The sequence below is a fragment of the Tabrizicola sp. T46 genome (genome assembly GCF_057219895.1).
On the sequence record NZ_JBXVVV010000002.1, the window covers coordinates 934,281 to 989,367 of the forward strand.

Here is a 55,087-nt window from a genome sequence, read left to right on the forward strand (position 1 = left end):
TTCATCACGCTGAACGGGACCGGGGCGCTCGACCTGATCTCGCAAAACGGACTGACGGATGTTCAGCCCGGATCCGGCATCACGACACAGACCGGTGCGCTTCTGATGCGGGTGGAAGACATGCGGTTGCAGGCGGACATCACCTCGGAGCAAGGCAATGTCGACGTCGGCGTCGACGGCGAACTCGCTACCGAAGGCGGCGTGACTGTCGGGACAGGTGGCGGGACGCTGCGGCTGGCCGTCACCACCGATGCGACGATCGGCGATAACAACCTGATCCGCACAATGAACGACACTGCCTCGGCGCTGCGCTTCGAGGTCGGCGGACAGCTTGCGGTGGGCGCACAGCCGAGGCCGCTGGTTCAGGCCAATACGGACGGTGCCCTGGCAACCTTGCGCTTTGGTTCGGTACTGAACACCGGCCCGACTGGCCTGCGCATCCAGGTTGCCCGCCTGGACAGCGTCACCGAAGAGGGGGCGATCCACCTGCGTGAGGAAGACGACATCACGGTCGATCAGATCGTTGCCGAAAACGGCAATGTCGATCTCTTCACCGGCGGAGACACGCTCCTCCGCCGGGCCGAAGCTCTTGGGCCCGATCGCACGGTGGTGATCGGCTCGGGCGGTTCGCTTCTTGGGGACGATCCCGTGGTCGTGGGTTCGGTCCTGAAGCTCTATGCCTTCGGCGGGCGCCTTGGTGGCGAGGCTCTCGGCACCACGATGCGGGCGGACACGGCTCCGGGTGCAGAGGTCTGGCTCCTGTCGCGTGACGCGCTCGACTATACCGAACGCGCCGGAAACCTGCGGCTTGCCCTTGGAGCGTCGCTTGAAGGCGATGCGACCATCCGGGTGGCATCCGGCTCGATGACGGCGGGCGTGCTGGGGGCAAGGGGCAGCATGTCTCTCGAGGCGATTGGCACCCTCGATGTGAACCTGATCGGCCGCACCGCCATCGACATCGCGGACGAGATGGGTCTGGCACTCGTCGACACCGCGCCCACGCGCTACGGCGTCTACACGGTTCCTTCCCCGACGCGCCTTTCCATGCGGGCAGTGGGTGAGGGGTCGCTCGTACGGCTTGGGTTGGGCAGCGTCCGTGATCGGGCCGAGCTTTATGCCGATGTGCTTGACGTCAACCTTTACGACGTGACGCCTGAAGATGGACTGCGGCTGCGTCTGGCTGACGACACCGGCGCGGGCTTCGCGCGGACAGATGTGAATGTCATCGGTGACGGGCCACTGAGCACCGTGACCGATCCCTTCGCGGATGTCGGTCCGCTGCTGCAGGGTCGGCTGCTCGCCAAGCTTCGGCCCGAGGATCCCTCGCAAAGCACCGCCAGCGGCGAAGTCGTGATCGAGTTCGCGAGGATCGGGTCGGGTCAGGTCACCACGGCAGGTCCAAGCCTGATCGGAGAGGATATCGTCATCAACGGCGACGTCTGGTTCCGTCAACGGACCTTCGACCTCCTGGCAACCATCGTCTATCGCGACCTTGATACCAGTGCCGATGCTCAGGTTCTGGCCTGGCGCTTCGAGCCGGGGGAAACCCGTCCGGTGACCGGCAAGATTTCGTTCGACTTGTCCGACGAGATCGAGCTTGTGACCCAGCATGTCTTCCCGCTCAACCGGCGGCTCGGCGGTGTCAGTCTCAACGGCGGACAGGGTTTCGTCTTCGGGGTCGGGGCCGAAACGCAGATCATGGTCAACTCGTTCCTGCGCAACATCGGGGACCCTGGGGTCGTGACGCCGCTCTTCTCGCAGACTTTCGGCTCGGCGGTACAAGCGGACGAAGAAGAGCCCGTGTTGAAGTTCCCGCTCATCCTGGCCTCGCTCTAGGCCAGGACGCGACCGGTCGTTGCTTCGTTCCTGGCGGTGCGTGCCATGCCGGAAAGTCGTGCCTGGCCGGCGGTTTCGCAGGACTGGGAGTGAAAGAGGCGCGGCATACCTTCGGGCGCAAGGGACAGGCTTGCTCAATCCCGGCGCGTGACCGTGTTCGGAAGATCCGGGTGGAAGGGAACCGGGTATGGGTATGCTGGTAGGCCCGGAGGGACTCGAACCCCCAACCAAGGCGTTATGAGCGCCCTGCTCTAACCAATTGAGCTACAGGCCCGTAGCTTAGCTTGCCTAGCAGAACCGCCGATGCGGTCAAGCGTTCGGGCTTTATTGCACAGCCTTGCGGAAACGCGTATGCGGGCCGCGGGCAGCTAGGGAGCGGGCGATGGCGAAGGGGCACAACGGTCTGACCTACGCGGATGCAGGCGTGGATATCGATGCCGGCAATGCGCTGGTCGACCGGATCAAGCCCGCCGCCAAGGCCACCGCCCGCCCCGGCGTGATGGGCGGGCTTGGCGGGTTCGGTGCGCTTTTCGACCTCAAGGCTGCCGGCTACCAGGACCCGATCCTCGTCGCCGCGACCGACGGCGTCGGCACCAAGCTGCGGATCGCCATCGACACCGGCCACGTGGACACGATCGGGATCGACCTTGTCGCCATGTGCGTGAACGACCTTGTCTGCCAGGGGGCCGAGCCCCTGTTCTTCCTTGACTATTTCGCCACCGGCAAGCTGGAGGTCGATCAGGCGACCCGCATCATCACCGGCATTGCGAAGGGCTGCGAAGCCTCGGGCTGCGCCCTCATCGGTGGCGAGACGGCCGAGATGCCGGGCATGTATCACAAGGGCGACTTCGACCTCGCGGGCTTTGCCGTCGGCGCCATGGAACGTGGACAGGACCTTCCCCGCGACGTGTCGAAGGGCGATGTCCTGCTCGGCCTCGCCTCCAGCGGTGTCCATTCCAACGGCTACAGCTTCGTGCGCAAGGTGGTGGAGCTTTCCGGCCTCGGCTGGGACGCGGCCTCGCCCTTCTCGGGCGGCACGCTGGGCCAGGCGCTTCTCACCCCCACCCGGCTTTACGTGAAACAGGCCCTCGCCGCCGTCCGTGCAGGTGGCGTCCACGGACTTGCGCATATCACCGGCGGCGGGCTGACCGAGAACCCGCCCCGCGTCCTGCCGGATGGCCTTGCTTGCGAGATCGACCTCGGGGCCTGGCAACTGCCCCCCGTCTTCCGCTGGCTGGCCCGGACCGCGAACATGTCCGAACCGGAACTCCTCAAGACCTTCAACTGCGGCATCGGCATGATCCTTGTCGTGGCGGAAGATCGTGCAGACGCGCTGACCGCGCTTCTGCAAGGCGAAGGCGAGACTGTCACCCGCCTTGGCCGGATCGTCGAAGGGCAGGGGGTCATCTACAAGGGCCGCCTCCTGTGAAGCGCGTCGCCATCCTGATCTCCGGGGGTGGCTCGAACATGCTGGCGCTGGTGCGGGACATGGGGCAGGGCGGCTATGCCGAACCCGTCCTTGTCGCGTCAAACGACCCGACCGCAGGGGGGCTCCAGAAGGCCGCGCCCCTTGGCATCCCCGTAGCCGCGGTTGATCACCGCCCCTTCGGAAAGGACCGCGAAGCCTTCGAAGCCGCGCTCTCCCGCCATATCGATGCCGCCCGGCCCGACATCCTGTGCTTGGCCGGGTTCATGCGGATTCTCACCCCCGGCTTCATCCGCCGGTATGAAGGCCGGATGCTGAATATCCACCCCTCGCTTCTGCCGAAGTATCCGGGCCTCCACACCCACGCCCGCGCCCTTGCCGCGGGCGACCAGGAGGCCGGCTGCACCGTCCACGAAGTCACGGCGGAACTCGATGCCGGCCCGATCCTTGGTCAGGCCCGGGTGCCGATCCAGCCGGGTGACACGGCAGCAACTCTTGCCGCCCGCGTCCTTGGACAGGAGCATCGCCTGTACCCGGCCGTCCTGAGGCGCTTTGCGACCGGCGACCGGACCCCGATCCTCCTCGGTTAGGCTCATTCCAGGAGCGAGCGTTCAAGGTCGGTCCCTGTGGCCTGCTGGTAAAGAAAGCTCCGCCAGTACGGAGTGAAGCATACCAGCACCTTGCCGGTCCCCGTCAGCTTCCGCAGCCGTTGCTGGCCGGACCACATGCTGCGCGGCCAACGCGCGGGCAGGGCGCTTCCGAATTTCAGACCGGCAGTCCGGCCAAGGATGATCCGCCCCTGCGCGCGGAAGACGCTGTCATTGACCTCGACCTCCTGCACCGGGCCAGGGGTGCGCAAGACCACGCGACCCACGCCCGAGATTGAGGTCTTCCAGTTCAGGAAACCATCGCCAAGGAAGAACGACGTCCAGATCGGATCGCGCGCCAGCCCCAGACGGATCGTGCCCGCCGAGGCCCAGTAGACGCCCGGTTCAAGGATCCAGCGGCTTTCGCCATCAAGGTCCATCATGTGATAGCCGGCCATGGTAGGCTGAAGCAGCACGCTGCCCGTCCCCCGGTACTCGGGGCGGATGCGGGCCTCGTCGTTGTAAAGCGAGCGGATGAATTCCAGCGGCCCGGGCAGCCGCGGGATCATCTCGACCGCTCCGGTCATGTTCGAAAGCGCCCCACGCCGAGCGCGGAAGGACCCATCCGCCAGATCGACCCTGATCTGGCGCATGCCTTCCACTTCGCGGACGGAAAACTCTGCCATCCGCTACCCTCGCAACTCGTCCCAGGCCATCTGCTGGTTCCATAGGTCCACATAGGGCTGCGCTGACAGCCCCTCGGGCCCGCGCAGGGGGGCGTCAAGCGCAAGGATCACGAACAGGATCACACCCAGAAAGAAGGTCGAGATCGAGGCGAGCACGAAATGCGCCATCGGTCTTGCGCGGATGAGCAGGAGCACCAGCACTGAAACGGCGGCGCCCATCATCACTGCATACCACAGGACCGGCGGCAGTCGGGTGTTCACCCCGTTCAGCCGCATCTGGCGCGCAGTCTTCATCGATTCGAAGGACGAAACGGCGGCCCCATGCAGGGCCTGCTGCGCCGCAGTTCCCGGCTCGAAACGTGCCAGCCACTGTCCGAATGCGTTGATCCGGTTGGTTCCTCCCTGCGATATCACGCCTTGGCTTTGCGCGGGCCAATCATGGTGAATGGTGTATTGCACGTAATCGCGCAGCATCTCGCGAAGGTCGGTGCGCCAAGGCTCGGGATAGGAGGCCACACTCGAATAGACCGCCCCGATTGCTGACGCCTCGTTCAGGATGGCCGTCTGGATACGGTCACGATTCTGGTAGGCGGCAACCGTCAGAAGGCCGAGAAGCAGCCCGTAGAAAAGGCTGAAGCTCGCCGTGCTGATGCTGATCGTTTCGTTTGTGGTCGAGTCGCCCCGCACGAAAATCCGCAGGATGGGCTTCAGTACCAACAGACCCAGCAACACCACTGCAATCGAGCCGAAACTGAACCAGGCGGCCACTTCGTTGCGCGGCATGTCGTAAAGAAAATCTGGCACGCCCGCAGCCCCGCAAAGTCGCTTCGACCAAAATCTTGTCCGCCGCGCGATTCCCGTTGCGCGACTCGCCGCCATGTCCAATGTCCGGCAGGACAGGAGGACACGGAACATGCGGGCAGTCATCTTTCTTGCGGCAGTATTACTTGCTCCTCCCCTGTTTGCGCAACAGGAAGCCGAAAATGCCACCGTCGCGGGATTGAAAACCGGCGGTTTCTTCAGCCTCGCCAGCGGTGACGTCGCGGGCAACTATTTTGCGGTTGCCCGCGCGCTCTGCCGTGCAGTGAACCGCGACCATCCCGGAGTAATGCGGTGCTCGCCCGAGGCGACGCCGGGGTCGGTCTACAATCTGACGGCGCTTGGCCGGGGGGATGTGGATTTTGCGATCGTCCAGTCAGACTGGCTGACAGCCGCAACCGAAGGCACCGGGCCTTTTGCCCTGTCGGGCAAGGTTGCCGATCTGCGTGGCGTCGCCATGCTCTACTCCGAAACCGTGACAATTCTCGCCGCGCCGACTGCGCCCTCCGGTGGCCTTGTGAACCTCGCCTCCGAACGGATCGACATCGGGCCGCCCGGATCGGGACGGCGCGCCACGGTCGAGCGGATTCTCGACGCGGCGGAGATGCCCCTGACCGATTTCGCTGCGGTCACGGAGCTACCCGTTTCATCCGCCATCGACGAACTCTGTGCGGGTCGCATAGAAGTGGTGGCGCTGGTCTCCGGTCACCCCGACCCGAATGTCAACCGCGCCATTGCCGACTGCGGCGCGCGGCTTGTGCCGATCCTTTCCCCATCCGCGCGGGAACGCATCGAAGCGACGGGCCTTTACCGCGCAACGTCAATTGCCTCCGGCTCCTATCCGGGCCAGACAGCCACCGTGCCGACCTTCGCGGTGTCTGCTGTGATCGTCACCCGTGCCGATGCAGAAGCTCCGAAGGTGGTTGCCCTCGTCGAAGCCCTGTCACGTCACGCCGTCGCGCTGGCGCGGTCGGCGACCGTCTTATCCGGCCTCGACCCTTCGCGGACCCCGGCCGAAAACTGGCCGGAAGACACGCCGATCCCCGTGCATGCGGCTGTCGCCGCCGTGCCCTGACTCGACCCCTTGGTTGCCGTCGGACCCACGGTCTTTCCATTCTTCGGCGCGAAGCCTATAGGAAAGGTGCGGGACGAACCCGCGGCTCGAAAGGACGGCCAATGCGCACGATCACCACGACCGAAGACCTTGCCGCCTTCTGCGCGCTTGCCAAGTCCCAGCCCTATGTCACCCTCGACACCGAATTCTTGCGCGAACGCACCTACTGGTCGCGCCTCTGCCTCATCCAGGCGGCACTTCCCGGCGCAGGCGAGGCGGTGCTGATCGACCCGATCGAAGGGCCGGAGATGTCGCTGGAACCGCTCTATGACCTTTTCCGCCACGAAGGCACGGTCAAGGTCTTCCACGCTGCCCGCCAGGACCTCGAGATCTTCTTCGTCGAGGGCGGGGTTTTCCCGAAGCCCCTTTTCGACACTCAGATCGCCGCCATGGTCTGCGGCTTCGGCGAACAGGTCGGCTACGAAACGCTGGTCAAGAAGATCGCCCGCGCCGATCTCGACAAGACCTCGCGCTTCACCGACTGGTCGCATCGTCCCCTCAGCGACGCCCAGAAAGACTACGCGCTGGCCGATGTCACCCACCTGCGGGTGATCTACGAATGGCTTTCCGGGCAGCTTGCGAGGAACGGCCGCGCCGAATGGGTGGCCGAGGAGCTGGCCATCCTGACCGACCCCGCGACCTATACCGTCAACCCCGAAGACGCCTGGATGCGGATCAAGACCCGCACCACCTCGGGCCGCTTCCTTGCGGTGGTGAAATGCCTCGCCCGGTTCCGCGAGGCCTATGCCCAGGGCCAGAACGTGCCGCGCAGCCGCGTGATGAAGGACGACGCGCTCCTCGAACTTGCCTCGACCCGCCCCACGACGCCCGAGGAACTCGGCCGCTCACGGCTTCTCTTGCGTGAGGGCCGCAAGCCCGAGATCGCCGAAGGCATCCTTGCCGCGGTGAAGGCCGGCCTCGAGATGCGCCCCGAAGAGATGCCGCGCATCGACCAGCCGCGCGACCAGATGCAGGTGAACCCGGCGCTGGCCGACCTTCTGCGCGTCCTTCTGAAGGCCAAGGCAGAAAGCCTGGGCGTTGCCCCGCGCCTGATCGCCGGATCGGCCGAGCTTGATCTGATCGCCGCCGGCGAACGCGACCTGCCGGCCCTGAAGGGCTGGCGGTTTGAGGCGTTCGGCGAGGATGCGACGCGCCTCTGCAAGGGCGAGATCGCCTTGTCGGCCAAGGGCAACGAGGTGCGGGTCGTGCGCCTCTGACCCATCCCCTGCCGCAGCGAGGAGAAGGCGCAGCCGAACGACGAGGAGTATGGTTAGCGGCGCGCCGACCGGGCGTTGGTCGCGCCCTGCACGACGATCTCGCGCACCCCGTCCAGGCGAAAATCCGAGATGTAGATCGCCACGTCAACCTGGCGCGACTGTGGCGTGTTCGTCGGCGTGACCCCCAGCGGCGGCTCGATCCGGAATTCATAGACCAGCGCGCCCCGGTCGTCGATATCCAGCGGCACAAGCACGGCCTGCCACCAGCCCTGCGTCGGCGTCTGGCCCCGCGCCCGCACGATGGCCCCCCCGGGGATCGGCTCGACCGTCATCGACAGCACTGTCTCGACCAGGGGCCGCGGATCGGCATTCTCATCCACCACGACGACCGTCTCAGTCGGCTCGGACCCGCCGAACCAGTTGGCCGGGTTCCATCCGCTGTCGCGAAAACCGCCGCATCCCGCGATAAGGACGCAGAGGCTTAGGACGGACAGGGGGCGAAGGGCGGGCATGGGCAGCGTTCCTGATGTGTCGTCCCTTGGGTAGCCGATGGGGGGCGCTTTGAAAAGCGCTTCTCTGGGCTGGACCTTTGGTCTTCCTGCGCTTACCTCAGCCCCATCCAGGAGGGGCGGACCATGGCCACCGAAGCCTTTGAAGACATCGCTGAAACCTTCGCTTTCCTCGACGATTGGGAAGACCGCTACCGCCACGTGATCGAGCTTGGCAAGGCGATGCCGCCGCTTGACGACAGCTTCAAGGTGCCCGCCCTGAAGGTGCAGGGCTGCGCGAGCCAAGTGTGGCTCCGCCCCATGATCGCGGACGGACGCTTCGACTTTCAGGGGGAAAGCGACGCGATGATCGTAAGGGGGCTGATCGCGGTCCTCCATGCCCTTTACGCCGGGCTTCCGGTGGCCGAGGTCGCCAAGGTCGATGCCCCGGCCGAGCTTGCCCGGCTTGGCCTCAACGATCACCTCAGCGCCCAGCGGTCGAACGGGCTTCGCGCGATGGTCGACCGTATCCGCGAGGTGGCTAGCCGCGGGTGACTGTGACGCGGTCGGTGTAGAAGGCAAGGTGCCCTGTGATGATCTCCATCTCGGGCTTCGGCGTCTCATAGGACCAGACGGCATTTGCGAACTTGGCGAAATCGCCCTTGATCGAATAATAGCTCGCCTGTCCCTTCCAGGGGCAGCTGGTCTTGTGGTTCGTCCGGACCAAGCGGCTCATGTCGATATCCTCGCGGGGGACGTAGATCACCGGCGGATAGGCACCTTCCTTCACCTCAAGGGCGCGGGTGCTCTTCCCCAGCAAGGTCGAGCCGACCGCGACCGTCACGGTCTCGGGGATCCGTGAGATGATGATGTCGCCGGCCATCGATATCTCCTCACAACGGGGCGCAGGCGCCTTCCAGCCACGCCAGCGTAGGCGCTGAAACCCGCGTGGCAAGCTTTTCCTTCACGGCCCTGTGGTAGGCGTTCAGCCAGTCGCGATCTCCGGTCGAAAGGTGATCGGCAAGGATCAACCGGCGGTCGAAAGGCACCCAGGTCAGCGTCTCGAACGCCAGTTGCGCGCGCCGGTCGCCCAGCTCTTGGGCGGTTTCCACCACGATCAGATTCTCCAGCCGGATGCCGAAGGCGCCTTCCCGGTAGTACCCGGGCTCGTTCGACAGGATCATCCCCGGCTCCAGCGGCACCTCGGACAGACGGCTGATCCGTTGCGGCCCCTCGTGGACGCTGAGGAAGGCGCCAACCCCGTGCCCGGTGCCGTGGTCATAGTCCTGCCCGGCCAGCCACAGCGGATAACGCGCCAGCGCGTCGATATCGCGACCCGAGATGCCTTTCGGAAACCGCACCCGGCTGATCGCGATCATCCCCTGCAGGACGCGGGTATAGGCCGCGCGCGCCTCATCGCCGGGATCGCCGATGGCAATCGTCCGGGTGATGTCGGTCGTCCCGTCGACATATTGCCCGCCCGAATCGACCAGAAGGAGTTCGCCCTGCCGCACGGGGCGATCCGTCTCGGTCGTCACCCGGTAATGGATGATCGCGCCGTTCGGCCCCGCGCCGCAGATCGTGTCGAAGCTGATGTCATGTAGCGCATTCGTCGCCCGACGGAACCCTTCCAGCGCCTGTACCACGGCGATCTCGGTCAGGCCGCCCTTCGGCGCCTCGCGGTCAAGCCAGCACAGGAACTCCGCCATCGCCGCCCCGTCGCGCAGATGCGCCTCGCGCGTCGCGGCGATCTCTGCCGGGTTCTTCCGCGCCTTCGGCAGGCGGCACGGGTCGTCGCCCCATTTAACCTCGACCCCGGCCCGGTTCAGAAGATCGGCGACGGCAAGGGGCGCAGACCCCTTGTCCAGCCGCACCGGCCCGGCAACTGCGCCAAGCGCCGCAACGAAGGCGTCCGGCGCCTGCAGCGACACCTCAGGCCCCAGATGCGCCAACACGGCCTCGTCGTACTTCCTGGGGTCCGAGAATAGGTCGACCTTCCCATCCGCGTGAAGGATCGCAAAACCGTGCACCACGGGGTTCTTCGGCACATCCGCGCCCCGGATGTTCAAAAGCCAGCACAAGGAGTCCGGCAGGGTCAGCACCGCCGCCCGCTGTCCCGCCGTTTTCAGCTCGCCGGCAAGCCGTGCCCGCTTCTCGGCATGTCCTTCGCCCGCAAGCGTCTCGGGATGCACGAACACCTTCCCAACCGGGGCCGGCGGCTGATTGGCCCAGATCAGGTCCACCGGATTTTCTGATGTTCGTGAAAGGTTTATGCCAGACCCTTCAAGCGCCTTCTCAAGCTTCTCGATCTCCTCTGCCGTGTGCAGCCAGGGATCGAAACCCATGGTCCCGCACTTCAGATGCTCCCGGATCCACCCCCCCGGCTTCGTCTCGGGCCAGGGCACCGGCGTGAAGGACGCAAGGTCGACCTGAGCCTTCACCTGCGTGCGGTAGCGCCCGTCGATGAAGACCCCTGCCACTTCAGGCAGCACGATGCAGAACCCGGCCGACCCGGTGAACCCCGTCAGCCACTGCAACCTTTCGTCCCGCGCCGCGACATACTCGCCCTGATGCACATCGGCGCGCGGCACAAGGAAGCCGTCCAGCCCCATCTCGCGCAGCCGGGACCGCAAGGCGGCCAGCCGCGGCGGCCCCTGCTCGGGTGAGGCTTGGCTTTCAAAGCTTTGAAACACCGGCATCATCCTTTCTGCCCAGATATCATTGGGGTAGGTCGGCGGCGTCGCCATTGGTTCAAGACGCCGACGACCTGGGAACGCAGTGACAAGGGGGGCGGAAAGCTCCCCTTACCCGGCCCGCCGCAATCCCGCCGCCGCCCGGGCACGCTTCTTCGGGTCGACCTCGAACAGGCCCGCCAGTTGCTCCGTCATTGCCCCGGCAAGCTGCTCCACATCGGTGATCGTCACCGCCCGCTGGTAATAGCGCGTCACGTCATGGCCGATGCCGATCGCGATCAGCTCCACCGCGCGGCGGCGTTCGACCATCGCGATCACGTCGCGGAGGTGCTTTTCCAGGTAGTTCGCCGGGTTGACCGAAAGCGTCGAGTCATCAACCGGCGCGCCGTCCGAAATCACCATCATGATCTTCCGCGCCTCCGGCCGCGCCAGCGCCCGGCGATGCGCCCATTCCAGCGCCTCGCCGTCGATGTTCTCCTTCAGGAGGCCCTCTTTCATCATCAGCCCAAGGTTCGGCCTTACCCGCCGCCAGGGCGCATCCGCCGCCTTGTAGACGATGTGCCGCAGGTCGTTCAGCCGCCCCGGCGCCTGCGGCCGGCCTTGCGCCAGCCACCGCTCGCGGCTCTGCCCGCCTTTCCAGGCCCGCGTGGTGAAGCCCAGAATCTCCACCTTGACGCTGCACCGCTCCAGCGTCCGCGCCAGCACATCCGCACAGATGGCCGCGATGCTGATCGGCCGCCCCCGCATCGAGCCCGAGTTGTCGAGGAGAAGCGTCACCACAGTATCGCGGAACTCGGTGTCCTTCTCCCACTTGAAGCTCAAGGGGGTCGTCGGGTTCGCCACCACCCGCGCCAGGCGCCCGGCATCAAGGATGCCTTCCTCCTTGTCGAAATCCCAACTGCGGTTCTGTTGCGCCTGCAACCGGCGCTGAAGCTTGTTGGCCAGCCGGCTGACTGCGCCCTTCAGGGGTTCAAGTTGCTGGTCAAGATAGGCCCGCAGCCGCTCCAGTTCCGCCGGTTCGGCCAGGTCCTCCGCCTTGATTTCCTCATCGAAATCAGTGGTGTAGACGGTGTAGTTCGGGTCGGCGTCGGAATGCGGGGCAGGGGGTGGCGGCTCCAGCGGCGCCTCGCCCTCGGGCAGCTCTGCCTCGTCGCCCTGCTCCATGTCGGCGCTGTCTTCCATCGTGACCTGCGCCTGGGACTGGTCCTGCTGCTCGTCCTGGCTCCGCTCGGGGCTGGCCTCGGAGTCGTCGCTCTCCTCCTGCTCCTCTCCGGCGCTTTCGGGTGCGTCCTGATCTTCCTCGGCCTGGTCGTCCCCGGCCTCATCCTCGGGCGCATCCGGGTCGTCGCCCAGCTGGTCACCATAGCCGAGATCGGCAATCACCTTCCGCGCCAGCCGCGCAAAGGCGGCCTGGTCGGCCAGCACATGATCAAGGTTCGAAAGCGTCACGCCCGCCTGTTCCTCGACAAACCCGCGCCAGAGGTCGGCGGCATGCCCGGCCGCGCGCGGCAAATCCCGCCCCGTCGCCATCTGCCGCACCAGATACCCCGCCGCCACCGGCAACGGCACCTCCGAGGCCTGCGTCACCTGGCCATATCCCTTGCGATCCGCCTCGTTGGCGATCTTGGCGTCGATGTTCCCGGCGGTGCCCGGCATGTCCCGCGCACCCACCGCCTCGCATCGCGCGTTCTCCATCGCGTCGAAGATGTCGCGCGCCAGCTGCCCGACCGGGGCATAGCGCGCCGCCACCGCATCATCATGGTATCTCCGGCGCAGCGCGAAGGCATCCGCCGTGCCCCGCGCCAGCAGAACCTCGTCCCGCGTCATCCGCCGGCTCACCTGCGGCAGCCGCACACCTTCGGCATTCATTCCCGCCGGGTCGACCGAATAGGTCACCGTCATCTCCGGGTCATCCGCCATGGTGCGGGTGGCCTCGGCCAGGGCCTTCTTGAACGGATCGGCGGGGTTGTCGCTGGGCTTGCTCATGCCCCAGATAAAGCACCGTCGGCGGCCATCGGCAAGCGGCCCCGTGCGGCGATGCACAGGTCCGGCGCGAAGGTGCGGAATTGGCGGGGGGCCGGTTGCCCGCAGATAAGGATGACCGAGCTACCAACCTCCTGCCCAAGGAATACCATCATGGCCAAACCGAAAATCGCGATCATCGTCTCCTCCACCCGCCCGACCCGCTTTGCTGACCTGCCCACCCAGTGGATCAAGGCCCAGGCCGAAGCCCGCGGCGACATGGATGTCGAGGTTGTAGACCTGCGCGACCACCCGCTCCCCTTCTTCGCTGAAGTCGCGTCCAATGCCTGGGCCCCGTCGCAAAGCGCCGCGGCTGTCGCTTGGCAAAAGAAGGTCGGCGAATTCGACGGCTACATCTTCGTTCTTGCCGAATACAACCGCTCGATCACCGCTGCCCTGAAGAACGCGCTCGACCAGGCCTATGTCGAATGGGCCCGCAAGCCCTTCGGTGCGATCTCCTATGGCTCGATGGGCGGCGCGAACGCACTTGGCCACCTGCAGAACATCGGCGTGGAGCTTCAGATGGTCCCCACCCGAAACAACGTCCGCATCGGCGGCTCGGACTTCTTCAAGGTCCATGCCGGTTTCGGCGGCTCGGGCAACCTGGCCGACATCGAAGCCGTCATCGCCCCGGCGGCGAAGGCGATGCTGGATGACGTGCTCTGGTGGGCCAACGCCACCAAGGCCGCCCGCGGCTGACCCTCTTCGGGCGGGGTTTCGCCCCGCCCCCGCCGCCGACTGCTGCCGCCTGTTGCTCCCCGGGCGGCATCGGGTAAGCTGGTCGGACGGTGCGCCCGTCGCGCCGCCCGAGCACCCGGAGCCCCCCATGCCTGCCGACACCACTCCCGACTTCTCGGCCGAAGTGACCGAGCGTCTCGTCCGCTATGCCGCGATCGACAGTCAGTCCGAAGCCGGCTCGAAGACCTCGCCCAGCACGCAGCGGCAGTTCGGGATGCTCAATCTTCTGGTCGAGGAGTTGACCGCCATCGGCGCGGCCGAGGTGCAGCTGACCGACTATGGCGTGGTGCTTGCCACCGTCCCCGCGACCGCTGGCGTTCAGGCCCCGGTGATGGGCTGGCTGGCCCATGTCGACACCGCGCCCGGCTTTCCCGCCGAAGGCGTCAAGCCCCGCGTGGTCAAAGCCTGGGACGGCAGCCCGATTACCTTCCCCGATGCACCCGACCTAGTCCTCACCCCCGCGGAATCCCCCTACCTCGCCCAGTGCACCGGTCACGACATTATCACCGCCTCCGGCAGCACGCTCCTTGGCGCCGACGACAAGGCCGGGGTCGCCATCGTCATGGCCGCTGCCCGGCATCTTCTGGCCAACCCGCAGATCCCGCATGGAAAAATCCGCATCGCCTTCACGCCTGATGAAGAGATCGGCCGCGGTGTCGATGCCCGACTGCCTACCGACCTTGGCGCCGATTTCGCCTATACGCTCGATGGTGCCGACCGGGGCGAGGTGGTGCACGAAACCTTCTCGGCCGATGCCGCCGTGATCCATATCACCGGCGTTTCGATCCATCCCGGCCAGGCCAAGGGCAAGCTTGTGAACGCGCTCAACCTTGCCGCCAAGCTCATCTCGGCCCTGCCGCAGGCCACCCGGACACCCGAGACGACCGACGGGCGCGAAGGCTTTCTCCATCTCAACGAACTGACCGGCAACGCCGCTGAGGCCGAGGTGAAGATCTTCCTCCGCGACTTCGAACGCGACGGACTCGCCGCACATGGCCAGCTTTTGCAAAAGCTCTGCGACGCCCTTCAGGCCGGTGAGCCGCGCGCGAAGATTACCTGCACGATCACCGAGCAGTATCGCAACATGCGCTACTGGCTCGAGGATGACATGACACCCGTCGACCTCGCCCATGCCGCCTGCAAGGCTGCCGGGATCGAACCCTTCGCCCTGCCGATCCGCGGCGGCACCGACGGGTCCCGCCTGACCGAGAAGGGCGTGCCCTGTCCCAACATCTTTACGGGCATGCAGATGATCCATGGCCCCCTGGAATGGATTTCGGCCCAGGACATGGCGGCAGCGGTCCGCGTGCTTCTGGAACTGGCCACGCTTGCCGCGAAACCTGCGAAAGCCTGAGCCACCACGCCTCCTCGTGCGACTTCGTCTTCTCGTCGGTTTCTATCCCGCGAGGAGCGACGAAGTTGACGACGAGCGGTCAAAAGGCAAACTGCGTCAGGCCTGCCCGACCAGCGCCGCGCAGGCCTGCAAAAGCTCACGTGATCGCTTCTCGGCGACGGCATCCCGCGCGAAATGCGCCTGCATCAGCAACGCCTTCTGCGCCACCTTCGCTTCGATGCGCCATCCCATCACGGTCGCCGCCATTCCCGGACCTTCCACCGCCTCGACCAGCGCCAGAAGGCTGTCCCGCGTCCCCGCCGAAGCCTCCGATTGCGGGCCGTCCACCAGCCACTGATGCTCCACCAGCGCCGAATAACGCCCCGCGCAGACCGCAAACTCGCGCAGAAGGGGATCGGCCAGGGCCGGGCCGCAGCCACCAAACCCCATAGCCATCGCCGTCAGAAAAGTTTCCAAACCGCGCGCCATTTCAGCATTGGGCGCGCAGAATCGCACTTTTTCAAGGCGGAATGAAAACTCTTTACTTGGAATTCTGTTGGAGAGCGGCGTTCATGCTTCGGCTGTCCGCAAGCGGACCTGCGTTGCAGCCATTCCGGAACGGACCTCACCCTGGGCGCCCGGGCTGCCCTAGGACTGCACGCGCATCGTCGCGGTTCCGTCCACCACGACATTCGCGCCCGAAACGAACCCGGCCCTCGGGCTCGACAGAAAGACAACCACATCGGCGATCTCTTCGGGCGTGCCCATCCGGCCCATCGGGTTGAAGTCCACGTTCTCCTGGAACCCCTCGGGGTCATCCAGCCGGACCTTGTCCCAATAGCCGCCGGGAAAGAGGATCGTGCCGGGCGACACCACATTCGCCCGAATGCCCCGCGGGGCCACGTGCCGCGCAAGCGACTTCACGTAGAAGAAGAGTGCTGCCTTCATCGTGCCATAGGACACGCCGTCGAACCCGTAATCCTCGATCCCCGAAATCGAGGAGATTGCCGTGATCGCGCCGCCCGTCTCCAGAAGCGGCAAGGCCGCCTCGACCGCCGCCCGGGTATGCATCAGGTCAACGCGGTAGGCCGCATCGAAATCCGCGATCCCGCGGCCCGAGGCCATCGGGCTTGCACTGGCAACCAGCCCGTCCAGCCGCCCCATCTCGGCATGGGCATCGGTGACGAAACAGGTCAGGGCCTCGGCATCCGCCACATCAAGCGCCCGCCCAAAGACCCGCACGCCCGCGCCACGCAGGGCAGTGACGGCCCCGGCCACAGCTTCGGCATCGCGCGCGCAGATGGAAACGTCAGCACCCTCGGCGGTAAAACCTTCGGCGATTGCCCGACCTATCCCCCGGGTTGCCCCCGTGATCAGGAAGTGCCTGCCCTTCAGCCGAAGGTCCATGCCGACCCCCGCCTGTTACGAGCCGTCACTTCATCGCCATCGAGGCCGCCGACTCCGGCAGTTCCTCGGCAAAGCAGCGCTGGTAGAACTCGGCCACCGTCTGGCGCTCCAACTCGTCGCACTTGTTCAGGAACGTCAGCCGGAAGGCATAGCCCACGTTGCGGAAGATCTCGGCATTCTGCGCCCAGTTCAGCACCGTCCGGGGGCTCATCACCGTGGAGAGGTCCCCGTTCATGAAGGCCGTCCGCGTGAGGTCCGCGACCGTCACCATCTGGCTGATGGTCTTGCGGCCCTTCTCGGTGTTGTAATGCGGGCTCTTCGCCAGCACGATCGCCGCTTCGGCATCGTGGGAAAGGTAGTTCAGCGTCGCGACCAGAGACCAGCGGTCCATCTGCGCCTGGTTGATCTGCTGGACCCCGTGGTAAAGGCCCGTCGTGTCGCCAAGGCCCACCGTGTTCGAGGTCGCAAACAGCCGGAAGCTGGGATGCGGGGTAATGATCTCGTTCTGGTCCAGAAGCGTCAGCTTCCCGTCATGCTCCAGCACCCGCTGGATCACGAACATCACGTCCGGGCGGCCCGCGTCATACTCGTCGAAGACGATCGCCACCGGGTTCCTGAGCGCCCAGGGCAGGATGCCTTCATGGAACTCGGTCACCTGCTTGCCATCGCGCAGCTTGATCGCGTCCTTCCCGATCAGGTCGATCCGGCTGATGTGGCTGTCAAGGTTGACCCGCACCGTCGGCCAGTTCAGCCGTGCGCCGACCTGCTCGATATGGGTCGACTTTCCGGTCCCGTGATAGCCCTGGATCATCACCCGGCGGTTATAGGCAAACCCCGCGAGGATGGCCAAGGTCGTGTCCGGGTCGAACTTGTAGGTCGGGTCGACCTCGGGCACGCGGTCGGTGCGGTCGGCAAAGCCCTTGACGCGCATGTCGGTGTCGATCCCGAACACTTCGCGGACCGAAATCTCCTCGGTCGGTTTCATCGCCTGATCCAGCATCGCAGCACGTCCATCTTTCGCCAGCGGCGCCCCGATATGCGCCGGAGCCATCCTTGGAACATAACGCAGGGGGCTGCAAGGGGAAGGCTCCGGCCACCGCGGGTTTCCCCCCGGTCAGGACCGCACTCCTTGCTGCGGGACCGGCTTCTGCCTTCCTCAGGCCAGGTGACATTGCGTCACATGCAGCGGCAAGGATTGAAAACGGTCCACGCTCCGTCACACTCTGCCGCAGGGAGACCGGGGAAGAGGGAACACCATGCTGGGGGCAGCCGAACAGGCCATGCTGGCCGCGATGATCTTTGTCATCATGCTGGGCATGGGGGCGACGATCCACCGTACCGACATCGCCATGGCACTCCGCCGCCGCCGCGCCTTCCTTGTCGGGATGCTCTGCCAGTTCGGCCTCATGCCGCTCATCGCCTTCCTGCTGGCGCTTGCGCTGGCCCTGCCGCCGCCTGTGGCGCTGGCACTCATCATGCTGGGCGCCACGCCGGGAGGGACGACCTCGAACCTCTTCTCCTACTGGGCCAAGGGCGACGTGACGCTGTCCATCGCGATGACCGTCGCCTCGACCCTTGCCGCCATCGTCCTGATGCCGCTCGCCATCGCGATCTACGCCACCGAAGCCCTGACCGGCGATGTCGAGATCCCCTTCGCCTCCATTGCCGTCACCCTCATCCTCGTGACGCTTCCCGCCGCCATCGGCTATGTCATCCGGGCGCGGAACGTCGTGGCGGCCTCCTGGATCGAATGGATCGGCTCGCTGGTCGGAATGGTGCTGATCGCCGCGCTCATCCTCAACTTCTTCCGCGAAAACAGCGCGATGATCTTCGCCGTCCCCTTCGGCGAGCTTCTTGCGACGCTGCTGCTCTCCGTCTGCGGCTTCGCGGCGGGCTTCTGGCTGGCGCGCTTCCTCGGCCTTGACCTCACTGCTGCCAAGACCGTCAGCCTTGAAACCGGCATCCAGAACGCCCCCCTTACCATCACTGTCATCGGCCTTTCCTTCGCCGCCGGGGCCGAGCAGGACCAGATGCTCCTGACCGCCGCGCTCTATGCGGTCTTCGTGGTCATCACCTCGACCCTCACCAGCTGGTACTACGCCACCCTCAGGCCGGCGAGCTGAGCGCTAGTCGCGGAAGTACCGGCTGTCCTTCAGCTGGTCCCAGGCCCAGACGACCTCCTGCAGCCGCTCCTCGTCGCGCCGGTCGCCGCCGTTCATGTCGGGATGCAGGTCCTTGACCAGCGCCTTGTACTGCTTGCGGATTTCCGTCTTCGTCCAGGTGTCGCGGGCATCCAGGATCTCGATCGCCTTCCGCTCGGTCGGCGGCAGCTTCCGCGTCGCGGTCGACAGCGACTTGCCCGGGTTCTGCGTCGCCTTCTCGCCCAGAAGAGACATCGGGTCGTTCACCCCCAGCCGCGCCCAGGCATTGCCGTCGCCAAGCCGGCTGAAAGGCTTCGTCTCCCGCTCCCAGACCCGGTTCTTGTCCAGGAACTTCTGGAATTCCTCGTCCGTGGTGCCTTGGAAGAAGTTCCACTTCAGGTTGTACTCGCGGATGTGGTCCTTGCAGAACCAGAAGAACTCATCCAGCAGGTCCGGGGATTTCGGCGCCCGGAAGGCGCCCTTCTCCTTGCACCCCGGATAGTCGCAGGGCCGGTCGGCGGCCTCCGAGATTCCCGACATCCCGCGCCGCCCCGCCGTCTTGCGCTTCTTGGCCGCAGCCGCGCTGATGTTGAAGTCAAAGGGCGGGCGGGTGGACATGCGTGCAGGGCCTTTCCGACGGGGGTCCGATGGGGCTTTCCGACTCGGGGCCACAAGTCTAGGTGTTTTCCCGCCGGATTGAAGGGGGCTGAGGCGAAATGACCGTGAAAGACGAAATCGAGGCCCGCCTCACCGCCGCCTTTTCGCCCACGACGCTTGAGGTCGTGAACGAAAGCCACCGCCACGCCGGCCACGCGGGGGATGACGGTTCCGGCGAAAGCCACTTCCGCATCCTGATCCGGGCCGCCGCCTTCGCGCCGATGTCCCGCGTGGCAAGACACCGCGCCGTGCACCAGGCGCTAGGGGATCTGAACCAGCGGGTCCACGCAATCGCGCTGGACATTGCCTAGATCGCGGCCCCGTCATAATCGTCGCGACATGCCGGGGACTGGCCCTGCACGGTCCCCTTCCGAAACGGTCTGGCCGGAGTGAACCGCCCGGCAGATCGGAGTTTCATCGGAAAACCATCGGGCCATGTTCAGGACTGAAAGGCCTTTCGGGTCCATCCTGTGATTGATGCAATGTTCTTGAAACTCCAGCGAGGATCGCTCGGGCAATCTGGTGTTGCAGTCAGTTCAATCGAAACAGGGGACGGAGATGAAGCCCTGACCCAAAGAGTCTGTGTTGCTGGCTGCAAACTGAACACCTGATCGCCGAACGGCCGGGATCGCGCCTCAAAAGCAAAGCATCACATGGCCAAATTCTTTCAAGGAGGTTATTGACATGAAGTCTTTTCCAACCGTCCTGCCGGTTCTTGCAGCCGCCTTCCTTTACACCTCTCTGGTTTCAATTGCGAACGCCGATACGCAAGTAGGCACCTGTCCCTTTGTCGGGCCCGCACCCGATGCGACCGAGGTTTGCAAGCAGTTACGGGCAGTCTACAGCGCCGAGATCCGTGACTGCATGGCGGAACTTAAGGCCGCCGCCGATGCGCGTGCGGGAAAGGTGACGGCGGGAAGCCCGCAAGCCAACCGCTCGCGCATGTTCATTTGCGAGTCCGAGGTTCGCCGGGACCTTGGCCTCGCCTCGAACTGATTGGCCAGGCCGGGACCTGCGGTCTGCAGGTCCGGGCTGCAAGGCGCATCTGTTTCGGAACGACCGATCCTTGCCGCGGCTTCCTTGACAGGACTCGGGGGGATGTGAGACGCTTTGGGCAATTTGAACAATCAATTTGCTCCGGTTGGCATCCATGGCTGGTAGCGTTCAGATTGGTACTTCGCACCTTGATCTCCAACGGGGTCTTCTGATCCGGGACGGCCACGCTGTCCGCCTGCAGCCCAAACCCTACCAACTCCTCGTCTGCCTGGCGCGAAGCCGGGGCGCGATCGTTCCCAAGGAAGCCTTGCTCGAAGCGATGTGGCCCGGTGTCACGGTCTTGGAGGATTCCCTGACTCAGGCGGTCAGACTCCTGCGTCGCGGGCTTGGTCCGGATGCGGACATGGTCCGGACCGTCAACAGGCGCGGATACATGCTTGCCGAATGCGGGACCGAAACGCTCGTCCCTGCATCGCCCGATCTCTTCGGTCCAAGAATAGCGGTCCTGCCTTTGGCCTGGCCGGCAAACAGCCCGGAATTCGAGGAACTCGCCGTCAGACTCACCGATGAACTTGCTGCACTGCTTGCCCGGTTCGGTCACCTTTCGCTCGTCAACCCTCGGTCCGTCGCCGAAGCCATGACGTTGACCGGCCAGACAAAGGCGGCAGCCCGAGCCGTCGGCGCCGCTTATGTGGTTGATGGCTCCCTCAGCGTCGCCGGGGCAGGTCTGGCGCTTGTCGTCAGGCTTGGCACCGTCGGCGCCGACCGCCAGATCTGGGGTGAGACCCTTCTCCTTCCGGCATCGAATGTCAGGGACAGCATGGCGAGGGTGGCGATGGCTGTTGCTGGCCAGCTCCAGCTTGTCCGGGAAAGCGTCGCAGAGCAGGCCACGCGGACGAACCGCACACCTGCAACGGCCGAAAGTCTGAGCACGCGCGCCTTCGTGCATCTTCGAAGCTACGACCCGCAGGCCAACGACGAAGCCTTCGCCCTCTTCGACACGGCGCTTGATCTTGATCCCGCCCATGCACGGGCGCAGGCGGGAATGGCGATGGCCCGGATGGCAAGCCGGAACTTCTGCGGCTCGGATCCGGAAGCGCTCTTTCTGGCGCGTCAGGCTGTCCGGCTGGCACCGCATGACTCGCTCTGCCTGCGCGCTCTCGGACTGGCCGAGGCCTGCGCGGGAGAGGGTGCAGCCGCCGAGGCAAGCCTCCTTCGCGCGATCGATCTGAACCCGGCCGATGCGGACACGATGAGCATTCTGGGTTTTGTGATGACGTGCCGCGGCAAGGCGGCCGAGGCGCTGGAATGGTTCGACCGCGCCTATTCCATCAACCCGGCACCACCGGACTGGTATCGACAGGATCATGCCTGCGCGCTGCTTGCGCTTGACCGGTTTGACGAGGTCATCGCCCTGCTTCGGTTGATCCCCAATCTCCGGGAGTACGGCGAAATGCGCTATGCTGCCTGCCTTGCCCAGCGCGGCGAGGTGGCCGAGTGTTGTCGCCATCTTGCACTGGCCCGGGAAAAGCTCGGATCAGCCGATCTTCTGGCCAGGGTGGACAGTCTGACCTACTACGACGATCCCGCAGCGAAACAGCATTTCCGCGATCAGGTCGCATTCGCCCTGGCCCTTGAGGCTAGAGCTCTTGACCGTCAGCTCCCGCAATTGGGACTGTCAGGTCCGGTCGCAAACGATTCCCCCGATCCCGATCATCCGGAGCCCATTCGCAGGCCGGTTTTTCGCGTGGGGAAGCACGTTTCCGAGACCACGATCAGACCGTGGACCATGCAACCGGGATTTGGGAAAGGCAGCAAGTCGGATATGCCCGGCAAGCCACCGGGGCAATGGTTAAGGCCACCCTAACAGAAAAACTTAACCAACTGAAATCGCTTCATATTCCGATTTTGACCACTGTGGTCACTACCCCGCCTTCACCCTTAGCCGCCAGGCGTGGAGGAGGGGTTCGGTATACCCCGAAGGCTGCTCCCGCCCCTTGAAGACGAGATCACAGGCCGCCTGGAACGCCGCCCCCTGGAAGGCCGGGGCCATGGGGCGGTAAAGGGGATCGCCAGAGTTCTGCCGGTCCACCACGGCCGCCATCTTCCTCATCGCCTCCATCACCTCCCCCTCGCTGACCACCCCGTGATGAAGCCAGTTCGCGATGTGCTGGGCCGAGATCCGGCAGGTCGCGCGGTCCTCCATCAGCCCGACATCGTTCAGGTCCGGCACCTTGGAACAGCCCACCCCCTGGTCGATCCAGCGCACGACGTAGCCGAGGATTCCCTGGGCGTTGTTCTCCACCTCCCGCATGACCTGGGCGCGGTTCCAGGCCCGGAAGCTTGCCAGCGGGATATCCAGGATCCCGTCCACATGCGCCCTGCGGCCCCCCTTCGCCAGCTTCGCCTGCACCGCCATCACATCCACCCGGTGATAGTGGAGCGCATGGAGGGTGGCCGCAGTCGGGGACGGCACCCAGGCCGTGTTCGCCCCCGCGCGGGGATGGGCAATCTTTTCGTCCAGCATTGCCGCCATCATGTCAGGCATCGCCCACATCCCCTTGCCGATCTGGGCGCGGCCAGAAAGCCCGCATTCCAGCCCGATGTCGACGTTCAGGGCCTCATAAGCCGTGATCCAGGCCTTCCGCTTGATGAAGTCCTTCCGGCTGAACGGCCCGGCTTCCATCGAGGTGTGGATCTCGTCCCCGGTCCGGTCGAGGAAGCCGGTGTTGATGAAGGCCACGCGATCCTTCGCGGCCCGGATGCATTCCTTGAGGTTGACCGACGTCCGCCGCTCCTCGTCCATGATCCCGAGCTTCACCGTCGCCTTCGGCAGCCCCAGCACTTCCTCGACCCGCGCCATCACCGCGTCGGCGAAGGCCACTTCTTCCGGCCCGTGCATCTTCGGTTTCACCACGTAGACCGAGCCCAGGACGGAGTTCCGCAGCCCCTCGGCCTTCTTCAAGTCATGCAGCGCGATGGTGACGGTCAGCATCGCATCCATCAGGCCCTCGGGGACTTCGGACCCGTCAGGCAGCAGGATCGCCGGGTTGGTCATCAGGTGGCCGACGTTCCGCACCCACATCAGCGCGCGGCCCTTGAGGGTGAAGGGGCTGCCGGTGGGGTCCAGAAACTCCCGGTCCGGGTTCAGCCTCCGCTCCACCGTCCGGCCGGCCTTCTGGAAGGTCTCCGAGAGGGTGCCCTTCATCAGCCCCAGCCAGTTCCGGTAGGCGCCGACCTTGTCCTCGGCATCCACACAGGCGACCGAATCCTCGCAGTCCATGATCGCGGTCAGGGCGCTTTCCAGCTGGACGTCGGCCAAGAGGGCCTGGTCGCGAGCCCCGATGAAATGGGCGCGGTCGAAGACCAGTTCGACGTGCAACCCGTTGTTCCGCAAGAGAACCGCATCCGGCGCCCTGGGGTTGCCGCGGTAGCCGGCGAACTTCGAGGGGTCGACCAGCGGCAGGTCGTCGACCAGAAGCTGGCTGTCCTTGACGTAGTATCGCCGGACGTCGGCGTGGCTGGTGCCGGCGATCGGGAAGGCTTCGTCCAGGAAGACCCGCGCCCGGGCGACAACCCGCGCGCCACGGCCCCGCTCATATCCGCCGGGGGGAGGGGACGAGCCCATCGCGTCTGTGCCGTAGAGGCAGTCATAAAGGCTGCCCCAGCGGGCATTGGCGGCGTTCAGGGCATAGCGGGCGTTGGTGATCGGCACAACCAGCTGCGGTCCGGGAACGCGGGCGATCTCGGGGTCGACATTGGCGGTTCCGATCGTGAAATCCGGACCTTCGGGCAGAAGATATCCGATCTCGGTCAGGAAGGCCTTGTAGGCGGCATGGTCGTGTGGCTGCCCCCGTCGGGCGACGTGCCAGGCGTCGATCCGGGCCTGCAGGTCATCACGGCGGGCAAGGAGGGCACGGTTCTGGGGGGCGAAGTCGGCCAGAAGGGCCGCGAAGCCGTTCCAGAAGTGCTCTGCCCCAACGCCGGTTCCCGGCAGAGCCTCGTCCTCGACAAAGCGCGCCAGGACCGCGTCCACCTGAAGTCCGGCGCGAAGGGTCCGGTCGGTCATGGCCTCATCTCCTCTGGCGGGGGCACTTCTGTATGCTGTGGCACACAATAGGCGAGGGCGCTGGGCTGCGGCAAGGCGCGAGGCGGACGACATAACCCTGGAATCCGAAAAGGACCTGTCCGGAAGTACGGAAGATGAAACTTCGCCAGTTTGCTAAGTTTTTGCTTGTCGACTCGGTCGGGAGAGCAGATAGTTAGCGATATGGCTAAGCATGATCCCACACTGGACCTTCTCTTCCACGCCCTCTCCGATCCGACGCGGCGGATGATGTTGGCGCGTCTGGCCCGCGGCCCGGCGCCGGTGTCGGAACTTGCCGGGCCAACCGGACTTAAGCTTCCGACGGTGATGCGACACCTGTCGGTGCTGGAAGAGGCGGGACTGGTTGCCACGCAGAAGGACGGGCGCGTGCGGTCCTGTGTCCTGCAGCCCGAGGCCCTGTCGCCGATGCGCGACTGGCTGGAAGAGCAGCGGGCGATCTGGGAAGCGCGGCTCGACCGGCTGGACGATTACGTGACCAAACTGATGAAGGAGCGGCAGAATGGCAAATGAACAGACCCTCGATCCCGAGCTGGACCTCGTCCTCGAGCGTGAGGTGAATGCGCCGCGCGAGATCCTTTACATGTGCTGGACGACACCGGAGCACCTTGTGCATTGGTTCGTCCCGAAGCCGCACAAGGTCACAGCTTGTGACCTTGACGTGCGGGTGGGCGGGCGCTGCAACACGACCTTCGACGTCGATGGCAACCTGATGGAAAACAACGGCGTCTACCTGGAGGTGGTTCCGAACGAGCGGCTGGTCTTCACCGATGCCTATACCGAAGGCTGGAAGCCGGCGCCGGAGCCCTTCATGACGGCGATCCTGACCTTCGAGGATATCGGCAACGGGCGGACCAAATACACGGCAGTTGCCCGGCATCGCAACGCCGACACCGCCAAGGCCCACAAGGACATGGGCTTTTACGAAGGCTGGGGCACCGTGGTCACCCAACTGGAGGACTACGCGCAAGGGCTAATGAAAAGGGGTGCATGACATGACCGGCCGTTTCGCAACCCTGACGTTCGATCGCGAGGTCAGGGCACCGCTTGAGACACTTTGGCAGGCCTGGACAGCACCTGCCGCCCGCGCCGTCTGGGCCGCACCATCGCCCGAGGTGACGGTGGAAGTCCTTGAATCCGTGACTCAGGTCGGGGGACGCGAAGTGTCGCTTTGCAAGGCGGCGGGCTATCCCGACATCCGGGCCGAGGTGCAGTGGATGCATCTTGATCCGGGCCGTATTGCGGTGAATTCGGAGCTGATCACCTCGCCGTCCGGCACGGATGCGGCCGCGCTGGTGACGGCCGAGTTCACGGGTGACGACCGCGAAAGCAAGGTGGCGCTGACCATCCAGCTCTGCGCGCTGGCCGAGAACATGGAGGCCGGTTATCGCCACGGCTATGGCGCGGGGATCAACAACCTGGCCGGCGTGGCGGAACGGACGATGCTTCTGGAACGCGTCATAAAGGCGCCGGTCGGCGTTGTCTGGGGGGCCTGGATGAACCCCAAGACGCTGCCGCAGTGGTGGGGCCCGGACGGCTTTTCCTGCCGGACCTCACGGATCGACCTGCGCGATGGCGGCGAATGGGTGTTCGACATGATCGGGCCGGACGGCAAGGTCTGGCCGAACCATCACCGCTATGGTCGCGTGATCCCGCAGGCGCGGATCGAATACGCGCTTCATTGGGGCGATGGCGGGCCGAAGCATGCAGATGCCTGGGCCGACTTTGTCGACGAAGGAGGGGCCACGCGGGTGCGGCTGGGGATGGTCTTCCAGACCCCGGACGAATTTGCAGGGGCGAAAAGCTTTGGGGCGCCGGAGCTTGGCCAGCAGACGCTGGGCAAATTGGCGCGGTTCGTCGGGGCGGACTGACGGCGGGGTGAAGCCGGAGTCTTTGAAAACTCCGGATCGGAGCCTTCAAAGGCTCCGGTCCGATTTCTTCAAAGAAATCGTACCCTTCGCGGCCCGGCAGCGGTCGGAACAGTAGCGCACGTCGTCCCAGACCTTTTCCCACTTCTTCCGCCATGTGAATGGCTTGCCGCAGGTGGCGCAGGTCTTCTGCGGCAGGTCGGATTTCTTCACCCCGCGCGGCATTGCTTACAGATCCAGCGTCAGTTGCCCGGAGTGCGCAGGGCGCCGGGGGCTGCGGTCGTTGACAAAGCGCGGATCGGCGCGGCTGGCATGGCGGCGGACGATCCCGGCAGCCGTCTCGGCAAAGCCCGGGGCCTTCCGCGCCTGCCAGATCAGGTCCCGCGCCTCGCGGGCGGCAGCGGCGGCATCGACCACGGGCTCGGGGTAGCGGTGACCCAGAAGGCGCCGCGCTTCGGGCCATTTCCAGGGCTCATGCAGGAAGGCGTCCGGCACCCCGGCCAGTTCCGGCACCCAGGCACGGGTGAAAGCGCCGGTCGGATCCTGGTCCTGGCCCTGCTTCACCGGGTTGTAGATGCGGGGAATGTTGATGCCGGTCGTCCCCGACTGCATCTGCACCTGCGGCCAGTGGATGCCGGGTTCGTAATCGGTGAACTGCCGCGCGAGGTGCTTGCCGGTGACCCGCCAGTCAAGCCAGAGGTGGTAGGAGGCGAAGGACGTGACCATCGCCCGCATCCGGAAATTCAGCCACCCCGTCGCCCGCAGGTAGCGCAGGCAGGCGTCGAGGAAGGGCAGGCCGGTCTCGCCCGTCTCCCAGGCGTGAAGCCGCGCGGCGTCGCTGTCGCGGGGGCGGGTGACGGCCAGGGGGTGAAGGTCGCGGCTTTCGATCGCTGGCTGATCCTCAAGCTTCTGGATGAAGTGGTCGCGCCAGGCGAGGCGGGACTGAAAGCTCGTCAGCGCGCCGCCCCAGCGCCCGCCGGGCCGATCTGCCTGCCGGTTGGCGGTCGCTTGCGCCACCTCGCGGACCGAGAGTGTCCCCCAGGCAAGGTGCGGCGAGAGGCGGGAACAGGCGCGCTCCCCCGTCAGGGGCGAGGACATGGCGCTGCGATAGGTCTCACCGCGCTGGGCAAGGAAGCTGTGAAGAAGCTCAAGGCCCTGCGCCCGCCCGCCGCGCTGGCGGTTGGGGCAGGGATCGGGCGGGAGGCGCAGCGACCGGGCGGTCGGGATCGGCCCGGGCTCGACCTCGGCGACAGGGTGAAGCGGGAGGACGGGCAGCACGGCGGCGGCAACGAAGGCGTCGCGCCTTGCGGCCCAGCCATCGCGGGTGGCGAGCCGGCGGGTGACGCCGGACTGCGGCAGCTCGGTCCAGGAAATGCCCTGGTCCCGCGCCCAGGCGGCCACACGGCGGTCGCGGGCATAGGTCAGCGCGTTGCCGGTCTCTTCATGGCTGACGATGGCGCTGATCCGGTGCTGGCGGCAGAGGCGATCCAGCACATCCACCGCATCGCCGGTGCGGATGACAAGGGGCAGGCCAAGTGCCGCCATATCGCGGCGCAGGTCGGCCAGGCTTTCGGCCACGAACTCCCACTGCCGGGCCGAGGCATCGGGGCCGGACCAGACCTCGGGCTCGGCCACATAGACCGGCAGAACCGGCCCAAGCCCGGCGGCACGGGTCAGGGCAGGGTGGTCGGAAAGGCGGAGGTCGCGCTTGAACCAGACGAGAACATTCATGGAACAAGATTTAGCTGACCGGCGGGATTCGTAAAGCCGCAAAGGACTGTTGCCGGATCTTCCCTTGCAGGTTTCGCCCAAGTCCTTAGATTTCAAAGAAAAGGAAGCTTGCATGCCCGAGGCGTCCAAGGCCGTCTTTCTGGCCGACTACCAGCCGTTCACCCATCTGATCGACACGGTAGACCTGTCCTTCCGCCTGGCGCCGAAGGCGACACGGGTGCGCGCACGGATCGCCTTTCGGCCGAACCCCAAGCGTCCCGGTCGCCATCCCCTGCGCCTTGACGGCGAAGGGCTGAAGCTTCTCGGGTGCCTGGTGAACGGCAGCGAGGTCAGGCCCAAAGTCGACAAGCGCGGTCTGACGCTGGCCGCGCGGGCCTTGCCGGACGGACCCTTCACGCTGGAGACCGAGGTCGAGATCGCGCCGGAAGGCAACACCGCCCTAGAAGGGCTCTACATGTCGAAGGGCATGTACTGCACCCAGTGCGAGGCCGAGGGTTTCCGCAAGATCACCTTCTACCCGGACCGGCCGGACGTGATGGCCCGCTTCAAGGTGCGGATCGAAGGCCCGCATCCGGTGCTGCTGTCGAACGGCAACCCCGTGGCCAAGGGCAAGGGCTGGGCCGAATGGGACGACCCCTGGCCGAAGCCCGCCTATCTTTTCGCTCTGGTTGCGGGTGACCTCCGCGCGCGGTCGGGCAGTTTCCGCACCTTCTCGGGCCGCAAGGTCAAGCTCAACGTCTGGGTGCGCCCCGGCGACGAGGAGCGTTGCGATTACGCGCTCGACAGCCTGATCCGCGCGATGAAGTGGGAAGAAGAGGTCTACGGCCGCGAATATGATCTTGATGTCTTCAACATCGTGGCGGTCGACGACTTCAACATGGGCGCGATGGAGAACAAGGGGCTGAACATCTTCAATTCCCGCTACGTCCTTGCCAGCCCCGAGACGGCGACGGACGAGGACTATGCCCGGATCGAAGCCATTGTCGCGCATGAGTATTTTCACAACTGGACGGGAAACCGGATCACTTGCCGCGACTGGTTCCAGCTTTGCCTCAAGGAAGGGCTGACGGTCTTCCGCGACCACCAGTTTTCAGGCGACATGCGGTCGGCCGCCGTGCGCCGGATCGAGGACGTGAAGGTTCTGCGCGCCCGGCAGTTCCGCGAGGATGCGGGACCCCTGGCACATCCGGTGCGGCCGGAGAGCTTTGTCGAGATCAACAACTTCTACACCGCGACGGTCTATGAAAAAGGCGCCGAGCTGATCGGGATGCTGAAGTCGCTGGTGGGTGACGCGGCCTATACGCGGGCGATGAACCTTTACTTCGAACGGCATGACGGCGAGGCGGCCACGATCGAGGACTGGATCCGCGTCTTCGAGGACGAGACGGGCCGTGACCTTTCCCAGTTCACGCGCTGGTATTCCGAGGCGGGGACACCGCGCCTGAGGGTCGCCGAAGACTGGGCCGATGGGATCTATACCCTGACCTTCACACAAGACACCCCGCCCTCGCCAGGCCAGCCGAAAAAGCAGCCCCGGGTCATCCCGATCAAGCTTGGCCTTCTCAACCCGAACGGCGACGAGGTGGTACCGACCCTGATGCTGGAGATGACGGAGAAACGGCAAAGCTTCCGTTTCGAGGGGTTGGCCAGCAAGCCCATCCCGTCGATCCTGCGCGAGTTCTCAGCCCCGGTGATCCTTGACCGCAGGACATCGCCCGAAGAACGCGCCTTTCTTCTGGCGCATGACACCGACCTTTTCAACAAATGGGAGGCGGGTACCGCGCTGGCCAGAGAGGTCATGGCCGATATGGTTATGAAGGGAACCGCGCCCTCTCCGGCCTGGACCGATGCCGTCGCTGCCGTCACGCTGAACAATCGTCTTGACCCGGCCTTCCGGGCGCTTTGCCTCCAGCTGCCGGCCGAGGACGACATCGCCCAGCTGATCCATTCCACCGGCCGCGTGCCCGATCCCTTGCGCATCTATGCTGCGCGGCGCGAGATGTCGGGTGCGCTTGCGGTCCGGCTGGGAGATGGGATCGCCGGGCTGTACAACGACCTTGACGACGGTGCGCCCTATTCGCCTTCCGCAGAACAGGCCGGGCGCCGGGCGCTTCGATTGCAGCTTCTGGCCCTTCTGACCCGGCGCGATGGAGGAAAGCTTGCCGCGCGCGCCTTTGCCCTGTCGCGCAGCATGACCGAGGAGGTCGGCGCGCTATCGGCCCTTCTCGACATAGGTCAGGGCAGGGATCAGCTTGAGGTCTTCGCCGAACGGTGGGGACACGACAGCAACGTAATGGACAAGTGGTTCGCACTTCAGATCGCCCGTGCCGCTCCCGGCGAAGCCGTGGATCTGACCCGGCGGCTGACCGAGCGACCGGATTTCGATTGGAAGACCCCCAACCGGTTCCGGTCTGTCTTCGGTACGCTGGCGGCCAACCATGCCGGGTTTCATGACCGTTCGGGAAAAGGGTACCGCCTGCTAGCGGACTGGCTGATCCGGCTTGATCCGGTGAACCCGCAGACCGCCGCCCGCATCTCGGCCGCGTTCGAGACCTGGCCGCGCTACGACGCCGCCCGGCGCAAGCAGGCCAAACGCGAGCTGGAACGCATCCTTGCCACGCCCGGTCTCAGCACAGACCTGCATGAGATGGCAGCACGGCTGCTTGCCTCCGGCTAGGTCTGGCTTGCCCCGGCTCAGCCGGCCTTACAATAGGGCTGTTCGCGGGTCCAGGCGGCCATGGCCGACCGCTTCTCGCTGCTGCGAAGCGGGGCCCAATCGCGTCCGATGCCGCGGTTGCCGCCGCCGGCGACCATTCCGTCCTTCGCGACCTGTTCGGACATGATCTCGACGGCGCATTCAAGGTTGGCCTCGCCGTCCTTCAGCTCACCCACCGACGTTGCCTCGCAGCCATAGTTGGCGGCGGTGCGGGGCGAGATCTGCATCAGCCCGATCCAGCGCCCGCCGCCACCCGAAGCGATCGGGTTCCAGGTGCTTTCATATTTTGCAACCGCAGACAGAAGGCCCGCCCAGAACGCGCGACGCTCTTCCAGTTCGGCCTCTTCGTAGCCCGGGCACCAGGTGTCGATATCCGCCGGAATGCGCTGCGACAAAAGCGGGTCCTTGGTCGAGATCGCAACAAGGGTTGATTCGGTCCATTCCTCGCCTTCGGGGTGATGGTCCCACTGCATCGGCGGTGCGACGAAAGCCATTTCGTCTTCAGATTGCGACGAAATGCATCCGCTCAACGCAAGGGCGAAAAAACCCGCGCAAACCGCCGGGAAACGCTGTACGCTGGGGTCACCATAGACACCCGAAATCCACTTCAATTCCATCATTTAGCCCTGATCTCGGACAAACTTGAAACAGAGGCGTACCCCTGCACGCCGGTAGGACCGACCGCATGCTGATTACACCGTCGCTCATGCAGCTGAAAACCCGGCCCGAGGCCGGTCAGCAAGAAGCTGCCAATCTGCTGCGGTTGGTCGGGCAGGCTGCCTTCACCTTTCCCGAAAGCCTGAACCCCCAGCAGGTCCTGTCACGGCTGGATGTTCCCGTGATGCTGCGGGGGCCGGAGGCGACCGAATGGGACTGCGTGCGGGCCGATCACGCGGCCATGGCCGATGCCGGCGAATGGGCCGATCTTCTGGACGCGTTGCGCTTTGCCGATGAGGACCGGTCGATGGCATCGGGCGGGCGGCGCGTCATGCACCTGATCAGCGAAGGTGCGCGGGCCGCCCTGCGCAAGGCGCTTGACGTCACCGACCTCTCCGCTGCCGAGGCCGAGCTGCGCCGCTTCGAAGCGGTCTTCGAGATGCATCCCGACGACCATGCCGCGGCCCATCTTCTGGCACATGCGCTGATCGACATCGGCACCCTGAAGCGCGAGCTTGCTGCGAAGGGTCAGCTCTCTCGGGATCTCTGGGCCGAAAGTGCGGCACATTTCCAGGCGGCCGAGAAGATCATCGACGCCTTCGACCCGATCGAGCGCATGTCGCCGCTTCTGGCCGGGACCCGCTATCTCCTGATCCGGGGGATCGAGGATGGCGGTTCGCTCTGCCGCGACTGGTTTGAGGACTGGTGCGATCTTGATCCGCAGGACGATCTGGCCCATTCCACCCACGCCGTCTTCATGATGCCGGGCTGGTTCGGCTCGCTTGCCACCTTCGAAAAGGCCGCCCGCCGTGCCGCAAAGCTGTCTCATGAGGCGACGGGCAAGGCCGCCTACGCGATCTTCCACCTTGCGGCCTGCGAAACCCTGGGCGATATGCTGCCGACCCTGGATGTCGAGCTCTTCATCGAGGCGCTTGCCGACTACCAGTCCGCGACCGGCTGCCAGCACCGCGCGAACATCGCCGCCAATGTCCTGACCGGAATGGTGCACAGCTATCACCGCATGGGCCCGTCGGCGGGCTACCAGCTGACCAAGGCCAGGACCGCGCTGTCGGACGTGCTGTGGAACCGCCTGCACGAGGTGCATCTGGAAAGCTGGACCCATCGCGCCGACGGGCTTGCATATGCCTTGTGCGAAGTCTTCGGTCCGGCACTGCAGCGCGGGGCCCGCATCAGCCGCCGGGGCGAGGGGCTTGTCGCCCGCGTTCCGCGCAGCGTCTCGGTCACCCCGCGCTGACCGCCGGCCTGATCGCCCTTGCCCCTTTGGCGCGCGCGGCCTAAACCGGCCGGCAAAGACTGTCCGAGGTGCCTCATGCTTGACCTGACCTACACTGCGCCCGCGCCCAAGTTGATCGCCGGGGCAAAGCACGATTGGGAATTGGTCATCGGGATGGAAATCCATGCCCAGGTCTCATCCAACGCAAAGCTCTTCTCTGGCGCTTCCACCGCTTTCGGCGCCGAGCCGAACTCCAACGTCGCCTTCGTCGATGCGGCGATGCCGGGGATGCTGCCGGTCATCAACGAATTCTGCGTGGAACAGGCCGTCCGCACCGGGCTGGGCCTGAAGGCGAAGATCAACCTGGTCTCGGCCTTCGACCGCAAGAACTACTTCTACCCCGACCTGCCGCAGGGCTACCAGATCAGCCAGCTTTACCACCCCATCGTGGGCGAGGGTGAGGTGATCGTCGAAATGGGTCCCGGCGTCGCCCGCCGCGTGCGGATCGAGCGCATCCACCTTGAACAGGATGCGGGCAAGTCGATCCACGACATGGACCCGAACCTCAGCTTCGTCGATTTCAACCGCACCGGCGTCGCGCTGATGGAAATCGTCAGCCGCCCCGACATCCGGGGGCCCGAGGAAGCGGCGGCCTATGTCACGAAACTCCGCCAGATCCTGCGCTACCTCGGCACCTGCGACGGCAACATGCAGAACGGCAACCTCCGCGCCGACGTGAACGTCTCGGTCTGCCGCCCCGGCCAGTATGAGAAATACCAGGCCACGCAGGACTTCAGCCATCTCGGCACCCGCTGCGAGATCAAGAACATGAACTCGATGCGCTTCATCCAGGCAGCGATCGAGTATGAGGCCCGCCGCCAGATCGCGATCATCGAGGATGGCGGTTCCGTGGTGCAGGAAACCCGCCTCTATGACCCCGACAGGAACGAGACGCGCTCCATGCGGTCGAAGGAAGAGGCACATGACTACCGCTACTTCCCCGACCCCGACCTCCTGCCGCTCGAAATCGAGCAGGGCTGGGTCGACGACGTTGCCGCCCGGATGCCGGAACTCCCCGACGCCAAGAAGGCCCGTTTCATGGCCGATTACGGCCTGACGGACTATGACGCGAACGTCCTGACCGCCGAACTCGATTCAGCCCGCTACTTCGACGAGGTGGCCAAGGGCCGCGACGGCAAGATGGCCGCGAACTGGGTGATCAACGAGCTTTTCGGGCGGCTGAAGAAGGAAGGCCACGACATCACCGAAAGCCCGGTTTCGGCGGCACAACTCGGCGGGATAATCGACCTGATCGCCGCCGGAACCATCTCCGGCAAGATGGCGAAGGACCTGTTCGAGATCGTCTACACCGAAGGCGGCGACCCAGCGGCCATCGCTGAGGCGCGTGGCATGAAGCAGGTCACCGACACCGGCGCAATCGAGAAGGCGGTTGACGAGATCATCGCCGCCAACCCCGAACAGGTGGAGAAGGCCAAGGCCAACCCCAAGCTTGCCGGCTGGTTCACCGGCCAAGTGATCAAGGCCACGGGCGGCAAGGCGAACCCGGCCACCGTCAACGCGCTGGTTGCGGCCAAGCTGGGCCTCTAGCGCCACCTGCGCCTGTCGCATGATGAAAAAGGGCGACCCCTGCGGACCGCCCTTTGCCAATCAGAAATCCCTTCGGATCAGGCCAGCGTCTTGCGCCGCCGCAGGGCCACCAAACCACCAAGCGCCGCCAGCAACATGAAGCCAGCCGCCGGGACCGGCACGATGGCGATCCGCGCGCCGTCAAAGCCAAAGCCGTCGCCCGTGCCGTTGATCATCTCGATCCGGAACTCCTTGACCGGGTTGCTGAAGAGCAGCGTGACCAGATGCAGCGACCCGTTCGGCAGGCCGTTGTTGTTCAGCGCCACGACCGTATTCATGAACTCGCCGGTGCCGACATCGATCACCTTGAGAATGAAGTCGAGCGAACCCACGTCATCCACGTCGGTCAGCAGGAAGGCGATCTTTGTGATCATCGGAAGGCCGGCAATGCCCGGCACATCCCACTGGATGCCCTTCAGGTCGTTGCTGTCCAGCCAGTTCGCCCCACCCGTTGTGACGTTGAAGCGTCCGTAGGGGTTGGGGGCCGCCGTCCGGACGACGACCTTGTCCTTCGGGTTCACCTGCGATCCACCGTTGGTCTGGCCCGGCCCGATGCCCGAAAACTGGCCGACCGCCGTATCATGCGGCGACTTGGCACAAAGGGCCGTGTTCGTCCCGTTGCAGGCTACGAAGCCCTCGAAATCCTCGCCGATCACCGCACCGCTGCCGATGAAGCTGTCGCGCGCCGTCAAGGCGGACCCGACCGAGGCATACTTCGTCATCTCGACCGTGACAGTCGCAGCAGGTGCCAGGCCAGGCAGAAATGCCACCAGTGCGGCCAAGGCAAGACGGGCTGCCAACATGAAAGCTCTCCAGAAAATGCCGATGTGCACCAGACTACTGGTTCCAATGTAGCACACACACGTCTCATGTCGACCAGATCGGTGAAGACACAACCTGGGAGAGAAATCCTCTCGTCATTCTGCACAGATCGGCGACAATACGTGGCTGACCGACCGATTGTTGCCTTATTCGGGATAACCGCAAAAGGCAGAGCAGCCCCGAACTTCTGCCACCTGATTCTGCCCAGCCTCTGCTGCCGTCTGTTGCCGATGTGGCGCGGTCGGTCGCAAAAAACCTTTGCGTGATTTGCCGCAAGGACTTTCGTTCGCTATGTATCCGGCAGCGAAACCGGGAGAAACCCGATGCAACGGTTTGAATACAAAGTCATTCCTGCCCCGCGACGGGGCGAGAAGGCGCGGGGCGTCAAGACGACCGAGGACCGGTTTGCCTATGCGCTGACCCAATTGATGAACCAGTACGGGGCCGAGGGGTGGGACTATGTCCGCGCCGATGCCCTGCCGTGCGACGAACGGGTCGGCCTGACCGGCACGAAGACGACCTTCCAGAATGTACTCGTGTTCCGCCGGGCGATCGGTGGGGCTGACGAAGGCGACCGGCCGCAGGCCCGCCTGATGCTCAGCGATCCCGTCGCCCCCGCAGCGCCCCGTCTTGGGCCGGCCGAAACTCCACTTCCTGCCTCGGCCCCTTCCGTGGGCCCGGCCAAACTCGCCGCCGAGTGATCAGCCTGCGGCTTTCAGGGCCGCGGGGAGCATCTCGTCAAGCACATCCAGCGCCGCATCGTCGCCGAGGCTGATGCGGATGCAGCGGTCCAGGGGGGCTACCCCCGGCATCCGGATGAAGACCCCCCGCGCGCCAAGCTCGGCCAGCACCCGGCGGGCGTGGTCGCCGTCGCGGCCGCAGTCGATTGTGACGAAATTGGTGGCCGAGGGCAGGGGGTTGAGCCCGTTCGCCCTCGCGATGGCCGACAGCCGCGCCCTGGCGGTCACGGTCCGGGCCTGCACCTCGCGCAGCCAGTCCTGGTCCGCCAGCGCCGCAAGGGCGCCAGCCTGGCTGATGCGGGCCATCCCGAAGTGGTCGCGGATCTTGTCGAAGGCCTGTGCGAGGTCCGGGTTGGTCACCGCATAGCCGACCCTCGCCCCCGCCAGCCCGTAGCCCTTGGAGAAGGTCCGCAAGCGGATCACTTGCAGATGGTTCGTCGGGATCGCGGGCACCGTGCCGGGCGGTGCGAGGTCGGCGTAAGCCTCGTCGAGGAGGAGAAGGCTCGTCTCGGGCAGGTTCGCCACCATCTCCTCGATCACCGCCGCCGGGTGGTGGCTGCCCATCGGGTTGTCGGGGTTGGCGAGGTAGATCAGCCTTGCCCCAGTCGCCCGTGCGGCGGCCAGCAGCGCGTCCGGGTCCTCGTGATCGCCCTTGTAGGGCACCCGCGTTAGATCGCCCCCGTTCCCTGCCACATGGAAATTGAAGGTCGGGTAGGCCCCGAGCGAGGTCACGACCGGCGTTCCGGGATCGAGCGTCAGGCGGCAGATGAGGCCGAGGAGGCCGTCGATGCCGGGGCCGACGGCGATGTGGGCGGGGGTCACGCCGTGGTGGGCGGCGAGGGCCTGCTTCAGGTCGTGGTTTTCCGGGTCGCCATACATCCAGGCCCCGCCCGCCGCGGCCTGCATCGCGGCGACGGCCTTCGGGGAGGGGCCGAAGAGCGATTCATTCGCCCCGAGACGGGCGCGGAATGGGATGCCGGTCTGGCGTTCCAGCGCCTCGGGGCCGGTGAAGGGGACGGTGGAGGGCAGCGAGGCGGCGCGGGGGGTAAGAAAGCGGCTCATGGAATGCAGGCTGGCACGGGCGGGAGGGCCGTGCAAGAGGGTTTGACCACAGTGGTCAAAATGGGAAAATAAATCTATATCAATGGCTTGCGCGTGGGCGTTTACGAAATCTTAACCCGTGACCATAGCCTGCCGATCACCCCAGATCGGCAAGCCGCGCCAGTGCCTCCTGCATCTTCGTGGCCTCGTCCTGCCGGGCTTCGAGGTTGGACTGCGCTTCCATCACCACGTCCTCGGGGGCCGATTTAACGAAGTTCGGGTTGTCGAGCCGGCCTTTCAGCCCGCCGATTTCCTTCGTCAGCTTTTCCAGCGCCTTCTGCAGCCGCGACTTCTCTTCGCCGATGTCGATCAGGCCCTGAAGCGGGATCGCAAAGGCGGCACCTTCCGCAGCGACCGCGATGCTGCCCTTGGGGGCCGCGCCTTCGGTGACGTTGTCCACGCGGGCAAGACGCTTGATGAGGGCCTCGTTGCGGGCGAAGGCCGCGCGGGCCTCATCGGTGAGCGAGGTTGCAACGAGGTCGGCCTTCAGGCCCACCGGGACATGCACCTGCGCGCGGGCGGAGCGGATGTCGTCGATCAGCGTGGTGACGAAGGTCATCTCGCCCATCGAGCCCGCGTCGATCAGCGTCGCGGGAAGCTCTGGCCAGTCGGTATGGACCAGAAGCTTCTCGCGCTTGCCCGTCGTCCCCCACAGCTCTTCGGTGATGAAGGGCATGAAGGGGTGTAGGAGGATTATCGACTGGTCGAGAACCCAGGCCATCGTCGCCCGGGTCTCGGCCGCGTCGGGGCCGTCGAAGAGGGGCTTGGCGAATTCGACATACCAGTCGCAGACCTTGCCCCAGACGAATTTGTAAAGCGCGTCAGCGGCCTGGTCGAAGCGGTAGTTCTCCAGCGCCTCGTTGACTTCGGCGAGGGTCCTGGCCGTCTCGCCGATGATCCACTTGTTGGCCGTGGCGTTCGGGGTCGGCGCAGGGCCGGTCGCGTGGCCTTCCCAGACCCCGTTCATCTCGGCAAAGCGGCAGGCGTTCCAGAGCTTCGTCCCGAAGTTCCGGTAGCCCGCGATCCGCTGGGTGTCGAGCTTAAGGACGCCACCCAAGGAGGCCATCGCCGCATTGGCAAAGCGCAGCGCGTCGGCACCGTATTCGTCGATGATCTCCAGCGGGTCGATGACGTTGCCCAGCGACTTCGACATCTTCTTGCCCTTGGCGTCGCGGACAAGGCCGTGGAGATAGACAGTGCGGAAGGGCACATCCTCCACCACGGCAAGCTGCATCATCATCATCCGGGCGACCCAGAAGAAGAGGATGTCCTGTCCGGTCACGAGGACCGAGGTCGGGAAGTATTTCTTCAGTTCTTCCGTGGGTTCCGGCCAGCCGAGCGTGCCGATCGGCCAGAGGCCGGAGGAGAACCAGGTGTCGAGGACATCCTCATCCCGCCAGATCGGGTAGACGAGTTTCGTCGGGTCCTGTTCTGTCTCGTAGGAGGCCAGCGATGCGGCGAGCATCTCGACGGCGGTGGCGCGGTCGGCGACCTCGACCACGCGGGCGTGGTTCAAGGGATGGGGCAGGGCGGCAAGGCTGTCGCGGAAGCTTTCGGAAACCCCGGTAACGTCGGCCGCGCAATGGTAGATCGCCTCGCGCTGGACATAGCCGCCGTCGCCGAGGATGCGCAGCATCTCGACCTCGTCCAGCGCCTCGTCGCCTTCGTCGTCGCGGAAACCCGGGGCAGAGAGGTCAAGCCCATACCATACCGGAATCTGGTGACCCCACCAGAGCTGGCGGCTGATGCACCAGGGTTCGATGTTTTCCAGCCAGTGGTAATAGGTCTTCTCGCCCGACTGCGGGATGATCTTCGTTCGACCGTCCCGCACGGCGTCGAGGGCGGGGCCGACGATCTTCGCGGTATCGACGAACCATTGGTCGGTCAGCATCGGCTCGATCACCACCTTCGAACGGTCGCCGAAGGGCTGCATGATCGGCTTGGATTCGACGTAAGGAACACGCTCCAGGTGTTCAGAACCGGTTTCCTTGTCCACGGATTTCTGGAGGACCGTGACCGCCAGCCCTTCGGCCGTGATCGCCTCGACCACCCGCTTTCTCGCCTCATACCGATCAAGGCCGCGAAGATCGTCGGGGACGAGGTTCAGCGCGTCGATCTCGGTTTCGGTCAGGCTAAAGGGCTGTTCCACGAACCCCGCCGGGACATAGCCCTTTGCCACCAGCCAGGCGCGGGACAAGCGGCCGGCGATCTCGGCGGCCTCGGCATAGGGCGCGCCGTCGGCCCGCATCTGGGCGCGGGTGTCCATCAGGCGATAGCAGGGGATGCCCGCACGCTTGGCCACGGCATAGTCGTTGAAGTCATGCGCGCCGGTGATCTTCACCGCGCCCGAGCCGAAGGTCGGGTCAGGGTATTCGTCGGTGATGATCGGGATCAGGCGGCGGTGCTCTTTCGGACCCACCGGAATTTCGCATAGTTTCCCGACGATTGGCGCGTAACGTTCATCCAATGGATGAACCGCGACCGCGCCGTCGCCCAGCATCGTCTCGGGCCGCGTGGTGGCGATGGAGATATAGTCGCGCATCTCGCGGAAGGTGACGTTGCCGTCGGCGTCCTTCTCGACATACTCGTAGGTCTCGCCACCCGCGAGCGGATACTTGAAGTGCCACATGTGGCCGGGGACTTCCGTATTCTCGACCTCGAGGTCCGAGATGGCGGTCTCGAAATGCGGGTCCCAGTTCACCAGCCTCTTGCCGCGGTAGATGAGGCCCTTCTCGTAGAGGTCGACGAAGACCTTGATGACGGCATCGTGGAAGTTGCCTTCCTCACCTGCAGGCGCACCGGGGGCGCCGGACATGGTGAAGGCTTCGCGGTCCCAGTCGCAGCTTGCCCCAAGGCGCTGCAGCTGGCCGATGATCGTGCCGCGCGACTTCCGCTTCTGCTCCCAGACCTTCAGTGTGAACTTCTCGCGCCCCATTTCGCGGCGGGAAAGGTTGCCCTCTTTCGCCATCTCGCGCTCGGTCACCATCTGGGTCGCGATCCCGGCATGGTCGGTGCCGGGCTGCCAGAGCGTGTCGTCGCCCATCATCCGATGCCAGCGGGTCAGGATGTCCTGCAGCGTGTTGTTGAAGGCATGGCCCATGTGAAGGGAGCCGGTGACGTTTGGCGGCGGGATCATCACGGAAAAGGCCGGGTGTCCGGGCTTGGCATTGGCACCGGCGCGGAAGGCCTTCTGGTCAAGCCAGAGCTTCGAGATGCGGGCTTCGGCCTCGGCGGCGTTGAAGGTCTTTTCCATCGGCATGGTCGTCTTCCCCTTGATCGCGGGCGTTCTAGCCTGACCTGCGGTCAAGGGAAAGCGTCAGAAGGGCGGAAGGCCTTGCAGCGCGCGGGCAAAGCACCAGAGGGTCAGGGCGGTGAAGGCGGCGGCGGTCGCCCAGACGGCGGTGCGGCTGCCGGTCAGGCCGGCGAGGGGGACGGCGTGCATGGCGTGGGTGGCGAGGAAATGGGGCAGGCGCAGGTCGCCCACCTCCAGCGACCAGCCCATCAGGGGGAAGCGCGCGCCGGTCAGGGGCGTGCCGACAAGGTGGCCGGGCTGCGAGGCCATGTTGCCCGCGATGGGGACGGTGAGGAGGAAGGTCAGGATCAGGCCAAGCGCTATGGAAAGCATCAGGGGATCGGCGCGGTGGCGCCAGAAGACGAGGCCCATCGTCAGCGAGAGCGAGGTCAGGGTGACGGCGGCCACCCCCATCAGGCTGTAAAGCGGCGCCCAGAGGCCGGTCTGGTTGAAATGCGAGGCGGTGCCCAGGGCGGCGGCGGCGCCGATCCAGAGAAGCTCGGCGATGATGCAGAGGATCACGACGGCGATATAGACGCGCCAGAGGCGGGAGGTGAAGGTGCCCTCGGGCAGAAGCATGGCGAAAAGGGTGAGGGTGGCGGTGTAGACAGTGAGGGCGAGGTGGAACTTCACCGGCTTCAGCCAGATCGCCTCGCCCTGGAACTGCCGGGGATCAAGGCCGAGCGCGACCAGCGGGGGTAGGGCGGCAAGGGCGGTCAGAAGCGTGATGGCCAGAAGCTGGCGGTTCGGGGTCGAGGCGGCCCAGGGGCGCGGGGCGGCAAGGGTGGCGGTCATGGCAGGACCTTTCGGGTCAGGGTGAAGCGCAGGATTGCGAAGGTGAAAAGCCCGGCGGGACCGAAGAGGAAGGTCAGGACAAGGCAGGGCAGGATCATCCAGTGGGCGATCCGCTCGGCCGCTGCGGTGCGGGTGATCCAGGCCCCGACGAAAAGGTCGAAGGCGAGGTAGTGAAGCCAGCCGGCAAGGGCGATCTCGGGGTGGGTGAAGAGAGCCTGGACCTCGGCCAGCGAGGAGAACCCGCCGGGCGCTTCCCACCAGAAGGCGAGGATCAGCCCGGTATAGGCGAGCGAGAGGAGAAGCGGGATTATGGCCGCCGCGACGATCTGGGCAAGCCGCGGGGCAAGCGGCGAGACAGCGAGCGCCAGCCAGCCGAGCATGGCGAGGGGGCTGCTGTATTGAAAAAGGGCGTCGGGGGTCATTGGAGGATTTGTCCCTTGATGTGGTTTGCGTCCAGAGGCCCGCCGTGGCCGACGTGCAGCGTCGTGGCACCCCGGGAGAGGACCCGCGCGAGGCTTTCGGCGTTCCGGGTCACCGAGCGGGCGAAGTAATGCGGGCGGGGGTGGCAGGGGCGGACCTGGCCGCCGAGATAGCCCCCCATCAGAATATCGCCGACCACCGCCTGCCCGTCGCCGAAAAGCAGGCTGACCGATCCAGGGGTATGGCCGGGGGTCGGCATGAGCTTGGCATTGAGGCCTAGTGCCTCCAGCGCGGGCTGACCGTCCAGCGCCACGTCCGGCACGAAGGGTTCGAACCGGTCCGGCACCAAGAATTGCAGCGGCCATGCGCTCAGACGCACCGGACCGAGTGGTCCATTGCGGCCTGCGGCGGCCATTGGCCAGTCCTCCGGCGCAAGGCAGAGGCGCGCGCCGGTCAGTCGCCGCAACTCAGCGGCCGACCCGGCATGATCGGCATGCGCATGGGTCAGGACGATCGTGTCCGGGACAGCGACGCCAAGCGCCGCGATCCAGTGCAGGATCCGGTCGGCATCGCCGTGGCTGCCAGTGTCGATCAGCACCGGGCGCGGTGCGAGGGCGAGGTGGACGTTCGACATCCGCAGCCGCAACGTATGGATGGTGACCGGCGAAATGGGCCGGACCGTCGCGGCATGTGCGGATCGGGCGGTGTCAGGCGGTGGGGCGGGCGCGTTCATGGCCGATAAAGTCTCCGGCAAGTCAATCTTGCCAACGTCAAGATAGGGAGAGTCTTTCCATTGTCAAGATAAGTTTTGACAGGCGCGCGGCGCACTGTTATCCAATCGTCATGCAAGACCTCGCCCCGTCCGGCCCGTCACGAGAAGCTGCCGAAAAGCAGCCTTACCACCATGGCGACCTGCGCCATGCCCTGCTTGTCGCGGCTGAGGCGGAACTGGCCGAACGCGGGATGGAGGCCTTCTCTCTCCGTTCGGTCGCCAAGCGGGCCGGGGTCAGCCACGCCGCACCGGCGCATCATTTCGGCGATGCAAAGGGACTTCTGACCGCGCTGGCTGCCGAAGGGTTCCGGCAGTTCCTGGCCGCACAGGCCGCGCGTGAGGCTGCCTCGCCGCCCGATCCGGCATCTCAACTCATCGCGGCGGGACTGGGCTATGTCGACTTTGCCTTGGCGCGGCCCACGCTCTTCCGTCTGCTCTGGCAATCCGAGCGCCCGAATTTCGACGACCCGAACCTTGGGCAAGCCGCACGGGCGGCGTTTCAGCATCTGGTGGATCAGGTGGGGGCGGCCGGTGGGCGGCATACCGAAGACGAGGCCTCGGTCTGGGCACTGGCCCATGGCCTGGCCGACCTTCTGGCGGCAGGGCGGCTCAAGACGGTGGGAACCCTGCCCCCTGCTGCGCGTGACGCGATGGTCGCCTCGATCCTGCGCCGGGTTCTGCCCACGCCCTGAGGGCCGCCCGCAAGGCACGCGGCACAGCTCAGGTTATCCGGCTGAAAGTCAGTCGACCTGAAGCAGCGGCTCGAACCCGCCATAGATCATCCGCTTGCCGTCGAAGGGCATCTCGATCCCCTCCATCTGCGGGTCCTGCATCATCGCGGCATGGGCCCGGTCGCGGGTGCCCTTGTCCGGCCAGGTCATCCAGCAGAACACCATCGATTCTCCGGTTTGAAGGTCAACCGCGCGACGGAAATCGGTATGCTTGCCTTCGGGAACATCATTTCCCCAGGCGGCCACCAGGGTCTGCGCGCCCATCTCACGGAACTTCGGCCACCACTGCAACTCATGGTCGCGATAGGTGTCCTTGTCGCCGTCGCGGACGGGAATGAGAAAGCCGTCGACGTACATCGCATCCTCCTGCGTCTTGTTTCCCACGAACCCCGGAAGCCGCTGGCAGGTTCCCGGCGTCAGACGGCGCGGTCGATCTTTGTCGACAGGTGGATCAGGCTTTCCGACGCCTTGACCCCGGTCATCGCGCCGATCTGGTCCAGGACCTGGTCGAGGACGGCTGTGTTCGGGCAGGCGACCTGCAACAGGAAATCGAACCGGCCCGAGGTGGTAAAGACCTTCTCGACCTCTGAAATTGACTTCAGCCGCGTCAGCACCGCGGCCTGCGACCGGGGCTCGATCGTCAGAAGGACCGAGGCGCGCAGCCGCCCTTCGCGCGCGGCCTCGCCCAGCCGAAGCGTGTAGCCAGCGATGATCCCGGTGGTCTCCAGCCGCTCCAGCCGCGCCTGAATCGTCGACCGCGCGACCTTCAGCCGCCGCGACAGGGTTGCGACCGACATCCGCGCATCGGCCCCCAGAAGCCCCAGAATGTTGCGATCGAGATCATCCATGCATTTTGTCCGACGTTTTCGTCATTATAACGATACATCCCGCCATTAATACAGTTTTGTTCGGTGAGTTTGTCCACCATATGCGGCATCCTTCACTGCAGGAAAAGGGCGGCTCATACGCACCTGGCCTGGTTCACTTGAAACCACGCTGGTGTCCGAACCCAAAGCTGCTGCGGGGAAGGGCGAAGCGTCTTGTTGGCAAAGGGAAATACGCCGATGGGACTCTCCAAGACGATTTGGACCAATCCAACCGAATACCTCCGCAATCAGCAGCCGGAAAACCCGGTTCTGTTCTTCGCGCCCTCGGCTGCACAAGCCGCCGCGCGCCGGTTCATCGACGGTTTTCCGGGGATGGTCACCTATGCGGTGAAGTCGAACCCGGGCGAGGCGATGGTCGAGAACCTCGCGGCTGCCGGCATCCGCGGCTATGACTGCGCCTCGCCGTTCGAGATCGACCTGATCCGCCGCCTCGCCCCCGATGCGGCGATCCACTACAACAACCCGGTCCGCGCGCGGCACGAGATCGCCCATGCGGTCGCGCGTGGCGTGAAGTCCTACAGCGTCGATTCGGCCTCGGAACTGCAGAAGCTGATCGAGATGGTTCCCGCCGAGGGCACCGAGATCTCGGTCCGCTTCAAGCTGCCGGTCGCCGGGGCCGCCTACAACTTCGGTGCCAAGTTCGGCGCGACCTCGGAACTTGCGGTCGACCTTCTGAAGACGGTGGCGGCGGCGGGCTACATCCCCTCGCTCACCTTCCACCCGGGCACCCAGTGCACCGATCCGGCGGCCTGGGAGCATTACATCCGCGAGGCGGCCGTCATTGCCCGGAACGCCGGCGTGACCATTGCGCGGCTGAATGTGGGCGGCGGTTTCCCGAACCACCGGATGAAGGGGATCGTCCCGCAGATCGAGGAAACCTTCGCGCTGATCGACCGCGTCGCGACCGAGGCTTTCGGCGCCGACCGCCCGCTTCTGGTCTGCGAACCGGGCCGCGCCCTGTGCGGCGATGCCTTCGCGCTGGCCGCCCGGGTCAAGGCGCTGCGGGACGGAACGCATGTGTTCCTGAACGACGGCGTCTACGGCGCGCTGACCGAACTCCCCATGATCGGCGTGATCGACCGGATGGAGGTGCTGTCTCCCGAAGGCGCGCGCCGGACGGGCGAGGTATTGCCGCGCATCGTCTTCGGCCCGACCTGCGATTCGGTCGACCGCCTGCCGGGCGAGCTGCCGCTGCCGTCGGACATCGCCGAGGGGGATTACGTGATCTGGCAGGGTATGGGGTCCTATTCCACCGTCACCAACACCCGCTTCAACGGGTTCGGCGATCTGCAGATGGCGACGGTTCTCAGCCTGAAGCTCTGACGGCGCGAAGGCTTGACTTTCCGGCCCGGCAGGGGGGACCTTGCCGGGCCTTTCCATGCCTGCCTGAAGGGGTCAAACATGCGCCACGTGACCGTCGCCGCCACCCAGTTCGCCTGTTCCTGGGACCTCCCCGCCAACGCCGACCGTGCCGAGGCGCTGGTCCGGCAGGCGGCGGGGCAGGGGGCAAATGTCGTCCTGATCCAGGAGCTTTTCGCCGCCCCCTACTTCTGCATCGAACAGCACCCCCGCTACTTCGACCTTGCACAGCCGCTGGAGGGCAACCCCCTCGTCGCCCGCTTCGCCGCGCTGGCCAGGGAGCTGGGGGTGGTGATTCCAGTGAGCTTCTTCGAACGCGCCGGGCCCGCCTTCTTCAACTCGATCGCCATGGTCGATGCGGACGGGCGGGTCATGGGCGTCTACCGGAAAAGCCATATCCCGCAGGGGCCGGGGTATGAGGAGAAGTACTACTTCTCGCCTGGCGACACCGGTTTCCGGGTCTGGGACACCGCCTTCGGCCGGATCGGCGTGGGCATCTGCTGGGACCAGTGGTTCCCCGAATGCGCGCGGGCGATGGCCTTGCAGGGGGCGGAGATGCTGCTTTACCCCACGGCCATCGGCTCGGAACCCCCGGCCCCCGGCTACGACAGCCAGCCGCACTGGGAAATGGTGATGCGCGGCCATGCGGCGGCGAACATAATGCCGGTCGTCGCGTCGAACCGGATCGGCACCGAGGTGGCGCCGGAGGGGCGTGAGGTGACCTTTTGCGGCTCAAGCTTCATTGCCGACCACACCGGGCAACTGGTGGCCAAGGCGGGCCGCACGGGCGAGGAGGTGCTGGTTCACCGCTTCGACCTGAAGGACATCGCTGTGCTCCGGGCAAGCTGGGGGCTGTTCCGTGACCGGCGGGTAGATCTTTACGGCCGTGTCACAACGCTTGACGGCCGGGGCTGAAGCCCGGCCGTTTTCGATTTTTCGACGAAAATCGTTGGCTTGCGGCCTAGCGGTGCCGCAGGTCGACGTAGTCGCGGTGCTTCGGCCCGATGTAAAGCTGCCGCGGACGGCCGATCTTCTGCGTCGGGTCGGCGATCATTTCCTTCCACTGGCTGATCCAGCCCACGGTGCGGCTGATCGCGAAGATCGGGGTGAACATCGCGGTCGGGAAGCCCATCGCCTCGAGGATGATGCCCGAGTAGAAATCGACGTTGGGGTAGAGCTTCTTCGAGATGAAATACTCGTCTTCAAGCGCAATCCGCTCGAGTTCCTTCGCGACCTGCAGCAGCGGGTTGTTCTCGATGCCGAGAAGCCCCAGCACCTCGTCAGCGCTTTCCTTCATCACCTTCGCGCGCGGGTCGAAGTTTTTGTAGACCCGGTGGCCGAAGCCCATCAGGCGGAAGCCGGAATTCTTGTCCTTGGCCTTGGCGATGAATTCGGGAATGCGGTCGACGGTGCCGATTTCCTTCAGCATCTCGAGGCAGGCCTGGTTCGCCCCGCCATGCGCGGGCCCCCAAAGGCAGGCGATGCCGGCGGCGATGCAGGCGAAGGGGTTCGCGCCGGAAGATCCCGCAAGGCGGACGGTCGAGGTCGAGGCGTTCTGTTCGTGATCGGCGTGGAGCATCATGATGCGGTCCATCGCCTTTTCCAGGATCGGCGAGACCACATAGTCCTCGGAGGGGACGGCAAAGCACATGTGCAGGAAGTTGCCCGCGTAGCTGAGCGCGTTCTTGGGGTACACGAAGGGCTGGCCGACCGAATACTTGTAGGCCATCGCGGCGATGGTCGGGAGCTTCGCGATCATGCGGATCGCGGCGACCTCGCGCTGCCAGGGGTCATTGATGTCGGTCGAGTCGTGATAGAAAGCAGCCATCGCGCCGACCACGCCCACCATGGTCGCCATCGGATGCGCGTCGCGGCGGAAGCCGCGGAAGAAATAGTGCATCTGTTCATGCACCATCGTGTGCTTGGTCACACGCTGTATGAAGTCCGCCAGCTGCGCCGCAGTCGGGAGTTCACCGTAGAGAAGCAGGTAGCAGACCTCGAGATGCGTCGACTTGTCTGCCAGTTGCTCGATCGGGTAGCCGCGATAGAGAAGCTCGCCCTTGTCGCCGTCGATGTAGGTGATCGCACTTTCGCAGGCGGCGGTCGAGGTGAAGCCCGGATCATAGGTGAAGACGTCCGCCTCGCCGTAAAGCTTGCGGATGTCCAGCACATCGGGGCCGAGGGTGGGTTTGTGGACCGGAAGGTTATAGCTCTTCCCGTCCAGCTCAAGCTTTGCGACTTTGTCCGACATCGTTCTCCCCCGGCTCAGGCGGCGCGTCCCTGGCAGGGGCGCACCGTGGCTATCCTTGCACCCCGACGGGGCGGCTTCAAGGCCGGGGGCGGAGGGTCAGCCCGCCGCGTCCGCCAGCCTGGCAACGGTCTCGTCCCGACCGATGACCAGCATCATGTCGTAGACGCTTGGTGTAACGCTTTTGCCAGCGATGGCTGCCCGCAAGGGGGCGGCCAGCTTGCCGAAGCCCAGGCCATGTTCGGCCGCCGCTTCGGTCAGGATCGGTTCAAGCGCCTCTTTTGTCCAGCTAGCACTTTGCAGGCGCGGCGTCAACGATTTCAGTATACCACGGGATACCGTATCCAGCGCCTCGGCGGCCTTGGCATCCGGCACCACGGGGCGCGAGATCATCAGGAATGAAGCCTTTTCAAGAAGTTCCGGGAATGTCTTCGCAGATTTCTTGAGGAAGGTCAGGGCCTCCCGCATTCGCTGTTCTTGCACCGGAGTCAAGGCAGGCAGGCCCGCAGCCGTCAGGAAAGCCTGCAATTCATGCAGCAGCGCAGCATCATCGGCCATCGCCATATGATGCCCGCAGGTGTTTTCCAGCTTCTTGAAGTCCAGCCGGGCCGGGGCGCGACCGATTCCCTTCAAGTCGAACATCTGCATCGCCTCGTCCGAGGTGAAAATCTCGGCATCGCCATGCGCCCAGCCAAGACGCGTCAGGTAGTTCCGCATCCCCGCCGCCGGGTAGCCCATGGCCTGGTATTCCTCGACCCCGGTCGCCCCGTGGCGCTTGGACAGCTTCTTGCCGTCCGGCCCGTGGATCAGCGGGATATGGGCCCAGACCGGCACCTGCCAGCCCATCGCGTCATAGACCATCTGCTGGCGGGCGGCGTTGTTCAGGTGGTCGTCGCCCCGGATCACATGGGTCACGCCCATGTCGTGGTCATCGACCACCACGGCCAGCATGTAGACCGGCGTGCCGTCACTGCGTAGGACAATCATGTCGTCCAGCGTCTCGTTCCTGATGACGACGCGGCCTTGCACCTGATCCTCGATCACCGTCTCACCCGTGCGCGGGGCCTTCATGCGGATCGCATAGGGCGTGTCGGGGTAGGTGGACGGATCGGCATCGCGCCATGGGCTTTGGAAAACGGCATAACTAGCCCCCTCGGCCTCGCGCGCGGCGCGGTAGGCCTCGATTTCTTCCTTGGTGGAAAAGCACTTGTAGGCCGTTCCTCGCGCCAGCATCTCGCGCGCGACCTCGGCATGGCGGTCACGCCGTTCGAACTGGCTGACGACATCGCCATCCCAGTCAAGGCCAAGCCAGGTCAGGCCCCGCAGGATTGCCGCCGTCGCCTCGGGCGTGGAGCGCTCGCGGTCGGTATCCTCGATCCGAAGGAGGAACTTACCCCCCCGGCCCCGTGCGTAAAGCCAGTTGAAGAGTGCGGTCCTGCCGCCACCGATGTGCAGGTAGCCGGTGGGCGAGGGCGCAAAGCGGGTGACCACGGGGGCGGGCGTGGCAGATGTCATCGAAGTTAACCTTTCGGAAACCATGGCAGGTCTAGGCTTGCCCCCGCGTTTAGGCAATCGCAGGGTGGGTGACAAGGTGGCGCCCCTTCAGACCGTGGTTCCCCTGGTCCTGCGGCCCCTGCAGGTGCTGCAGGCGGCACGCGGCGGGCTTTTCCCCTGGATTGCGGTGCTGGTGGGAACCGGCGTGGGCATCTGGTTCGCCGTGGACCGTGAACCAGGCGCCGGCAGCTACGCGCTGGCCGCGCTGATCCTGATGATCGGCCTTGCTTTGGCTGCCCGGGGGCCAGAGCTTGGCCGTCCCTTGGCGCTTGCACTGGCGGCCTTGGCCGCGGGCTGGCTTGCGGCCGGAATCCGCGCCCAGTCGGTGGCGGCACCGATGCTCGACTTTCGCTACTACGGCCCGGTCGAAGGGAGGATCGTCGGCATCGACCGCTCCCACTCCGATGCCCTGCGGTTGACGCTGGACCGGGTGACCCTGCGTGAGGTGCCGCCGGACCGCACGCCCGAGAGGGTGCGCGTCTCGCTTCAGGGCGATCAACCCTGGCTGGACCCGGTGCCGGGACAGGTGGTGATCCTGACCGCCAGCCTTGCCGCGCCGGAAGGCCCGGTGGAACCCAGCGGCTTCGACTTTCGCCGCATGGCCTTTTTCGACCGGTTGGGGGCCGTCGGCTATACCCGCACCCCCGTTCTCTTGCTTGAGGAACCAGCCGAGGGTGCGCGCCCGATCGACCGGCTGCGCCGCCACCTGACCGCAGGGATGCTTTCGCATATGGAGGGGCAGGCGGGCGCTTTCGCGGCAGGGGCGATGACCGGCGACCGTTCGGCCATCACCGAAGAGACGGTGAAGGCGCTTCGCGACAGTTCGCTTGCGCATCTTCTGGCGATCTCGGGGATGAACATGGCGTTCCTGACCGCCTTCGTCTTCGCGCTTCTGCGCTATGGGCTTGCGCTGATCCCTTACGTCGCCCTGCGGGTGAACACGAAGAAGGTCGCGGCAGTGGTCAGCCTTGGCGTGGCGCTCTTCTACCTGCTTCTGTCTGGCGCGAATGTGGCGACGGAGCGGGCCTTCATCATGATCGCGGTCTTTCTGGGCGCGGTGCTTCTTGACCGGCGGGCGCTGACGCTGCGGTCGGTCGCGGTGGCGGCGCTGGTGATCCTGCTAACCAAGCCCGAAAGCCTTCTGGAGCCGGGGTTCCAGATGTCCTTTGCCGCCACGATCGCGCTGATAGCCGGGTTCGCGGCGCTGGACCGCGGGATCTACCGCGAGAAGCTGCCCCGCTGGGCGATGCCGGTCTTCACGCTGGTGGCAAGTTCCGTCATCGCGGGCTTTGCGACCGCTCCTTACGCGGCGGCGCATTTCAACCGGTTCGCGGACTATGGGCTTCTGGCGAACCTGATGACCGTGCCGGTCATGGGCGCGGTCATCATGCCGATGGGGGCGCTGGCGGCGCTGCTGGCGCCCCTTGGTCTTGCCGCGTTGCCCCTTTGGGTGATGGAGCAGGGTGCGCGCTGGATCCTTTTCGTCGCGCACTGGATTGCGGGGCTGGAAGGGTCCGTCACCGCGATCCCGGAGCCGGGGCCATGGGTGCTGCCGGTCCTGACGCTGGGGGCGGTCTGGGCGGTGCTGTGGCAGGGGCGGGTCAGGGCGCTTGGCCTTGTCCCGGTTGCTGCGGCCTTCCTGCTTTGGGCGGGGGCAGAGCGGCCGGACCTTCTGATTTCGGGCGATGGCAAGCTTCTGGGGCTCTCCGGGCCGGAGGGCAGGGTGCTGAGTGCGGCCCGCGGAGGTGGCTTTGCCGCCGAGACCTGGCTGGAGAATGACGGCGATCTTGCCGGGCAGAAGCTTGCCGCTGCCCGGGCGGGGTTCACCGGGCCGAAGGGCGAACGCTGGTTCCAGTTGAACGGCGTTTCGGCGGTGGCGCTGAGCGGGAAGGATGGCACGGCCAAGCTTGCGGCGACCTGCGCGACCGCCGGGCTGGTGATCCTGGCCGACTGGGCCGAGGACGCGCCGAAGGACTGCACGCTGATCGACCGCAAGGTGCTGGCCGGAACGGGGCCGCTGGCCGTCTGGACGGATGGCGGGCAGTTGCGGGTCGAACCGACGCGCACCGGGAGCCGTCTATGGTCACCGCCCCACCGCCGCGTTAACCTGCCGGAGATGCCTGCCGGCGTGTCGGCAAAGCAGTTGGCGGCAGGTCAGTAGCTGCGGATCAGCCCGACAAGGCGGCCCTGCACTTTCACGAGGTGATCGGGGAACACCCGCGTTTCATAGGCGGGGTTCGCGGCTTCAAGCGCGATCATGTTCCCACGGCGGCGGAAGCGCTTGAGCGTCGCCTCATGATCCTCGACCAGCGCCACGACGATATCGCCATTCTCGGCCGTCGTCTGTTCGCGGATCACCACGATGTCACCATCGTTGATCCCGGCTTCGATCATGGAATCGCCTTTGACCTCAAGGGCATAGTGCTGACCCTTGCCGGAAAGCATCGACCCCGGCACCGCCACGTGATGCGAAACCTCGGAGATCGCCTCGATCGGGACACCGGCGGCGATGCGGCCCATGACCGGCAGTTCCAGCGCATGCACGGACGAGACCGGCATCGCACCTTTCGGCGGATCGGCGCGGTCACCGGCGATGACGCGGGGGCTGAACCCGGGCTTTTCCATCGCATCGGGCAGCTTGATGATTTCCAGCGCGCGGGCGCGGTGGGCGAGGCGGCGGATGAACCCCCGTTCCTCCAGCGCGGTGATCAGCCGGTGGATCCCGGACTTGGACCGCAGGTCCAGTGCGTCCTTCATTTCGTCAAAGGACGGGGGAACGCCATCGCGGTCCATCCGGGTCTTGATGAAGTCCAGAAGTTCCAACTGCTTGCGTGTCAGCATGGACGCGTCTCCACATCGTGAGTTAACACAATGTTCTGCCCATGTTCCCGGTTTGTGTCAAGCGTTATCCACAAGGTCGGTCAAAGCGGCAGGTAGTTCACCGTGCTCCCCGCGACACGGGCGGGGTCGTTGACCGGGCGGATCAGCAGGGCGTCGGCCTGCCCAAGGATCGACAGCAGCGCCGAGTCCTGCCGGTCGAAGGGCGTGATCAGCGGCATTCCCTCGCCCGGGCCAAGGCGCGCCCGCATGTAATGCGCCCTGGGGCCGTTCGCGGTCAGGTCGACTGTCAGCTGTGCCTGCCGTGGCCGGGGGCGCGGGTCGGGGTCGCCAAGCATTGCCCGGACCATTGGCAGAAGGAAAAGATGCCCGCAGACGATGGCCGAGACCGGGTTTCCGGGCAGGCCCAGCATCGGCACGCCATTCAGCCTCCCCGCCATCAGGGGCTTGCCCGGGCGCAGCGCCAGCTTCCAGAAGCTGTGCTCCAGCCCCGCAGCCTTGCCCACAAGGTCATGGTCCCCGACCGAGGCCCCGCCGATGGTGACGATCAGGTCCACCCCTTCGGCGAGGCCAAGGACGGTGGCCAGTTCCGCCTCGGTGTCCCGGGCGATGGGCAGGAGGCGCGCCTTGCCCCCCTCGGCCTCGACCATCGCCTTCAGGGCAAAGCTGTTCGAGGCGACGATCTGGTCGGGGCGCGGGTCTTCGCCCGGCATCACGAGTTCATCCCCGGTGGCGATGATCGCTACCACGGGCTTTCGGGTACAGGGCACCTCGGCCAGGTTCATCGCGGCCAGAAGGGCAAGGTCTGCCGGGCGCAGGCGGCGCGGGCCAAGGCTGTCGCCGATCCGGAAGTCCTGTCCCTGCGGGCGGATATGCGTGGCGGCATCGATGCCGGGCTTGACGGTGATCGCGTCGCCGTCGCGCGTCACATCCTCCTGGATCACCACGCGCGTCGCCCCCTCCGGCACCGGCGCGCCGGTGAAGATGCGGACCGCCTGACCGGGGCCGAAGCGGCCCGTAAAGGCATGGCCGGCCCCTGCCTCGCCGATCACGGACAAGCGGTCACCGGGGGCGGGGTCGCCCTGCACCGCATAGCCATCCATCGCCGAGGCGGCAAAGGGCGGCTGGTCGCGCCGGGCGGTGGCGGGCTGGCACATCCACCGGCCAGCTGCGTCAGCCAGTGGCACGGGTTCGGCCGGAAGCGGAGCGGCAAGAGCAAGGCAGCGCGCCATCGCCTCTTCGACCGAGATCATCGCCCCGGGCGTCATCGCGCCTCGTACCGGCCCGACTTGCCGCCGTCCTTCAGGACAAGGCGGATGCCCTCGATCACCATCGCCTTCTCGACCGCCTTGACCATGTCATAGACCGTCAGTGCGGCGACCGAGACGGCCGTCAGCGCCTCCATCTCCACCCCGGTCTGGCCAGAGGTCTTGACGGTCGCCTCGATCCGCACGCCCGGAAGGGCAGGGTCCGGTGTCAGCTCGACCGCAACCTTGGTGACCGGCAGCGGATGGCAGAGGGGGATGAGGTCGGCGGTCTTCTTCGCCGCCATGATCCCCGCCAGACGGGCCACGGCAAGGACATCGCCCTTCTTCGCCCTGCCTTCGTTGATCAGCGCGAGCGTTTCCGCCGACATCCGCACAGAGCCCGCGGCAACCGCGACCCGGTCGGTCATGGGCTTGGCCGAGACATCGACCATATGCGCCTGGCCCTTGTCGTCGAAATGGGACAGGCCGCTCATACCCCGCCCTGCGCGGTCAGGGGGCGGGCAAGGATCGCCTTTGTCGCGGCGGTCACGTCGGGCTGGCGCATCAGGCTTTCGCCGATGAGGAAGCAGCGCGCGCCGTACTGGGCAAGGTCGGCAAGGTCGGCCGGGGTGTAAAGCCCGCTTTCCGCGACGATCAGGCGGTCCTCGGGCACCCGGCGGGCCAGCTTGCGGGTCGTGTCGAGCGACACCTCGAAGGTGTGGAGGTTCCGGTTGTTGATGCCGATCAGCCGCGACTTCAGCCGGGCCGCGCGGTCAAGTTCGGCCTCGTCATGGACCTCGATCAGCACGTCCATCCCAAGCTCGATCGCCGCATCCTCAAGCTCCACGGCTTGCGCGTCGTCCAGCGAAGCCATGATCAGAAGGATGCAGTCGGCATGGAGCGCCCGGGACTGGGTGACCTGCCAGGGATCGTAAAGGAAATCCTTCCTGAGGCAGGGCAGCGCCACGGCGGCGCGCGCTGCGACCAGAAAGCTGTTGTCGCCCTGAAAGCTGGGGCCGTCGGTCAGGACGGAAAGGCAGGTCGCGCCGCCATCCTCATAGGCCTTGGCCAGCGCCGGGGGGTCGAAGTCGGCGCGGATCAGGCCTTTCGAAGGGCTTGCCTTCTTGATCTCGGCGATGAGGCCATAGCCGGTTGCCGCATCCTCGGTCAGCGCCTTGGCAAAGCCGCGCGGAGGGGGGGCCTCTTTCGCCGCGGCGGTCAGGTCGGAAAGCTTGGTGGCGGCCTTGGCGCGCGCCACTTCCTCCAGCTTGTAGGCCTTGATGCGGTCAAGGATCGTGGACATGGGACTCTCCTGGGACCTCTCAGGCGTTCGTTAGCCGGCGCAGCGCGTCGACCTTGGCTTTCGCTTTGCCCGCATCGATCGCCTCGCGGGCCAACGCCACGCCTTCGCGCAGGGTTCCCGCCCGGTCGGCCACGACCAGCGCGGCAGCGGCGTTCAGAAGGACGGCGTCGCGGTAGGCCCCGGTCGCCCCGTCAAGAAGCGCACGGAAGGCGGCGCCGTTCTCGGCCGGCGTGCCGCCAAGGATCGCCTCGAACGGGTGGGGCGCAAGGCCCGCGTCTTCGGGATGGACGGTGAAGTCGCGCACCCGGCCGCCCTCGACCGCCGAGACTGACGTCTCGCCGCAGATCGAGATCTCGTCGGTCCCGTCCGCGCCATGCACGAGCCAGGCCTTCTCGCTGCCAAGGGCAAGCAGCGTCTCGGCCATCGGGCGGATGAGGCTTGCCGAAAAGGCCCCGGTCAGCTGGCGCTTCACCCCGGCGGGGTTGGTCAGCGGGCCCAGGATGTTGAAGATCGTCCGCGTCCCAAGCTCGGCCCGGACGGGCATCACATGGCGGATCGCGGGGTGATGCATGGGGGCCATCATGAAGCCGATCCCGGCCTCGGCCAGGCAGCGTTCCACGACCTCGGGCCCGACCATCACGTTCAGGCCCATTTCGGTCAGCGCATCGGCGGCCCCCGACCTTGACGAAAGGTTTCGGTTGCCGTGCTTGGCCACCGTGACGCCTGCTCCCGCTACGACAAAGGCGGTCGCGGTCGAGATGTTCAGCGTGCCTTTCCCGTCGCCGCCGGTGCCGACGATGTCCATCGCACCTTCGGGGGCCTTCACCGGGTTGCACTTCGCGCGCATCACCGATGCGGCG

Annotated in this window: 52 protein-coding genes and 1 tRNA gene (2 of these 53 only partly in view); 23 read left to right on the top strand and 30 right to left on the bottom strand. The window is 65.7% G+C overall.

Annotation, left to right across the window (positions count from 1 at the left end; all coding sequences use genetic code 11):
* Positions 1-1,836: the 3' end of a leukotoxin LktA family filamentous adhesin gene (locus AC2D9V_RS12190; protein WP_484714336.1), read on the top strand. Its footprint begins 16,269 nt before the window's first position; only the last 1,836 of its 18,105 coding nucleotides appear in the window; the start codon falls outside the window, past its left edge; it ends in the stop codon at positions 1,834-1,836.
* Between the two features lie 197 nt (positions 1,837-2,033).
* Here AC2D9V_RS12190 and AC2D9V_RS12195 read toward each other — a convergent pair.
* Positions 2,034-2,110: transfer RNA gene (locus AC2D9V_RS12195), tRNA-Ile, on the bottom strand.
* A 108-nt stretch (positions 2,111-2,218) separates the two neighbouring features.
* Here AC2D9V_RS12195 and purM point away from each other — a divergent pair.
* Together purM and purN are read left to right on the top strand one after the other, a co-directional pair.
* Complete coding sequence (gene purM / locus AC2D9V_RS12200; RefSeq protein WP_484714337.1) at positions 2,219-3,265, top strand: phosphoribosylformylglycinamidine cyclo-ligase; 1,047 nt, start codon at positions 2,219-2,221, stop codon at positions 3,263-3,265.
* Positions 3,262-3,852 (top strand): phosphoribosylglycinamide formyltransferase, encoded by a 591-nt coding sequence (purN, locus tag AC2D9V_RS12205; RefSeq protein WP_484714338.1) that lies wholly within the window; start codon positions 3,262-3,264, stop codon positions 3,850-3,852. Before purM ends, purN begins: the two co-directional genes overlap by 4 nt.
* Before the next feature lie 2 nt (positions 3,853-3,854).
* Here purN and AC2D9V_RS12210 read toward each other — a convergent pair whose 3' ends face one another.
* Together AC2D9V_RS12210 and AC2D9V_RS12215 are read right to left on the bottom strand one after the other, a co-directional pair.
* The gene (locus tag AC2D9V_RS12210; RefSeq protein WP_484714339.1) at positions 3,855-4,535 is read right to left on the bottom strand and encodes an AIM24 family protein; all 681 of its coding nucleotides are present in this window, start codon (positions 4,533-4,535) and stop codon (positions 3,855-3,857) included.
* Between the two features lie 3 nt (positions 4,536-4,538).
* A complete protein-coding gene (locus AC2D9V_RS12215; protein ID WP_484714340.1) occupies positions 4,539-5,339 on the bottom strand; it encodes a bestrophin-like domain in 801 nt (266 codons plus the stop codon).
* A 109-nt stretch (positions 5,340-5,448) separates the two neighbouring features.
* On the opposite strand from AC2D9V_RS12215, the gene AC2D9V_RS12220 reads away from it, so the two are divergent.
* Positions 5,449-6,429 (top strand): TAXI family TRAP transporter solute-binding subunit, encoded by a 981-nt coding sequence (locus AC2D9V_RS12220; RefSeq protein WP_484714341.1) that lies wholly within the window; start codon positions 5,449-5,451, stop codon positions 6,427-6,429.
* Positions 6,430-6,530: 101 nt separating this feature from the next.
* A complete protein-coding gene (rnd, locus tag AC2D9V_RS12225; protein WP_484714342.1) occupies positions 6,531-7,685 on the top strand; it encodes a ribonuclease D in 1,155 nt (384 codons plus the stop codon).
* A 53-nt stretch (positions 7,686-7,738) separates the two neighbouring features.
* Here rnd and AC2D9V_RS12230 read toward each other — a convergent pair whose 3' ends face one another.
* Positions 7,739-8,197 carry a hypothetical protein gene (locus tag AC2D9V_RS12230; protein ID WP_484714343.1) on the bottom strand — a complete coding sequence of 153 codons (459 nt, stop codon included), beginning with the start codon at positions 8,195-8,197 and terminating at the stop codon, positions 7,739-7,741.
* A 123-nt stretch (positions 8,198-8,320) separates the two neighbouring features.
* Here AC2D9V_RS12230 and AC2D9V_RS12235 point away from each other — a divergent pair, with 123 nt between their 5' ends.
* Positions 8,321-8,728 (top strand): SufE family protein, encoded by a 408-nt coding sequence (locus AC2D9V_RS12235; RefSeq protein WP_484714344.1) that lies wholly within the window; start codon positions 8,321-8,323, stop codon positions 8,726-8,728.
* Here the strand turns inward: AC2D9V_RS12235 and AC2D9V_RS12240 are convergent.
* The 3 genes from AC2D9V_RS12240 to cobT all read right to left on the bottom strand — a co-directional run bounded on the left by AC2D9V_RS12240 (position 8,715) and on the right by cobT (position 12,852).
* The gene (locus tag AC2D9V_RS12240) at positions 8,715-9,056 is read right to left on the bottom strand and encodes a DUF427 domain-containing protein (RefSeq protein WP_484714345.1); all 342 of its coding nucleotides are present in this window, start codon (positions 9,054-9,056) and stop codon (positions 8,715-8,717) included. The two genes, AC2D9V_RS12235 and AC2D9V_RS12240, sit on opposite strands and share 14 nt — an antisense overlap.
* Positions 9,057-9,066: 10 nt before the next feature.
* Positions 9,067-10,872, bottom strand: a complete 1,806-nt coding sequence (locus AC2D9V_RS12245) for an aminopeptidase P family protein (RefSeq protein ID WP_484714496.1) — start codon at positions 10,870-10,872, stop codon at positions 9,067-9,069.
* Between the two features lie 105 nt (positions 10,873-10,977).
* Entirely contained in the window at positions 10,978-12,852 is a 1,875-nt protein-coding gene (cobT, locus tag AC2D9V_RS12250; RefSeq protein WP_484714346.1) for a cobaltochelatase subunit CobT, read from the bottom strand.
* Between the two features lie 150 nt (positions 12,853-13,002).
* Between cobT and AC2D9V_RS12255 the strand changes: the two genes are divergently transcribed.
* Positions 13,003-13,587, top strand: coding sequence for an NADPH-dependent FMN reductase (locus AC2D9V_RS12255; RefSeq protein WP_484714347.1), 585 nt, complete (start codon positions 13,003-13,005; stop codon positions 13,585-13,587).
* Positions 13,588-13,714: 127 nt separating this feature from the next.
* On the top strand, positions 13,715-14,980 hold the full coding sequence (gene pepT, locus AC2D9V_RS12260) for a peptidase T (protein WP_484714348.1): 1,266 nt from the start codon (positions 13,715-13,717) through the stop codon (positions 14,978-14,980).
* Positions 14,981-15,076: 96 nt separating this feature from the next.
* Here the strand turns inward: pepT and AC2D9V_RS12265 are convergent, their stop codons facing one another.
* From AC2D9V_RS12265 to cobS, 3 genes are all read right to left on the bottom strand, one after another.
* The gene (locus AC2D9V_RS12265; protein WP_484714349.1) at positions 15,077-15,448 is read right to left on the bottom strand and encodes a hypothetical protein; all 372 of its coding nucleotides are present in this window, start codon (positions 15,446-15,448) and stop codon (positions 15,077-15,079) included.
* Between the two features lie 159 nt (positions 15,449-15,607).
* Positions 15,608-16,366 (bottom strand): SDR family NAD(P)-dependent oxidoreductase, encoded by a 759-nt coding sequence (locus AC2D9V_RS12270; protein WP_484714350.1) that lies wholly within the window; start codon positions 16,364-16,366, stop codon positions 15,608-15,610.
* A gap of 25 nt (positions 16,367-16,391) precedes the next feature.
* Positions 16,392-17,366 carry a cobaltochelatase subunit CobS gene (cobS, locus tag AC2D9V_RS12275; RefSeq protein WP_484714497.1) on the bottom strand — a complete coding sequence of 325 codons (975 nt, stop codon included), beginning with the start codon at positions 17,364-17,366 and terminating at the stop codon, positions 16,392-16,394.
* 256 nt (positions 17,367-17,622) lie between these two features.
* Between cobS and AC2D9V_RS12280 the strand changes: the two genes are divergently transcribed.
* Positions 17,623-18,489 (top strand): bile acid:sodium symporter, encoded by an 867-nt coding sequence (locus AC2D9V_RS12280; protein WP_484714351.1) that lies wholly within the window; start codon positions 17,623-17,625, stop codon positions 18,487-18,489.
* Positions 18,490-18,492: 3 nt separating this feature from the next.
* Here AC2D9V_RS12280 and AC2D9V_RS12285 read toward each other — a convergent pair whose 3' ends face one another.
* Complete coding sequence (locus AC2D9V_RS12285; protein WP_484714352.1) at positions 18,493-19,125, bottom strand: J domain-containing protein; 633 nt, start codon at positions 19,123-19,125, stop codon at positions 18,493-18,495.
* 98 nt (positions 19,126-19,223) lie between these two features.
* On the opposite strand from AC2D9V_RS12285, the gene AC2D9V_RS12290 reads away from it, so the two are divergent.
* From AC2D9V_RS12290 to AC2D9V_RS12300, 3 genes are all read left to right on the top strand, one after another.
* Positions 19,224-19,475 carry a BolA family protein gene (locus AC2D9V_RS12290; protein WP_484714353.1) on the top strand — a complete coding sequence of 84 codons (252 nt, stop codon included), beginning with the start codon at positions 19,224-19,226 and terminating at the stop codon, positions 19,473-19,475.
* A 373-nt stretch (positions 19,476-19,848) separates the two neighbouring features.
* Positions 19,849-20,160: a hypothetical protein gene (locus tag AC2D9V_RS12295; RefSeq protein WP_484714354.1), complete on the top strand. Its 312-nt coding sequence runs from the start codon at positions 19,849-19,851 to the stop codon at positions 20,158-20,160.
* A gap of 154 nt (positions 20,161-20,314) precedes the next feature.
* Complete coding sequence (locus AC2D9V_RS12300) at positions 20,315-22,027, top strand: winged helix-turn-helix domain-containing protein (RefSeq protein ID WP_484714355.1); 1,713 nt, start codon at positions 20,315-20,317, stop codon at positions 22,025-22,027.
* 57 nt (positions 22,028-22,084) lie between these two features.
* Here the strand turns inward: AC2D9V_RS12300 and AC2D9V_RS12305 are convergent, their stop codons facing one another.
* Positions 22,085-24,229, bottom strand: a complete 2,145-nt coding sequence (locus AC2D9V_RS12305) for a malate synthase G (RefSeq protein ID WP_484714356.1) — start codon at positions 24,227-24,229, stop codon at positions 22,085-22,087.
* Positions 24,230-24,430: 201 nt separating this feature from the next.
* Here AC2D9V_RS12305 and AC2D9V_RS12310 point away from each other — a divergent pair, with 201 nt between their 5' ends.
* From AC2D9V_RS12310 to AC2D9V_RS12320, 3 genes are read left to right on the top strand one after another with little or no spacing between them, the layout of a single operon-like run.
* Positions 24,431-24,778, top strand: coding sequence for an ArsR/SmtB family transcription factor (locus tag AC2D9V_RS12310; protein WP_484714357.1), 348 nt, complete (start codon positions 24,431-24,433; stop codon positions 24,776-24,778).
* A complete protein-coding gene (locus AC2D9V_RS12315) occupies positions 24,768-25,259 on the top strand; it encodes an SRPBCC family protein (RefSeq protein WP_484714358.1) in 492 nt (163 codons plus the stop codon). Before AC2D9V_RS12310 ends, AC2D9V_RS12315 begins: the two co-directional genes overlap by 11 nt.
* 1 nt (position 25,260) lies before the next feature.
* Positions 25,261-26,136 carry an SRPBCC domain-containing protein gene (locus AC2D9V_RS12320; RefSeq protein WP_484714359.1) on the top strand — a complete coding sequence of 292 codons (876 nt, stop codon included), beginning with the start codon at positions 25,261-25,263 and terminating at the stop codon, positions 26,134-26,136.
* Between the two features lie 45 nt (positions 26,137-26,181).
* Here AC2D9V_RS12320 and AC2D9V_RS12325 read toward each other — a convergent pair whose 3' ends face one another.
* Positions 26,182-26,358 carry a DUF2256 domain-containing protein gene (locus tag AC2D9V_RS12325; protein ID WP_484714360.1) on the bottom strand — a complete coding sequence of 59 codons (177 nt, stop codon included), beginning with the start codon at positions 26,356-26,358 and terminating at the stop codon, positions 26,182-26,184.
* Between the two features lie 3 nt (positions 26,359-26,361).
* Positions 26,362-27,864: an FAD-binding domain-containing protein gene (locus AC2D9V_RS12330; RefSeq protein ID WP_484714361.1), complete on the bottom strand. Its 1,503-nt coding sequence runs from the start codon at positions 27,862-27,864 to the stop codon at positions 26,362-26,364.
* A gap of 112 nt (positions 27,865-27,976) precedes the next feature.
* On the opposite strand from AC2D9V_RS12330, the gene pepN reads away from it, so the two are divergent.
* Complete coding sequence (pepN, locus tag AC2D9V_RS12335) at positions 27,977-30,541, top strand: aminopeptidase N (protein ID WP_484714362.1); 2,565 nt, start codon at positions 27,977-27,979, stop codon at positions 30,539-30,541.
* A gap of 17 nt (positions 30,542-30,558) precedes the next feature.
* Here pepN and AC2D9V_RS12340 read toward each other — a convergent pair whose 3' ends face one another.
* Positions 30,559-31,074, bottom strand: a complete 516-nt coding sequence (locus AC2D9V_RS12340) for a transglycosylase SLT domain-containing protein (protein WP_484714363.1) — start codon at positions 31,072-31,074, stop codon at positions 30,559-30,561.
* A gap of 191 nt (positions 31,075-31,265) precedes the next feature.
* On the opposite strand from AC2D9V_RS12340, the gene AC2D9V_RS12345 reads away from it, so the two are divergent.
* Both AC2D9V_RS12345 and gatB read left to right on the top strand, forming a co-directional pair.
* Entirely contained in the window at positions 31,266-32,492 is a 1,227-nt protein-coding gene (locus AC2D9V_RS12345; RefSeq protein ID WP_484714364.1) for a hypothetical protein, read from the top strand.
* A 75-nt stretch (positions 32,493-32,567) separates the two neighbouring features.
* Complete coding sequence (gene gatB / locus AC2D9V_RS12350; RefSeq protein ID WP_484714365.1) at positions 32,568-34,079, top strand: Asp-tRNA(Asn)/Glu-tRNA(Gln) amidotransferase subunit GatB; 1,512 nt, start codon at positions 32,568-32,570, stop codon at positions 34,077-34,079.
* Positions 34,080-34,156: 77 nt separating this feature from the next.
* Here gatB and AC2D9V_RS12355 read toward each other — a convergent pair whose 3' ends face one another.
* Complete coding sequence (locus AC2D9V_RS12355) at positions 34,157-34,921, bottom strand: VPLPA-CTERM sorting domain-containing protein (RefSeq protein ID WP_484714366.1); 765 nt, start codon at positions 34,919-34,921, stop codon at positions 34,157-34,159.
* A 342-nt stretch (positions 34,922-35,263) separates the two neighbouring features.
* On the opposite strand from AC2D9V_RS12355, the gene AC2D9V_RS12360 reads away from it, so the two are divergent.
* The gene (locus AC2D9V_RS12360; protein ID WP_484714367.1) at positions 35,264-35,641 is read left to right on the top strand and encodes a DUF4177 domain-containing protein; all 378 of its coding nucleotides are present in this window, start codon (positions 35,264-35,266) and stop codon (positions 35,639-35,641) included.
* On the opposite strand, the gene AC2D9V_RS12365 is transcribed toward AC2D9V_RS12360, so the two are convergent.
* The 5 genes from AC2D9V_RS12365 to AC2D9V_RS12385 all read right to left on the bottom strand — a co-directional run bounded on the left by AC2D9V_RS12365 (position 35,642) and on the right by AC2D9V_RS12385 (position 42,021).
* Positions 35,642-36,742 carry a pyridoxal phosphate-dependent aminotransferase gene (locus AC2D9V_RS12365; RefSeq protein ID WP_484714368.1) on the bottom strand — a complete coding sequence of 367 codons (1,101 nt, stop codon included), beginning with the start codon at positions 36,740-36,742 and terminating at the stop codon, positions 35,642-35,644.
* A gap of 136 nt (positions 36,743-36,878) precedes the next feature.
* On the bottom strand, positions 36,879-40,040 hold the full coding sequence (locus AC2D9V_RS12370; RefSeq protein WP_484714369.1) for a valine--tRNA ligase: 3,162 nt from the start codon (positions 40,038-40,040) through the stop codon (positions 36,879-36,881).
* A gap of 57 nt (positions 40,041-40,097) precedes the next feature.
* Positions 40,098-40,868 (bottom strand): hypothetical protein, encoded by a 771-nt coding sequence (locus tag AC2D9V_RS12375; protein ID WP_484714370.1) that lies wholly within the window; start codon positions 40,866-40,868, stop codon positions 40,098-40,100.
* On the bottom strand, positions 40,865-41,290 hold the full coding sequence (locus AC2D9V_RS12380; protein ID WP_484714371.1) for an ABA4-like family protein: 426 nt from the start codon (positions 41,288-41,290) through the stop codon (positions 40,865-40,867). Before AC2D9V_RS12380 ends, AC2D9V_RS12375 begins: the two co-directional genes overlap by 4 nt.
* Positions 41,287-42,021: an MBL fold metallo-hydrolase gene (locus tag AC2D9V_RS12385; protein WP_484714372.1), complete on the bottom strand. Its 735-nt coding sequence runs from the start codon at positions 42,019-42,021 to the stop codon at positions 41,287-41,289. The genes AC2D9V_RS12380 and AC2D9V_RS12385 overlap by 4 nt, the downstream gene beginning before the upstream one ends.
* A gap of 110 nt (positions 42,022-42,131) precedes the next feature.
* Between AC2D9V_RS12385 and AC2D9V_RS12390 the strand changes: the two genes are divergently transcribed.
* Positions 42,132-42,752, top strand: a complete 621-nt coding sequence (locus AC2D9V_RS12390; protein WP_484714373.1) for a TetR/AcrR family transcriptional regulator — start codon at positions 42,132-42,134, stop codon at positions 42,750-42,752.
* Positions 42,753-42,800: 48 nt separating this feature from the next.
* Here the strand turns inward: AC2D9V_RS12390 and AC2D9V_RS12395 are convergent, their stop codons facing one another.
* Positions 42,801-43,175 carry a DUF1428 domain-containing protein gene (locus tag AC2D9V_RS12395; RefSeq protein ID WP_484714374.1) on the bottom strand — a complete coding sequence of 125 codons (375 nt, stop codon included), beginning with the start codon at positions 43,173-43,175 and terminating at the stop codon, positions 42,801-42,803.
* Positions 43,176-43,207: 32 nt separating this feature from the next.
* Positions 43,208-43,639, bottom strand: coding sequence for an Lrp/AsnC family transcriptional regulator (locus AC2D9V_RS12400; RefSeq protein ID WP_484714375.1), 432 nt, complete (start codon positions 43,637-43,639; stop codon positions 43,208-43,210).
* A gap of 216 nt (positions 43,640-43,855) precedes the next feature.
* Here AC2D9V_RS12400 and AC2D9V_RS12405 point away from each other — a divergent pair, with 216 nt between their 5' ends.
* Together AC2D9V_RS12405 and aguB are read left to right on the top strand one after the other, a co-directional pair.
* A complete protein-coding gene (locus AC2D9V_RS12405; RefSeq protein ID WP_484714376.1) occupies positions 43,856-45,001 on the top strand; it encodes a type III PLP-dependent enzyme in 1,146 nt (381 codons plus the stop codon).
* 78 nt (positions 45,002-45,079) lie between these two features.
* On the top strand, positions 45,080-45,952 hold the full coding sequence (gene aguB, locus AC2D9V_RS12410) for an N-carbamoylputrescine amidase (protein WP_484714377.1): 873 nt from the start codon (positions 45,080-45,082) through the stop codon (positions 45,950-45,952).
* Between the two features lie 46 nt (positions 45,953-45,998).
* On the opposite strand, the gene AC2D9V_RS12415 is transcribed toward aguB, so the two are convergent.
* Entirely contained in the window at positions 45,999-47,288 is a 1,290-nt protein-coding gene (locus AC2D9V_RS12415) for a citrate synthase (protein ID WP_484714378.1), read from the bottom strand.
* Between the two features lie 96 nt (positions 47,289-47,384).
* Entirely contained in the window at positions 47,385-48,800 is a 1,416-nt protein-coding gene (gltX, locus tag AC2D9V_RS12420) for a glutamate--tRNA ligase (protein WP_484714379.1), read from the bottom strand.
* Positions 48,801-48,876: 76 nt separating this feature from the next.
* On the opposite strand from gltX, the gene AC2D9V_RS12425 reads away from it, so the two are divergent.
* Positions 48,877-51,000 carry a ComEC/Rec2 family competence protein gene (locus AC2D9V_RS12425; protein ID WP_484714380.1) on the top strand — a complete coding sequence of 708 codons (2,124 nt, stop codon included), beginning with the start codon at positions 48,877-48,879 and terminating at the stop codon, positions 50,998-51,000.
* Here AC2D9V_RS12425 and lexA read toward each other — a convergent pair.
* From lexA to trpD, 5 genes are all read right to left on the bottom strand, one after another.
* Positions 50,994-51,680 (bottom strand): transcriptional repressor LexA, encoded by a 687-nt coding sequence (lexA, locus tag AC2D9V_RS12430; RefSeq protein WP_484714381.1) that lies wholly within the window; start codon positions 51,678-51,680, stop codon positions 50,994-50,996. The two genes, AC2D9V_RS12425 and lexA, sit on opposite strands and share 7 nt — an antisense overlap.
* Positions 51,681-51,760: 80 nt before the next feature.
* On the bottom strand, positions 51,761-52,930 hold the full coding sequence (locus AC2D9V_RS12435; protein WP_484714498.1) for a molybdopterin molybdotransferase MoeA: 1,170 nt from the start codon (positions 52,928-52,930) through the stop codon (positions 51,761-51,763).
* A gap of 11 nt (positions 52,931-52,941) precedes the next feature.
* Positions 52,942-53,418 carry a cyclic pyranopterin monophosphate synthase MoaC gene (gene moaC / locus AC2D9V_RS12440; RefSeq protein ID WP_484714382.1) on the bottom strand — a complete coding sequence of 159 codons (477 nt, stop codon included), beginning with the start codon at positions 53,416-53,418 and terminating at the stop codon, positions 52,942-52,944.
* Positions 53,415-54,227, bottom strand: a complete 813-nt coding sequence (gene trpC, locus AC2D9V_RS12445; protein ID WP_484714383.1) for an indole-3-glycerol phosphate synthase TrpC — start codon at positions 54,225-54,227, stop codon at positions 53,415-53,417. Before trpC ends, moaC begins: the two co-directional genes overlap by 4 nt.
* 19 nt (positions 54,228-54,246) lie before the next feature.
* Positions 54,247-55,087 carry the 3' portion of an anthranilate phosphoribosyltransferase gene (trpD, locus tag AC2D9V_RS12450; RefSeq protein ID WP_484714384.1) on the bottom strand. It continues 173 nt past the right edge of the window, so the window shows 841 of its 1,014 coding nt (coding positions 174-1,014); its start codon lies off the right edge, out of view — the gene reads right to left on this strand; the stop codon is at positions 54,247-54,249.

Excerpts from the sequence above, each read along its gene's own strand:
- AC2D9V_RS12360 (WP_484714367.1), top strand. The coding sequence starts at position 35,264 with ATGCAACGGTTTGAATACAAAGTCATTCCTGCCCCGCGACGGGGCGAG.
- AC2D9V_RS12280 (WP_484714351.1), top strand. The coding sequence starts at position 17,623 with ATGCTGGGGGCAGCCGAACAGGCCATGCTGGCCGCGATGATCTTTGTC.
- AC2D9V_RS12285 (WP_484714352.1), bottom strand. The coding sequence starts at position 19,125 with ATGTCCACCCGCCCGCCCTTTGACTTCAACATCAGCGCGGCTGCGGCC.
- AC2D9V_RS12305 (WP_484714356.1), bottom strand. The coding sequence starts at position 24,229 with ATGACCGACCGGACCCTTCGCGCCGGACTTCAGGTGGACGCGGTCCTG.
- AC2D9V_RS12345 (WP_484714364.1), top strand. The coding sequence starts at position 31,266 with ATGCTGATTACACCGTCGCTCATGCAGCTGAAAACCCGGCCCGAGGCC.
- AC2D9V_RS12265 (WP_484714349.1), bottom strand. The coding sequence starts at position 15,448 with ATGGCGCGCGGTTTGGAAACTTTTCTGACGGCGATGGCTATGGGGTTT.
- AC2D9V_RS12300 (WP_484714355.1), top strand. The coding sequence starts at position 20,315 with ATGGCTGGTAGCGTTCAGATTGGTACTTCGCACCTTGATCTCCAACGG.
- AC2D9V_RS12375 (WP_484714370.1), bottom strand. The coding sequence starts at position 40,868 with ATGACCGCCACCCTTGCCGCCCCGCGCCCCTGGGCCGCCTCGACCCCG.
- AC2D9V_RS12270 (WP_484714350.1), bottom strand. The coding sequence starts at position 16,366 with ATGGACCTTCGGCTGAAGGGCAGGCACTTCCTGATCACGGGGGCAACC.
- trpC (WP_484714383.1), bottom strand. The coding sequence starts at position 54,227 with ATGTCCACGATCCTTGACCGCATCAAGGCCTACAAGCTGGAGGAAGTG.
- moaC (WP_484714382.1), bottom strand. The coding sequence starts at position 53,418 with ATGAGCGGCCTGTCCCATTTCGACGACAAGGGCCAGGCGCATATGGTC.
- AC2D9V_RS12385 (WP_484714372.1), bottom strand. The coding sequence starts at position 42,021 with ATGAACGCGCCCGCCCCACCGCCTGACACCGCCCGATCCGCACATGCC.
- AC2D9V_RS12355 (WP_484714366.1), bottom strand. The coding sequence starts at position 34,921 with ATGTTGGCAGCCCGTCTTGCCTTGGCCGCACTGGTGGCATTTCTGCCT.
- aguB (WP_484714377.1), top strand. The coding sequence starts at position 45,080 with ATGCGCCACGTGACCGTCGCCGCCACCCAGTTCGCCTGTTCCTGGGAC.
- AC2D9V_RS12230 (WP_484714343.1), bottom strand. The coding sequence starts at position 8,197 with ATGCCCGCCCTTCGCCCCCTGTCCGTCCTAAGCCTCTGCGTCCTTATC.
- AC2D9V_RS12405 (WP_484714376.1), top strand. The coding sequence starts at position 43,856 with ATGGGACTCTCCAAGACGATTTGGACCAATCCAACCGAATACCTCCGC.
- AC2D9V_RS12245 (WP_484714496.1), bottom strand. The coding sequence starts at position 10,872 with ATGCCGGTGTTTCAAAGCTTTGAAAGCCAAGCCTCACCCGAGCAGGGG.
- AC2D9V_RS12240 (WP_484714345.1), bottom strand. The coding sequence starts at position 9,056 with ATGGCCGGCGACATCATCATCTCACGGATCCCCGAGACCGTGACGGTC.
- lexA (WP_484714381.1), bottom strand. The coding sequence starts at position 51,680 with ATGCTGACACGCAAGCAGTTGGAACTTCTGGACTTCATCAAGACCCGG.
- AC2D9V_RS12295 (WP_484714354.1), top strand. The coding sequence starts at position 19,849 with ATGAAGTCTTTTCCAACCGTCCTGCCGGTTCTTGCAGCCGCCTTCCTT.
- AC2D9V_RS12365 (WP_484714368.1), bottom strand. The coding sequence starts at position 36,742 with ATGAGCCGCTTTCTTACCCCCCGCGCCGCCTCGCTGCCCTCCACCGTC.
- AC2D9V_RS12310 (WP_484714357.1), top strand. The coding sequence starts at position 24,431 with ATGGCTAAGCATGATCCCACACTGGACCTTCTCTTCCACGCCCTCTCC.
- AC2D9V_RS12340 (WP_484714363.1), bottom strand. The coding sequence starts at position 31,074 with ATGGCTTTCGTCGCACCGCCGATGCAGTGGGACCATCACCCCGAAGGC.
- AC2D9V_RS12325 (WP_484714360.1), bottom strand. The coding sequence starts at position 26,358 with ATGCCGCGCGGGGTGAAGAAATCCGACCTGCCGCAGAAGACCTGCGCC.
- AC2D9V_RS12330 (WP_484714361.1), bottom strand. The coding sequence starts at position 27,864 with ATGAATGTTCTCGTCTGGTTCAAGCGCGACCTCCGCCTTTCCGACCAC.
- AC2D9V_RS12220 (WP_484714341.1), top strand. The coding sequence starts at position 5,449 with ATGCGGGCAGTCATCTTTCTTGCGGCAGTATTACTTGCTCCTCCCCTG.
- AC2D9V_RS12320 (WP_484714359.1), top strand. The coding sequence starts at position 25,261 with ATGACCGGCCGTTTCGCAACCCTGACGTTCGATCGCGAGGTCAGGGCA.
- rnd (WP_484714342.1), top strand. The coding sequence starts at position 6,531 with ATGCGCACGATCACCACGACCGAAGACCTTGCCGCCTTCTGCGCGCTT.
- AC2D9V_RS12415 (WP_484714378.1), bottom strand. The coding sequence starts at position 47,288 with ATGTCGGACAAAGTCGCAAAGCTTGAGCTGGACGGGAAGAGCTATAAC.
- pepN (WP_484714362.1), top strand. The coding sequence starts at position 27,977 with ATGCCCGAGGCGTCCAAGGCCGTCTTTCTGGCCGACTACCAGCCGTTC.
- gltX (WP_484714379.1), bottom strand. The coding sequence starts at position 48,800 with ATGACATCTGCCACGCCCGCCCCCGTGGTCACCCGCTTTGCGCCCTCG.
- pepT (WP_484714348.1), top strand. The coding sequence starts at position 13,715 with ATGCCTGCCGACACCACTCCCGACTTCTCGGCCGAAGTGACCGAGCGT.
- purM (WP_484714337.1), top strand. The coding sequence starts at position 2,219 with ATGGCGAAGGGGCACAACGGTCTGACCTACGCGGATGCAGGCGTGGAT.
- AC2D9V_RS12370 (WP_484714369.1), bottom strand. The coding sequence starts at position 40,040 with ATGCCGATGGAAAAGACCTTCAACGCCGCCGAGGCCGAAGCCCGCATC.
- AC2D9V_RS12315 (WP_484714358.1), top strand. The coding sequence starts at position 24,768 with ATGGCAAATGAACAGACCCTCGATCCCGAGCTGGACCTCGTCCTCGAG.
- AC2D9V_RS12290 (WP_484714353.1), top strand. The coding sequence starts at position 19,224 with ATGACCGTGAAAGACGAAATCGAGGCCCGCCTCACCGCCGCCTTTTCG.
- cobT (WP_484714346.1), bottom strand. The coding sequence starts at position 12,852 with ATGAGCAAGCCCAGCGACAACCCCGCCGATCCGTTCAAGAAGGCCCTG.
- AC2D9V_RS12400 (WP_484714375.1), bottom strand. The coding sequence starts at position 43,639 with ATGGATGATCTCGATCGCAACATTCTGGGGCTTCTGGGGGCCGATGCG.
- AC2D9V_RS12210 (WP_484714339.1), bottom strand. The coding sequence starts at position 4,535 with ATGGCAGAGTTTTCCGTCCGCGAAGTGGAAGGCATGCGCCAGATCAGG.
- AC2D9V_RS12435 (WP_484714498.1), bottom strand. The coding sequence starts at position 52,930 with ATGATCTCGGTCGAAGAGGCGATGGCGCGCTGCCTTGCTCTTGCCGCT.
- AC2D9V_RS12235 (WP_484714344.1), top strand. The coding sequence starts at position 8,321 with ATGGCCACCGAAGCCTTTGAAGACATCGCTGAAACCTTCGCTTTCCTC.
- AC2D9V_RS12390 (WP_484714373.1), top strand. The coding sequence starts at position 42,132 with ATGCAAGACCTCGCCCCGTCCGGCCCGTCACGAGAAGCTGCCGAAAAG.
- AC2D9V_RS12255 (WP_484714347.1), top strand. The coding sequence starts at position 13,003 with ATGGCCAAACCGAAAATCGCGATCATCGTCTCCTCCACCCGCCCGACC.
- gatB (WP_484714365.1), top strand. The coding sequence starts at position 32,568 with ATGCTTGACCTGACCTACACTGCGCCCGCGCCCAAGTTGATCGCCGGG.
- AC2D9V_RS12380 (WP_484714371.1), bottom strand. The coding sequence starts at position 41,290 with ATGACCCCCGACGCCCTTTTTCAATACAGCAGCCCCCTCGCCATGCTC.
- cobS (WP_484714497.1), bottom strand. The coding sequence starts at position 17,366 with ATGCTGGATCAGGCGATGAAACCGACCGAGGAGATTTCGGTCCGCGAA.